The following is a 56,416-nucleotide window of genomic DNA, read 5'->3' on the forward strand; positions in this document are numbered from 1 at the left end:
GCGCTGGCGATCCGGGTGGAGACCCGGGCCGCCGAGCCGATGATCCCGCCGCGCCTGTTCCGCAACCGCACCATCACCCTGGCCGTCGTCGCGAGCATCGCGGTCGGCGTGGGCATGTTCGGCGCCTCGGTCTTCCTCGGCCAGTACTTTCAGATCAGCCGCGGCCAGAGCCCGACGATGTCCGGCCTCATGACCCTGCCGATGATCCTCGGCCTACTGGTCGCCTCGACGCTCAGCGGTCGGATCATCACCAAGACCGGCCGCTGGAAGCGGTTCCTGGTGATCGGGACGGCGCTGCTCACGGCCGGCTTCGCGCTGATGGGCACGCTCCGGGCCGACACGAGCTTCACCCTGCTCGGCATCTACATGGCGCTGGTCGGCATCGGCCTCGGCATGACCATGCAGAACCTGGTCCTCGCCGTGCAGAACACCGTCGGCACGCACGAGCTCGGCGCGGCCAGCTCGATGGTGGCGCTCTTCCGCAGCCTGGGCGGCGCGATCGGCGTCTCCGCGCTCGGCGCGGTGCTCGGCCACAAGGTCACGGGCTACACGTCCGAGGGCCTGGCCCGGCTCGGCATCTCCGCGTCCAGCTCGGGCGGCGGTGGCGTCCTTCCCGACGTGCACACCCTGCCCGGACCGATCCGGGCAGTGGTGGAGAGCGCGTACGGCCACGGCGCCGGCGACATCTTCCTGGCCGCCGCCCCCTTCGCGCTGATCGCGCTGATCGCTGTGAGCTTCATCAAGGAGGTGCCGCTGCGGCAGCACGCCGGCTCCCCGGTCGGCGCCGAAGTCGAGCAAGAATCAACCATCGGGGCGGGCGCTGGTGCCGCCGTCGTCCGTACCGGCGAGCAGAGGTGAGGTAGGCAGCCATGAGCGTGGGAGCACCTGACCGCGAGGAGTACGGTCCCCGGACCCGCCCACTGCCCTTCGAACGAGGCACGGACGGGCCCCGGGTGATCATGGTGGGCGTGGACGGCACCCGCACCTCCGAGCGGGCCGGCTCCTACGCTGCCGGCCTGGCCCGCCGACAGGGCGCCGCCCTGGTGGTGCTGTTCGTCAGCTCGGCGAGCGGACTGACCGCCCTGGTGCCGGGGATGGACGCGGGCGCGGTGCAGCGCACCCACGACGAGCTGGCCGACGAACTGCGCCGGGAATGCCGGCGCGGCGCCGAGGAGCTCGGCCTGTCGGTGACCTTTCTGTGCCGGCGCGGCGACGCGTACGGCGAACTGTGCGCGGCGGCCGACGAGTTCCAGGCCGACATGGTGGTGGTCGGCGCTTCTGAGCAGGCCGGTCATCGGCTGGTCGGCTCGGTCGCCACCCGCCTGGTCCGCACCGGCCGCTGGCCCGTCGTCGTGGTGCCCTAGACGCGAAGGAAGGGCACCTTCTTAACGCCTGGGGTTGTACAGGGGCCCCTTTTTAACGCGCCGGCGGTAATGCGCTGGCCGTTTGTCGGAGGGGACCGCCAGGATGGCCCGATGACCTGGAGAGCACCTGAAATCGACCGCAAGCCCGAGCCCTACCTCGGTGACGAGCGCACCATGCTCGACGGCTGGCTCGACTACCAACGCGAGACCCTGCTGCTCAAGTGCGCCGGGCTCACCGCCGAGCAACTGAAGATCCCGAGCGTGGAGCCCTCCGGGCTCACCCTGCTCGGCCTGGTCCGGCACCTGGCAATGGTGGAACGCTGGTGGTTCCGGGTTCGCGCCGCCGGCGAGGACCTGGGCGACCTCTACTGCACGGAGGACAGCCCCGACGGCGACCTGGACGACGTCGCCGACGCCGACGCCGAGCGCGATTTCGCCGTCTATGCTGCCGAAGTCACGGCGGCCCGAGCGGCTGTGGCCGGACTCTCCCTGGACCACACCTTCGTGCGCCGCCGCCGCGACGGCAGTGCCGACGAGATGAACGTGCGCTGGGCCTACGTGCACATGATCGAGGAGTACGCCCGGCACAACGGCCACGCCGACCTGATTCGGGAACGCATCGACGGCGTCACCGGCGACTGACCGGATTGATCGACCGCAAATCGGCGATGTGGCGGCATCAGATCGGCCGGATGCCGCCAGATCGGCGATACGGCGACGGAGGCCGGCTCAATAGTTCAGCGCTGCCCGCAGGTAGCGCAGGTCGGCGTGGCCGCCCCAGCGGTGCGCCGACAGCCCGGCGGCCCGGGCGCCCCGGATGGCCCAGTCCTCGTCGTCGACGAAGAGCACCCGGGCCGGCGGGGTGGCCAGTGCCGCGCAGGCGGCCTGGAAGTACTCCGGGGCCGGCTTGTGCACCCCGAGCGTCGACGAGTTCACCACCACGTCCAGCTCGCCGGTCAGGCCGAGCGTGGCCAGGTCGGCGTCGAGCAGGTCGGTGGCGTTGGTGGCCAGGCCGACCTTGATCCCGGCGGCGCGTACCTCCCGGACGAAGTCGAGCACCTCGGTGTCCACCTCGCCCCGGTAGCGCTGCCACTGCTCCACCGCCGCCCGGGCCCGGTCCACGCCGCCGGCCGGCTGGGCCAGCGCGTCCGCCACGCTTCCCACCCAGTCGGCGTGGCTGACCTGGCCGGTGAGCACGGGCTGGAGCCGGCCCCACTGCATGGCGATCTCGGTGAGCACACCGTCGGCGAGGCCGTACTCCCGCTCCACCCCGGCGGCCACCGCCGGGTCGAACCGGCGCAGTACGCCGTCCAGATCCAGCAGGAGCGCCGTCGCGCGTTCCCGAGCCACTACCCGTTCTCCTCGCCGCGGCCGCGCCGCTGGTCGTCCTCGTCGGCCCGGTTGAGCCGTTGACTGATCACCTGGGTGACCCCGCTGCGCATGGTCACTCCGTAGAGCGCGTCGGCGATCTCCATCGTCCGCTTCTGGTGCGTGATGACGATCAACTGGCTCTTCTCCCGCAACTGTGCCAGCAACGTGATCAGCCGGCCCAGGTTCACGTCGTCCAGGGCCGCCTCCACCTCGTCCATGATGTAGAACGGGCTCGGCCGGGCGCGGAAGATCGCCACCAACATGGCCACCGCGGTCAGCGACCGCTCGCCACCGGAGAGCAGGGACAGCCGTTTGATCTTCTTGCCCGGCGGGCGGGCCTCCACCTCGACGCCGGTGGTGAGCAGGTCCTCCGGGTCGGTGAGGATCAGCCGGCCCTCGCCGCCGGGGAAGAGCACGGTGAACACCTGCTCAAACTCGCGCGCGGTGTCCTCGAACGCGCTGGCGAAGACCTCCAGGATCCGCTCGTCCACGTCCTTGACCACGGTGAGCAGGTCCCGCCGGGTGGCCTTGAGGTCCTCCAACTGCTCGGAGAGGAACTTGAAGCGCTCCTCCAGCGCGGCGAACTCCTCCAGCGCGAGCGGGTTGACCTTGCCGAGCAGGGCCAGTTCGCGTTCCGCCTTGGCGGCCCGCTTCTCCTGCACCGGCCGCTCGTAGCGGACCGGCTCGGGCACCGGCAGCCCGTCCCGTTCGGCCGCCGCGACGTCGGCCTGGGTGGGCGGGACCGGCTGGGTGGGCCCGTACTCGGCGACCAGGGTCTCCACGTCCAGCCCGAAGTCCTCGGCCGCCTTCGCCTCCAGCTGCTCGATCCGCAGCCGCTGCTCGGCGCGGGCCACCTCGTCGCGGTGCACCTGACTGGTCAGCCGCTCCAGCTCGGCGCCCAACCGCTTGGCGGCCCCGCGTACCTCCTGGAGTTCCGCCTCGCGGGCGGCGCGTTCCCGGGCGACCGCGTCGCGGTGCTCCTGTGCGGCGGCGATCGAGGTGGTGAGCCGGGTGAGCGCCTCCCGGGCGCCGCCGGCGACGGCCCGGGCGATGCCCGCGCCCCGGGTGCGGGCGGCCCGCCGGGCCGCGGCGCGTTCCCGGGCGGCCCGCTCCGCGGATGCCTGCCGGGCCAGCGAGTCGGCCCGGCCGGCGATCGAGGAGACGCGCTCCTCGGCGGTACGCACGGCGAGCCGGACCTCCATCTCGTTCTGCCGGGCCTGCGGCACCATCGCGGCGAGCTGGTCCCGCTCCTCGGTGGAGGGCTCGGCGTCGACCGGGGTCTCCTCGGCCAGCCGCAGCCGCTCCTCCAGCTCGGCGAGCGCGGTGAGGTCCCGCTGCCGGGCGGCCTCGGCGCGGGCCCGGGACTCGCCGAGGCGGTCGGTCTCCGCCTTCGCCGAGCGGGCCGCCGCGCCCAGCTCGGCCAGTCTGCGGGCGGCGGCGTTGCGGTGGCTCTCCGCCTCGCGCTTCTCGGCGGCGGCGTGCTGCACGGCCTCCTTGGCGGCGGCCACCTCGGCGCGTGCCTCGACGAGTTGCTCGCGCAGCTCCGCACCGGTCTGCTCGGCGGCGAGCCGGTTGCCGCGAGCCTCCTCGACGGCTGCCTGCACCTCGATGTAGCTGGGCGCCTTGGCGGACCCGCCGGCCGCCGCGTACGCCCCGACGACGTCCCCGTCGGGGGTGACCGCGCGCAGCTCCGGATTGCCGGCGACCAGGTCGGCCGCGGCGGCCAGGTCGTCGACGAGCACCACGTCGCGCAGCGCCCGGTGCACCGCTGGGCGCAACTCGGCGGCGCATTCCACCAGGTCGGGAGCCCATCGGGCGCCGTCGGGCACCTTTGGACGCAGCGCGTCGGCGGAACCGGTCATGCCCGGACCGGCCGGGCTGCCCACCAGCAGGCCGGCCCGACCGGCGTCGGAGATCTTGAGCAGCCGCATCGCCTCAACGGCCTCGTCCACCCCGCTGACCGCGACCGCGTCGGCGAGGCCGCCGAGCGCGGCGGCCAGCGCGGCCTCGTGCCCCGGGGCGACGGTCAGCAGCCCGGCGAGGCTGCCGAGCAGGCCGGGTACGTCGCCGGCTCGGGCGAGCAGCGCGCCCGCGCCGTCCTTGCGTCGCAGGCCCAGGGAGAGTGCCTCCTCTCGGGCCTTCCAGGTGGCCGCGTCCTTCTCCGCCGCCCGCTCGGCGTCGGCCAGCGACCGGAGGGTGGCCTGCGCCCGCTCCTGCCCGGCGACCGCCTCGGCGTGCCGGGCGTCCAGGTCGGCGTTGTCCCGGTCCGCCTCGGTGGACTGTGCGGAGACAGCGTCCAGGTCGGCCTGCGCGGCCTCGGCGCGACCCATGGCGTCCGCGTGCGCGACGGCGAGCCGTTCGATCTCCTCGCCGGCGCTGGTGGTCCGGGCCCGGGCCGAGTTGACCTGGCCGGTGAGCCGGGCCATCCCCTCGCGCCGGTCGGCGATGGCCTTGGCGGCGGCGACCAGCTCCCGTTCGGCGGCGGCGAGCTGACGTTCCAGCTCCTGGCGGTGCTCCACCGCCTCGGCCAGCCGGATCTGGTCGTCGGTGAGCGCCGCGCGCAGCTCCTCCTCCTGCTCGCGGACCCGCTCGGCCTCGGCCTCCAGCTGGTCCGGGTCCCGGCCGGTCCGCTCGTCGTCGCTGGTGGCGCTGAGGTGCCGCAGCCGTTCGCGGGCGAGCTGTTCGATCGACCGGAAGCGTTCCTGCAGGGCGGAGAGCTTGTACCAGGTGTCCTGGGCCGCGGCGAGCAATGGAGCGTCCTCGGCCAGCGCGGCCTCCAGCTCACCGAGCCGGCCCTGCACCTCGGCGTGCTCGGCCTCGACCTGCTCGCGGCGCTCCCGCAGGGCGGTCTCGTCGGCGATCTCCCGGTCGAGGGTGGTCCGCAGGGTGGCCAGGTCGTCGGCGAGCAGCCGCAGCCGGGCGTCCCGCAGGTTGGCCTGGATGGCGGCGGCCCGCCGGGCCACCTCCGCCTGCCGGCCCAGCGGCTTGAGTTGGCGGCGCAGCTCGGCGGTGAGGTCGGTAACCCGGTTGAGATTCACCTGCATCGCGTCGAGCTTGCGCAGCGCCTTTTCCTTGCGCTTGCGGTGCTTGAGGACGCCGGCCGCCTCCTCGATGAACGCCCGGCGATCCTCCGGCTTGGCGTGCAGCATGCCGTCGAGACGGCCCTGGCCGACGATGATGTGCATCTCCCGGCCGATGCCGGAGTCGGAGAGCAGCTCCTGGATGTCCAGCAACCGGCACGAGTTGCCGTTGATCTCGTACTCGCTCTCGCCGGAGCGGAACATCCGGCGGGTGATGGAGACCTCGGTGTACTCGATCGGCAGCGCGCCGTCGGTGTTGTCGATGGTGAGGGTGACCTCGGCGCGACCCAGCGGCGCCCGGCCGGCGGTGCCGGCGAAGATGACGTCCTCCATCTTGCCGCCGCGCAGCGCCTTGGCGCCCTGCTCGCCGAGCACCCAGGCGATGGCGTCGACGACGTTGGACTTGCCGGAGCCGTTCGGGCCCACCACGCAGGTGATCCCGGGCTCCAGCTTCAACGTCGTGGCGGAAGCGAAGGACTTGAAGCCCTTCACCGTCAGGCTCTTGAGATACACCTTCTCGATCCTCGTCCGGTGGCCGCCGTACCGTCGCCGGCTACGCGGACCTGGTGAACCCGCAGACTAACCCGGTGGCGGGAGCGGTCGGGCACGCGACCCGCCCCGAAGCGCGCCGGTCGAGAGCGCGGGGACGCGAGCGCGAGCCGCCGGCGCTGTTGTTCGGGAAGCGGGGAGAAAGACAAACAGCGTTCATGATCAGTACGCCGACCGACGCGTTTGCGGAAACGACTGGCGCGGTTCCGGCGCGCCTCGGCACAAGATCATAAATCGTCGGCCGGGAAAGGTGCCGGACAGCGTTGCGCGCCGGCACAGAGGTGTCGGCGCGCATTTTTGCGGTGGTGCGATTCAGTTTTCCGACCCCGAAGATCAGGTCAGCGCCGGCTCGGCCAGACGAAGCAGGTCGTCCGCCTCCGCCGCAGCCGCCGCGAGCCGATCGTTGTCGGCGCGCAGACGCGTAATCTCGAACTCCAGTGCCTGAACCCTGGCACGCAGTCGGGTGACCTCGTCGAGCAGACGCCGGTCGGGCGCTGCGCCTACGTGGCCGTAGAGGGCCTTCGCCATGCTGACTCCTTGATATGCGCTGCCGGAAAGGCCGGCCAACGCGCGCCCATTTATACGCGACTGTCATTCCAGCTGTATCTGGGCATGACCGGGCGCGACTGGCGACACCTATATATTGAGCCGCAAACCCCTCCTTCGTCAAGTTCTCGCAGGCCGTAGATCATCTCTACGTCGACCTGTCCACTTGTCGGGGGGCTGCCTCAAGGCACGGACACTCTCTGTCCGGACACCTTTACTGTACGCCCGAATTCCGGGAAGTCCGCACCTTGGCGTCCGACTTCCCCTTAACTCTTCCTTAGCCACGTTGCCGCAGGTAGTGGGCGAGTCGTAGCGTCACCCCGGCCCGCAACCGACCCCGTGGAGGCAGTGCGTGTACGGCTGGACCGACCCGATGGACCCGAACGGCGCCCCCCGGCGCGCCGAGCGGCCGACCGACGAGCCGGACTGGCTGAGGGACCGCCCGGAACCCCGCTCGGCCTACCTGTTCGGTGACGGCGACCCCGACCAGCCCGGTGACGAGTGGCACCGCGCGCAACCCACCGCCCGTTGGCAACCGGAACCGGCGGCTTCCGCCGGGCCCGCCGACGACCCCACCGCCGCCTGGCCCGCGTACGAGCCCGCCTACCGGCAGGACGAGGAGGCGACCGGCGACTGGCGCGGCAACACCCCCGCCGAGGAGAACACGGGCGGCTGGCCGACCGACACGACCGGTCCGGGCCGTTCCAGCGAGGGCCGGCACCGCTCCCAGCGGCGCTGGCGCCGCCCCCTGGTGATCGGCGGCGCGGCCGCGGCGGCCACCCTCGTCGTGAGCCTCGGCGTCGGCGCGCTCGCCCTGCCCGGCGGCAACGACGCGGCCACCGAGCCGACCGCCGTCGACGACACCCTCGCCGCCGCCCCGGCGGTGCCGACCGAGGAACCACTGGGCGACACCCTGGTCGCACCCTCCCCGTCCACCGCGCCCAGCTCGGCCCGGCCGAGCCCGACGCCGAGCAAGGTCGTCAAGCCCAGCCCGGCGTCGTCGCGCGCCACCGCAGCCTCGCGGCGCAGCACTCCGCGCACCAGCGCGCCGAGCAGCACCAGCGGCAGCGGCAGCGGATCCGGCGGCAGCGGCACCGTCAGCGCCCAGGCCCGCGAGGTGGTGGACCTGGTCAACGCCGAACGGGCCAAGGCCGGCTGCAAGGCACTGAGCATCGACGACAAGCTGATGACGGCCGCCCAGCGGCACAGCCAGGATCAGGCCGATCACCAGAACATGTCGCACACCGGCAGCGACGGCAGCAACGCCGGCGTCCGGCTGGACCGGGTGGGCTACGCCTGGCGCACCTACGGCGAGAACGTGGCATGGAACCAGAAGACCCCGGCCGCCGTGATGGATGCCTGGATGAACAGCTCCGGCCACCGGGCGAACATCCTGAACTGCGCGTTCACCGAGATCGGCGTCGGCATCGCCAACAGCAACGGGCCGTACTGGACGCAGGTCTTCGCGGCACCGCGCTGACCGCGCGTCGTCCCCGCCCCCGCGCTCGTTTGACCCGGTGAGGTACGCCGGGCCGGAGCGTGGGGGCGGCGGCGTACCGGTGAGGGCGGCGACGGGCCGCCCGGGACCCGGGAGCTGCCGATGCGGATCCGGCCGCGGCGACGCGCCGTCGTATGCCCGCTGCGCCGAATCGCGTCGGCCTGCGCCGTCCTCGTCCTGGTGGTCCCGGCGTACGGCTGCCGGGCCGAGTTCACCCCGCCCGGCGCGCCCACCCCCTGGCCGAGCGAGCAGGCGCGGCAGTGGCAGTGGCAGTGGCAACTGCACGGCACGCTCGACCCGGCGGTGGACGCCGACGTCTTCCTGCTCGACCCGGTGGCCACCACCGCCGCCCAGACCGCCGAGCTGCGCTCCCGGAACCGCCGGTTGATCTGCCAGGTGCACATCGGCTCGGTCCGCGCGGACGACCCGGACGCCAGCCGGCTCCCGGCCGCCGTACAGGGCTCCACCGGCCGCCGACCCGGGAGCCGGTGGCTGGACGTCCGGCGGTGGGACGACCTCGAACCGGTGCTGGCCGACCGGTTCCGGCTCTGCCGGGGCAAGGGCTTCGGCGCGGTGGCTCTGGCCGACGCCGACGGGTACGCCCAACCCAGCGGCTTCCCGCTCGACTTCGACGACCAACTGCTGTTCAACCGCCGGCTGGCCCGGCTGGCCCGATCGCTGGACCTGTCCCCCGGTCTGGTCAACGACGTGCCGCAGGTCGCCGCGCTGGCCCCGGACTTCGACTTCGCCGTCAACGAGGAGTGCGTCCGGCTGGACCAGTGCGCCAAGCTGCTGCCCTTCGCCGACGCCGACAAACCGGTCTTCCACGTCGAATACACCGGCTCGACCGACGACTTCTGCGTCACCACCGTCGGCTACGGCTTCGCATCCATCCGCAAGCAGCGGACGCTGAACGTCTGGCGGCAACCCTGCCCCCTCCCCTGACCCCCTCACCGCCCCGCGCCCGCCACGCGCCCGCGGCGCGCCCGCCGCGCGCCTGCCGCGCGCCTCCCGTCCGCGTCGATCTAGGGCGCGTTTCATAATCCAGTCAGAGCCACTCGTTGATGATGGCGATGGTCAGGACGGCCTGGAAGCGGACGGCCAACTTGTCGTAACGGGTGGCGACGCCGCGGTGGCGTTTGAGGCGGTTGATGCCGCACTCGACGGCGTGGCGTTGCCGGTAGTTGACCGGGTCGAACCCGGGCGGGCGGCCACCCTTTGATCCTCGGGCTTTGCGGTGGGCGTCCTGGTCGGTTTTGCTCGGGATGCAGGCCTTGATACCGCGGGAACGTAGATGGGCCCGGTTGCCCTTCGAGGTGTAGGCCTTGTCGGCGAGGACCAGGTCCGGGCGGGTGCGGGGATGCCCACCGCCGATCCGGGCGACGCGGATCTTGCGCAGGACGGGGATGAACTGTGGGCTGTCCCCGCGTTGGCCTGCGGTCAGGGTCAGGGCCAGGACTTTCTGGCCTTGCTCGCAGGCGAGGTGGGTCTTGGTGGTCAGCCCGCCGCGGGAGCGACCCAGGGCGTGATCGGCGGGTTCGTCGTGCACGCCGCCGGGTGGTTCTTTCTGCAGGTGCCCGTCGTGGCGGGCGCCGGCGGCGTGCTGATGGGCGCGGCTGGTCGTCGAGTCGATGCTGACGTCCCAGTCGATGCGGCCGGCCGCGTCCGCCACGGCCTGCAACGCGGCCAGGATTCGCTCCCAGGTGCCGTCACGTTGCCAGCGGCGGAACAGGCCGTAGATGGTGGGCCAGGGCGCGTACTCGGCCGGGACGTCTCGCCATGGCGATCCGATCCGGATCCGCCAACGGATTCCGTCGATGAGCTGCCGTCTTGTCCATTTCGGCGGACGTCCTCTGGTCGAGCGCGCAGGCAGCAGCGGGGCGAGGGCCGCCCATTGCGCATCGGTCAGGTCGTGCCGCCTCGTCACCGCTAGGGTGGCCACGAGGTCTCCGGTGCATGGTGCTTCTTGGTCGTCGTACCAAGTACCGGAGACCTCTTCAGTATCGATCACCGCCACGCCGTGACCTCACCCGGCGCACCCCGATTTATGAAACGCGCCCTAGGGGAAATCGCTGTGAACGGAGATCCACAAGCGACGATTCTCCCTAGATCGACGCGGATGGTGGGGGCGGCGGGGCGGTGGGGGCGGTGGGGGGGACGGTTAGGGCACCGGTACCAGCTCCGGGGTGGGGGCCGGTGGTTCGGTGGGGGTGGGCGCCGAACGCGGGCGCAGGAAGCGTGGGGCCCACCAGTTGGCGTCGCCGAGCATGGTCATCAGCGCCGGCAGCACCACACCCCGGATGATCGTGGCGTCCAGCAGGATCGCCGCCGCCAAGCCGATGCCGAGCTGCTTCATGTCGATCGTGCTCAGCGTCGCGAAGATCGAGAACACCCCGACCATCACGACCGCCGCACTGGTCACCACGCCGGCCGAGGACGTGATCCCGTACGCCACCGCGTCCCGGTTGGACATGCCGGCCCGGACCCCCTCGCGGATCCGGCTGACCACGAAGACGTGGTAGTCCATGGAGAGGCCGAAGAGCACCACGAAGAGGAACAGCGGCAGCCAGGACACGATCGCGCCCATCGAGGTGAAGCCGAGCGGCCCCGCCGCCCAGTCGCCCTGGAAGACCAGCACCAGCAGGCCGTACGCGGCGCCGGCGGAGAGCAGGTTCAGCGCGATCGCGCTGGCCGCCACCACCACCGACCGGAAGGTGAGCACCATGACCAGGAAGGTGAGCACCAGGACGAAGCCCATCACCAGCGGCAACTTGTCGCGGATGTGCTGTGCGTAGTCCTCGCTGTCGGCCACGCTGCCGCCGACCGCGTACTCGATGCCGGGGATGCCCCGCAGCTCGGCCGGGACCAGGTCGTCGCGCAGCTTCTCCAGCGACCGCACCGACCGGTCGTCGCGGCTGGCGTACGGGGTGGCCACGTCCAGCACCGAGACCCGCCGGTCGGCGGACACCTCGATTTTCGGGCCGTCGGCTTCGGTGGGGGCGAACAGCGGGTCGCCGGAAGCCTGGGTGGCCAGGTCGGTGAGCGCCGCGCGGACCCGGTCGGCCTGCTCGGCCGGCGCCCGGACGGCCACCACGTGGTTGGTGCCGGTGCTCGGGAAGGCGGCGGTGAGGCGGTCGTACGCCTGCATCGCCGGGGTGGTGCGCGGCAGGTCCTCCATGCCGGGGAACTTCAGCTTCATGCCGAGCGCCGGCGCGGCGAGCGCGAGCAGCAACCCGACCGAGATGACCAGGGTCGGCACCGGGGCGCGCAGCGCGGGCCGGAGGACCGCCGGCCAGAGCCGGGGCGGGCGGGGCTGGCCGTGCCGGCCGGCGCGTGGCGCGGTCAGTCGCCAGAGCAGCGGCACCCGGGGCCGGTCGACCCAACGACCGAGCTTGGCGAGCAGGGCGGGCAGCACGGTCAGCGAGCCGACCACCGCGACCGCGACGACCAGGATCGAGCCGACGGCCAGCGAGGAGAAGACCACGTCACCAGCGAGCAGCAGTCCGGCCATCGAGATGATCACCGCGAAGCCGGAGACCACCACGGCGTGCCCGGAGGTCTCCGCCGCGATCTCCACCGCGTCCAGCCCGGAGCGACCCTTGGCGCGTTCCTCGCGCTCCCGACGGACGTAGAACAGTGAGTAGTCGACCCCGACCGCCATGCCGATCAGCAGGATCACCGGGGCCGTGGTGTCGGTGGCCGGCACGAGGTGCGAGGCGAGGGTGGACAGACCCATCGCGGCGGCGACCGAGGAGAGCGCCAGCAGCACAGGCACGCTGGCCGCGATCAACGCGCCGAACGCGATGATCAGGATGGCCAGGGTGACCGGCAGGCTGAGCAGCTCGGCGCGCTTGAAGTCCTTGCCCAGGGTGTCGTCGAGGGCCTGCCCGATGGACGGCCCGCCGACCTGCTCGACGCGCAGCTGCGGATGCGCCTCCTGCACGGCGGCGGTGGCGTCGCGCAGTGGCTGCACCCGGTCCGACGCGGTGTCCGGGTCGCCGGACATGGTGATCGGCAGCAGCAGCGCCGACCCGTCCCGCGCGGTGATCGGCGGACCGATCTCGGCGACGCCGGTGACCGTGCGCAGCCGGGACGTCGCGTCGTCCGCCGCCGCCTTCGCCGCCGCCGCATCCAGCGCGCCGCCCCGGGAGGTGATCAGGACGTTGTCCACGGCCGGGTCGTCGAAGGCGCCGGCATCCACGATCAGGCTGGCGCGCCCCGCCTCGCCGATCGCCTGGTCGCTGCTGGTGGCCTCGTTGAGGCCGGCGGCGTTGCCGCCGAGGAAGCACACCGCCACGAACACGGCCCACAGCGCTATCGCCCGCCACGGGTGCTCGGCGCTCCACCGCGCCATCCGCACCGTCACCGGTCTTGTCCCCATCTCGGGTCCCCCTGTCACGTCAACCCCCTGTCAACGGTGCTGACGCTAGGGCCGTGACGAGGCGGTCACATCGGGGATCGACCCCGGCCGTCCCCGGAGCCCGTCCACAAAGGTCCGCGGGGCCGCCCGGGCGGTACGACGGGCATCAGCCCGCGATTCGGACAACCGCCCGGGTCCAGCCCGGAAAGGTCGGGCCCGACCCGCCGGCACCGGCCCCGAACCACCTCCGGGTCATCCCCGAAGGGAACCCCGGGGCCGGGGCTGGCAGCGTGGGCAGCTGTACGAGGACCGGTTCATGAACGCCTCCCGGCGGACCGGCGCGCCACACCGCCGGCACGGCTCACCCTCGCGGCCGTAGACGTTCAGCTCCCGGTCGAAGTAGCCGCTCTCACCGTTCACGTTGACGTAGAGGGCGTCGAAGCTGGTGCCACCCTCCTTGATCGCCTCAGCGAGCACGTCGCGGACGTGACCGAGCAGGCGCTGCGCCGCCGGGCCGGTCAACGCGTCGGTCGGACGGGTGCCGTGCAGCCCGGCGCGCCACAGCGCCTCGTCGGCGTAGATGTTGCCCACCCCGGAGATCAGGGTCTGGTCGAGCAGGGCTCGTTTCACCTCGGTGCGTCGGCGGCGCAGCGCGGCGACGAACGCCGCGTCGGAGAACTCCGGGTCCATCGGGTCACGGGCGATGTGCGCGATCTCCGCGGGCAGGTCGGCACCGCCCTCACTGACCGAGAGCCCACCGAACGTCCGCTGGTCGACGAAGCGCAGCTCCGGCCCGTCGTCGGCGAACCGGAACCGCACCCGCAGGTGGGTCTCGTCGGGCGTGCCGGGCGGCTGGAGCAGCAGCTGACCGGACATGCCGAGGTGCCCGATCACGGCGTCGCCGCTGTCCAGCGGCAACCACAGGTACTTGCCGCGGCGGCGGACGTCCAGCACGGTCCGGCCGGCGAGCACGTCGGCGAAGTGCACTCCGCCGGGGACGTGCCGGCGGACCGCACGGGGGTGGCGGACCTCCACCGAGGCGATCCGGCGGCCGATGACCCACTGGGCCAGCCCCTGCCGGACGGTCTCCACCTCGGGCAGCTCAGGCACGTCGTAGCCCCGTCCCTCGGTCACCGGCTGCGCCGGTCGCGTCAGCCCCGGTCGGCTCGACGGAGGCCCGGGTGCCGTTGCCGCCGGTCGAACGAGCGCCGTTGGCCTGGGCCTGCTCGGCAGGGGCCTGCTCGGCAGCGGCCTGCTCAGCAGCGGCCTGCTTCGCCGCGACGTCGGCCGGCATGGCCTGCGCGAGGTGGTCGGCCTGCTCGGTCTGGGCCGCCCGCTCGGCCCGTTCCATCGGCCCGACCGGCTCATCGCGGTCGGCCGATCCGTCCCGGCCGGTCCGCCCGTTCGCTCCAGCCTGGCCGTCCCGACCAGCCTGGTCGTCCTGGTCGTCCTCGTCGGCGAGCGTGCGCCAGGCCGCCTCGGCGGCGCGCTGCTCGGCCTCCTTCTTGCTGCGCCCCTCGGCGCCGCCGTACCGGTTGCCGGCCACCACCACCCAGGCGGTGAACGTCTTGAGGTGGTCCGGGCCGGTGCCCTCGATCCGGTATTCCGGCACGCCGAGCCCGAGCGCCGCGGTCAACTCCTGGAGGCTGGTCTTCCAGTCCAGGGCCGCGCCCCGGCCCGCCGACTCCGCCATCAGCGGGTCGAAGAGCCGGTGGATGACGATCCCGGCGGTGTCCAACCCGTACTGGAGATAGATCGCGCCGAGCAACGCCTCCAGGGTGTCGGCCAGGATGCTCGCCTTGTCCCGACCGCCGGTGGTCTCCTCGCCCTTGCCGAGCAGCAGGTACGCGCCGAGGCCGTCCGGTCCCAGGCCACGGGCCACGTCGGCGAGCGCGCGCATGTTGACCACGCTGGCCCGCAGCTTGGCCAGTTGCCCCTCGGGCAGGTCCGGGTGGTTGTGGAAGAGCGCCGTGGTGATCACCACGCCGAGCACCGAGTCGCCGAGGAACTCCAGCCGCTCGTTGGTGGGCAGGCCGCCGTTCTCGTACGCGTACGAACGGTGGGTCAGCGCGCGTTGCAGCAGGTCAGGGTCCAGGCTCACGCCGAACGCGGCTTCCAGGTGACCGACGGACGCCCGCCGCCGCTTGTCGTTGCTCATGATGTGCGTACCTCGGTGTCGGTGGAGCGGTCGGTGCGGTGCGTCGCGGCGTCGCCGTCGAGCAGCGCGGAGACCAGGTCGGTGGCGTGCCGCCGCCACAGGTGGGCGGCGAGGGCGATGCCGGAGGCGACGTCGGCGGCGCGAGCGGAGCCGTGGCAGACGACCACCGTCCCGGCTACGCCGAGCAGGGCGGCGGCGCGGGGAGCGCCACCGGCGACGGGCGGGCCGCCGGCCATGGCGTACGCGCCCTCGATCGCCTTGAGCAGCACGTTACCGGTGAAGCCGTCGGTGACCACCACATCGGCGCGCGCGCCGAAGGCCACGTCGTACCCCTCGACCAGCCCGACGTAGCGCGCCGCCGCGGGCAGCGGCTCGACGGCGAGCAGCGGATCGGTGGCCCGACGGACCCGGTCGCCCTTACCGGCCTCGGTGCCGACCGAGAGCAGGCCGACACGGGGCTCGGCGATCGAATGCGCCACGGCGGCGTACGCGGCGCCGAGCACGGCGTGCCGGGCGAGGGTGGCCGGGCGGGGCTCCAGCGAGCCGCCGACGTCGAGCAGCACGACCGGCCCGGCGACCCCGGGCAGGGTGGCGACGAGGGCGGGTTGCCGGATCTCGGGCCAGCGGCCGAGGCCGAGCACGGCAGCGGTGACTGTGGCACCGGTAGCGCCGGCGGAGACCAGGGCGTCGGCGGCCCCGTCGCGGACGGCGGTGACGGCGGCCCGCACTGTGCTCTCCGCGCGGGCGGCGTTGGGATGGTCGGCCATGCCGACGGCATCGCGGACCGGCCGCACCGTGATCCGGGCACGTTGGGCCGGATCGAGGGCAGCGATCAGCTCGTCGGCGACCTCGGCCGGGCCGACGAGAAGGAGATGCAGGTCAGGGTCGGTGCGCACGGCTCGCAGAGCGCCGTCAACCACGACGGCGGGAGCGTCGTCCCCGCCGAGGAGGTCAACGGCGATCCGCGCGGTGCCCGGCTCCACCGGAACGCCGACCGGAGTGGGCCGGCCGGCATCGGAGGGAGCCGGGGCACCGGGCGAATGCCAGGGTGCGCGCGCCGCCCGACCCGGGGTCGGGGGCGTCACTCGGCGTCCAGGTCAGACCTCGATGACCTGGCGGCCGTTGTAGGTGCCGCAGACGGAGCAGGCGGCGTGCGGCAGCTTCGGGGACTTGCACTGCGGGCACGCGACGGTCGCGACCACTGTCGCCTTCCAGTTCGCCCGGCGGGACCGGGTGTTGCTGCGCGACATCTTGCGCTTCGGGACGGCCACGGTTCTTACTCCTCTGTACGGGTCAGTTGCGACAGGCCCACCCAACGCGGGTCGATCTGCTGGTGACTGTGGTCGGCCGGCAGATCGTCCCAGTGCGTCCCGCATTCGGGGCACAGTCCTGGGCAGTCCTCCCGGCAGAGCGGGTTGGTCGGCAGCGTGAGCACCAACGCGTCCCGCAGCGCCGGCTCCAGGTCGATCAGATCGCCCTGCATCCGGCCCACCTCGTCCTCTTCGGTCGTGGCGTCCGTGGTGCTGTTCTCGTACGCGTACAGCTCCTGGATCGTCACGGCCATCGAGTCGTTGATCTCGCGCAGGCAGCGCCCGCACTCGCCCCGGACGGGACCGGTGATGGTCCCGGAGACGAGCACGCCCTCGGACACCGACTCCAGCCTCAGGTCGAGGTCGAGGTCCGCGCCCTCCGGAACGCCGATCAACTCCACACCGAGGTCCGCCGGTGCCGGCACGACCCGCTGGACCGTACGCAACGCGCCAGGCCGGCGCGGCAGGTCCCTCGTGTCGAGGACCAGCGGCGACCTGGGGTCGAGTGTCGATGGCGAGTGTTTGGGCATAGTCAGACTCCGGCCGGTGTGAGGCCGACAAAAAAGGTTACCTGGGCGACCGCCGGACCGTCGAACCGGGGGCGTCGCCCGCCTCAGAATGTCGGCTGGTGAGGTGCCGCTCAGAAGGGTAGCGGGCGTTCCGCCTCATCCCCACCGAAGGTGCCAATCTCCCGCAGCGCGTGCATCTTGTCGCGGCCACGCTCTATCGAGGCGAGCGCCCTGGTGAGGAACTGCTCGAAGTTGGCCAGCGCGGTGTCGACGTAGTCGTCGACCTCCTCACGCAGGCGCTGCGCCTCGGCCCGGGCCTCGGCGATGATCCGGGCCCCCTCGTGCTCGGCCGAGACAGTGATCTCGTTCACCGAGACGAGGCGGGCGTGTTCCGCCTCACCCTCGCTGATGATCCGGTCCGCCTCGCGCTTGCCGGCTTCCATGATCTTGTCGCGCTCGTCGAGCAGCGCGGCCGCGCGACGCAGGTCGGCGGGGAGTTCGGCGCGCATCTCGTCGAGGGCCGCGATCATCTCACCCCGGTCGACCATGCAGTTGTTGCGCGACATCGGGACGGAGCGGGCCTGCTCCACCATGGCGATCAGTTCGTCGATGCGATCGAGCGGGTCCACCGGTACCTCACTCCTGTCGTTCGTCGGCCGACCTCCATGATGCGGGCTACGGCCGGTTCCCCGCTCTGTCAATCATGTCGTGCCCGCCCCACACCTGCCCGATCCACCCCGACCCGGCGCGTCGCGGCATCGTCACACGACGCGAGGGCGCCGGAAAGGGCCCTGGCGATCCTGCACGCACCGGCCGACAACTGTCACAAAGGCCACGATTCAGGATCGCGACCGCGCCGAACGGTCAGGAGCGGGGGCCGAGGCGGGACTGGAGGGCTTCGCGGACCGGGTCGGGGACGTGGGCGGAGATGTCGCCGCCCCACTTGGCCACGTCCTTGACCAGACTGGAGGAGAGGAAGGAGTAGAGCGGATTGGTCGGCATGAACAGCGTCTCGACACCGGCCAGCCCGATGTTCATCTGGGCCATCTGCAACTCGTAGTCGAAGTCGCTGACCGCCCGCAGGCCCTTGATCAGCACGCTCGCCTGCTGGGCCCGGCAGAAGTCGACAAGCAGCCCGCGGAACGACTCGACCCGCACGTTGCCGTACGAGGCCGTCACCTCGCGGAGCATGTCGATCCGCTCATCGACGGTGAAGAGGCCACTCTTCGACTGGTTTATCAGCACGCCGACGATCACCTCGTCGAAGAGCCGGCTGGCCCGTCCGATGATGTCGAGGTGTCCGTTGGTGACCGGGTCGAACGAGCCGGGGCAGACCGCACGTCTCATGATCGGCGACCGTACCAAAGGGTGGTCTCGCCGTAACGGCGACTGCGCTCGGCCGTGATCCCGTCCACCCACTCGACCGGCCCGGTGCGGCTCGACCGCTCCACCACCACCAGCGCGTCGCTCGCCAGCCAGCCGCCGTCGACCAGCGTGGTCAGCAGCGCGGTGATCTCCGCGTCCGGCACCGCGTACGGCGGGTCGGCGAAGACCACGTCGTACGGCCCGCCGTCCGGGCCGGCGGCCAGCACGGTCGCCACCTTGCCGGTCACCAGGCGGACGGCGGGGCCGGCCCGCAGGGCCGCCACGTTCTCGCGGATCACCCGGGCCGCCCGAGGGTCGGACTCGACCAGCAGCACGTGCCGGGCGCCCCGGGAGAGCGCCTCCAGCCCGACCGCGCCGGAGCCGGCGTACAGATCGGCGAAGCGGGCGCCGTCGAGATCGGCCTCGGCCTGGACGGCGCTGAACAGCGCCTCCCGGACCCGGTCGGAGGTGGGTCGGGTGCCGGCGCCGGGGGGCGCGGCGATGCGCCGGCCGCCGAGCGTCCCGGCCACGATCCGGGTCACCGTCTCCTCCTGCTCATGGCCTCGACGCTACGCGAGCGGACGGGGGCGACGACCGACACCACCCGCATCGCGCCAGCAACCACTTGATCACGTTTCGTGTATCGATGATCTCAGATTGATAACATCAGTCTTAACGAATCCTGAGCGCTGTATCACGAGCGGCGATCTCGCTAGGGTCTGCCGGGTGCCGGCGGGAATCCGCCGGCCCACGGCTCGGGAATGCCACCCTCCATCCGGACGTGCAGTGACCGTCCACTGTCGTTCCCGGGCCACGCCCCTAACGCTTCAGCACTCCAGGAGTACCAGTGATCCGTCCGAAGTCTCCGTTCCGGCGTACCGCGGCCATCGCCGCTGGCGCGCTGCTCGGCATCGGCGCCATGACGACGTTCGCCGCGCCGGCGAGCGCCCACCACCCCGAGCCCTCCGGCACCTACTGCCTGGCCGCCGACGGCCAGGTAACGGTCACGTGGAAGGTCGGCAACAGCGAGGACATCGATGCCGAGATCACCTCGGTCAAGTCGACCGTTCCCGGCGACTTCAGCGATGGCGACCTGAAGGTCGGTGCCACCCTCCCGGCGAAGGGTGGGGACCTCCTCACCGCCACCCAGACCCACACCTTCACCGAGAAGAACCCGAAGATCGAGCTGACCGTCGAGGCGCGCTGGGAGCGTCCGAACCGGATCGTGACCGAGCACCGGACGGTGGAGGCCACCGAGGCCGGCACCTGCGCCGCGGAGCCCACCCCGACGCCGACCGCCACCCCGACGGAGTCGCCGAGCCCGACCCCGTCCCCCAGCACCGCGTCTCCGTCGCCGAGCCGGCCGCCGGCCGAGAGCCCGAGCCCGACGCCGACCGTCACCCCGGCGCCGGCCGAGCCGGTGGGCACCGTCGAGTCGACCTGCGACAGCCTCACCTTCACGATCGAGAACCCGGCCGACGGTAAGACGGTCGTCCTGACGCTGACCCCGAACAAGGGCGACGCCAAGACGCTGACCGTCGAGCCCGGCAAGACCGGCTCCGTCTCCTTCGACGCGACCGAGGGTCTCACCGTCACGCCGGCCGCCGACGGCCTCGACGACACCGAGCCGATCGCCTGGGAGAAGCCGGCCGAGTGCGACGAGGGTGAGGGTGGGGGCCTGCCGCTCACCGGCACGAACACCACCCTGATCGCTGGTGGCGCCGTCGTCCTGCTGGCCGCCGGTGCGGGCCTGTTCCTGGTCGCTCGCCGTCGCCGGCTCCGGTTCACCGTCTGAACCGAACCGCGCTGAACCCGAGGGCGCGTCGACCACCCGGTCGGCGCGCCCTCGGGCGTTTCACCCGCGTGCCACGCGCCTCGTGGCGGGTCGAGGCGTCAGCCCTTCTCCAGGTATTCCGCGCGGTCCTCGTCGACCAGGGCGGTGACCGACGCGGCCAGCGCCGGATGCCGGGTCAGCTCCGGGTCGTCCTCGACCAGGGCGATCGCCTCGGCGCGGGCGTCGCGGATCAGGTCGGCGTCGCGCAGCAGGGACAGCAGCCGCAGGTGTGAGCGGCGCCCGGACTGGGTGGCGCCCAGCACGTCGCCTTCACGCCGCTGCTCCAGATCCAGCTCGGCGAGCTTGAAGCCGTCGCCGGTCGAGGCGACCGCGTCCAGCCGCTCCCGGGCCGGCGACCCCTCGGCCGCCTCGCTGACCAGCAGGCAGAGCCCCGCCGCAGCGCCCCGGCCGACCCGACCGCGCAGCTGGTGCAGTTGGGAGACGCCGAAGCGGTCGGCGTCCAGCACGATCATCACTGTTGCGTTCGGCACGTCCACACCGACCTCGACCACGGTGGTGGCCACCAGCACGTCCAGGTCACCGGCGGCGAAGGAGCGCATCACCGCGTCCTTCTCGTCGGCCGGCAGCCGGCCGTGCAGCACCCCGATCCGCAGCCCGTGCAGTGGCCCCTCGGCCAGCAGCGGGGCCACCTCGGTCACCGCGAGCGGCGGCCGGCGGCCGTTGTCGTCCACCGGCGGCGGCTCCTCGTCGGAGGCAGGTCCCTCACCAATGCGCGGGCACACCACGTACGCCTGGTGGCCGTCGGCCACCTCCTCGCGCACCCGACGCCAGGCCCGGTCCAGGAAGGCCGGCTTCTCGGCGGCCGGCACCACGTGCGAGGCGATCGGCGAGCGCCCCCGGGGCAGCTGGGAGAGGGTGGAGACCTCCAGGTCGCCGTAGACGGTCATCGCCACAGTGCGCGGGATCGGGGTGGCCGTCATCACCAGCACGTGCGGCGGCTGCTCGGCCTTGGCCCGCAGCGCGTCGCGCTGCTCCACCCCGAAACGGTGCTGCTCGTCCACCACCACCAGGCCGAGGTCGTTGAAGTCCACACCCTCGTAGAGCAGCGCGTGGGTGCCGAGCACGATGCCGGCGGCGCCGCTGGCCACCTCAGCGAGCGCACGGCGGCGAGCGGCCGCGCCCAGCGAACCGGTGACCAGCTCCACCCGGGTGGCGTGCTCGGCGGAATCCAGTTCGCCGGCCCGCCCGAGCGGCCCGAGGAGGTCCAGCATGCCGCGGTGGTGCTGTGCGGCCAGCACCTCGGTGGGCGCCAGCAGCGCGGCCTGGCCGCCCGCGTCGACCACCTGGAGCATCGCCCGCAACGCCACCACCGTCTTGCCCGAGCCCACCTCGCCCTGCAACAACCGGTGCATCGGGTGCGGGGCGGCCAGGTCGGCGGCGATCTCCACGCCGACGTCGCGCTGGCCGGCGGTCAGCTCGTACGGCAGCCGTGCGTCGAAGGCGTCCAGCAGCCCACCGGAGCGCGCAGGGCGGGGTCGGGCCGGCCAGTCGGCAGCCCGGTGCTTGCGCTGCACCAGGGTCAGCTGGACGGCGAACGCCTCGTCCCACTTGAGCCGGTGCCGCGCCCGGTAGAGGTCCTCCTTGCTGCTCGGCCGGTGAATCTCCCGCAGCGCGGTGCCCAGCCCGACCAGGTTGCGGCTGGCCCGCACCGTGGCCGGCACCGGGTCCTCCGGCGGGGTGAAGGTGTCCAGCACCACCCGCACGCAGCGGGCGATCACCCAGGTCGGCACCGCCGCCGCGGCCGGGTAGACGGGGATCAGCGCGCCGGCGAACTCCTCGATCTCGTCGCTGACCGCCGCCTCGCCCTCGCCGCCCTCGCCGAGCAGGACGTACTCCGGGCCGTTGAGCTGGCGCTTGCCCCGGAACTCGGTGACCTTGCCGGCGAACAACCCCCACCGGCCCGGACGCAGCTCCCGCTCGCGCCACGCCTGGTTGCCGAAGAAGGTCAGCGTCAGCAACCCGCCGGAACCGTCACCGACGGTCACCTCCAGCAGGTTGCCCCGACGTTGGCGCATCGGGCGCACCGCGGTGCGCTGCACCTGGGCCAGCACGGTGACCTGCTCGCCGACGTCCAGCGAGCGGATGTCGGTGTGCTCGCCGCGCTCGTCGTAGCGGCGCGGGAAGTGGTAGACGAGGTCACCCGCGGTGTGCAGGTCGAGGTGGGCGGCCAGTGCCTTGGCCGTCTTGTCCCCGACCAGCTTCTTCAGCGGAGTGTCCACAGTGGCCGACTCGCTCATTCGACCCCCACCAGGAGCGGATAGTGCGGTTGGCCGCCCGGGAACGCCTGCACCTCGACGAACGGCCAGCGCCGCGCGACGTGCGCGCGGACGGCATCGGTGAGCCCGGCCGGCGCGTCCACGCCAGCCAGCAGGGTGACCAGCTCCCCGCCGCCGCCGAGCATCCGGTCGACAACGGCCGCGCAGGTGTCGGTCAGGTCGGCGCCGATGAGGTGCACCTCCCCCTCCACCAGCGCCAGCACGTCCCCCGGGCGGCACGGGCCGGCGACGGTCAGCGCCTCCCGGCTGGCGTGGCAGACCTCGGCATAGCGGCAGGCACCCGCCGCCTCGGCCATCGCGATCACGTCGTCCTCGAAGCGGCGGGCGCCGTCGCGGACCGCGAGGGCGGCCAACGCCTGCACCGGCGATCGGGTCGGCACCACGCTCACCTTGATGCCGTAGCGGTGGGCCTCGCGGGCCGCCGCGCTCGCCACGGCTTCGGTGTTCGCGTCGTTGGGCAGCACCACCACCCGTGCCGCGCCGGTGCTGCGGACCGCGTCCAGCAGCTCCCCCGTGGACGGGTTGCCCGGCACCACTGTGGCTCCCTCAGCGGCGAACAGCCCGGCGATCCCGACGCCGGTGGCCACCACGACGGCGGCGCGGCCGTCCGCCGCCGGGCCGGGCGACGGCTCGGGCTGGTCGGCGAAGCGGGTCACCGAGATCCGGTACGGGCGGCCGGCGGCGACCCCCGCCTCGACCGCCGCGCCCACGTCGTTGACGTGGACGTGCACGTTCCAGGTGGCCTCCGGCTCGCGCCCGTCGCCGACGACGACCAGCGAGTCCCCCAGCGCCGCCAGCGCCCGGCGCATCGCGGACACCGCCTCGGCCGGGGCGTCGAGCAGGAACTGCACCTCGTAGGCGTACTCCTCGGAGCCGGTCTCCCGCGCGACCGTGGCAGCCGGCCGGGCGGCGCGCGGCGCCGGCGCGGCGCGCACGGCGACCTCCCCGGTGAGCACCTCCACCAGGGCGTCGAGCAGCACGCAGAGGCCCCGGCCGCCCGCGTCCACCACACCGGCGCGGGCCAGCGCCGGCAGCTGCTCCGGGGTGCGGGCCAGCGCCTCGGCCGCCGCCCGCGCGGCGGCCCGGGCCACCACCGGCAGGTCGTCGCTGTCCGCCCGCTCAGCCCCGGCGGCGGCGGCGCCGACCACGGTGAGCAGGGTGCCCTCCACCGGCCGGGCGACCGCGGTGTACGCGGCCACGGTGGCGCCCCGCAGTGCGGCGGCCAGCTCGCGACCGCGGACGGCTGGCACGGCGGCGGCCGCGTCGGCGAAGCCGCGCAGGATCTGCGAGAGGATCACCCCGGAGTTGCCGCGCGCGCCGAGCAGCGCGCCCTGGGCTATCAGCCGCAACGCGTGCCCGTGTGCGGTCGGCCCGCTGTCGGGGAGCGTGTCCAGGTCCATGGCAAGGGCCTGCTGGGCCGAGGTGAGGGTGAGCACCAGGTTGGTGCCGGTGTCGCCGTCGGGCACCGGATAGACGTTGAGCTCGTCGATCTCGCCCTGGTGGCGCTTCAGTGCGGTCAGCCCGGTCGCACACCACCGGCGGACCGCGGCGGCGTCGAGGGTGTCCAGCACGGCCAGAAGCCTACTGGCGCACGCCGACAGCCGTCGGACTCGTCCGGCGTGTCCGTTCACCGCGGCTCCGGCGCCGATCCCGGCTCGGGCGGCCGGAACGGGGGCCTCGGGTATGGTTGCCGCCGGACCGGCCCACCACCCGGCGGACGGGCGCACCAGCACCTGCCGGCCGAGCCGCGGGCGATCGCCCGACCGGGCCGGTTGGCCGGGTCGGCGGGTCATCGGGTAACCTGACCAGGTTGCCCGGGCAGCGCCTGCCGGCGACCTCATGAACGTTTCAATCCCAGGAGTATCCCGTGGCTAGCGTGTGCGACGTCTGTGGCAAGGGACCGGGCTTCGGCCACAACGTGTCCCACTCGCACCGGCGGACCAACCGCCGCTGGAACCCGAACATCCAGTCGGTGCGTACCCCGGCCGGTGGCGGCAACACCAAGAAGTTGCAGGTCTGCACCTCGTGCATCAAGGCCGGCAAGGTCACCCGCGCCTGACGCGGCAGCACCCACCTTCTCGTACGGCTCAGCCGGCGGACCCCTGGGGGTCCGCCGGCTCTGTCGTATCCGTGCCAGGGTCGCTGACGGCTACGCGACGCGACCGCCGCCAAGGCCGCCCGCCCGGTTAGTGTCGCGCTGCGCCGGCCGTCCGGTCCGGCCCGGGTGAAGGGGTGACGGGTGCAGGTGGACCTGAGCCGGGACGAGATGGTCATTGTGGGCTTCGCGCTGGATCTGCTGCGCGGGCTCGACGACCTGCTACCCGCCGCAAGCGTGGTCGTGGTCGAGGAACCCGACCTCATCCGCCGCCGCGACGTTGAGCGGCGCTGCGCCGCGCTGCCGTTCGTCTCCCGGGTGGTGGCGGCCGAGTACCAGACCGGCCTTGACGCGGCGGCGCTGCTGGCCCGGGAACCGGGGCTGGCCGCCGCGCGGTTGGTGGTGCCCGGTCAGGAGTACGGCGTGCTCGCCGCGGCCCAGCTGGCCGACGCGCTCGGCCTGCCCGGCGCCGGCGTGAAGGCCGCCGAGATCTTCACCGACAAGCACCGGATGCGGCTGCTCGCCGCGGCGGCCGGCCTGACCAACCCGGCGTTCGCGGTGGTCGACACGGCCGCCGAGGCGACCGAGTTCGCCCACCGGCAGGGCGGGCGCTGCGTGCTGAAGCCCACCCGCCGCGCCGGCAGCCTCGGCGTGCAGATCGTCACCGATCCGGCGCTGGTCGCCGCCGCCTGGGCCGCCAGCGCCGACCCGGAGACGCCTCCCGACGCCATCGCCCGGGGCCTGCCCAACGCGGTCCTCGCCGAACAGGTGCTGACCGGCACCGAGCACAGCGTGGAGCTGCTGATCGCCGAGGGCGAGGTGCGCTTCGGCAACGTCACCGACAAGCGGGTGCTGGCCGGTGGGCGGCCGGTGGAGACCGGGCACACAGTGCCGTCCGCACTGCCCGAGGACGCCCGGCGGGAGCTGCTCGACGTGGCCACCCGGCTGGCCGGCGCCGCCGGTTTCCGCACCGGCGTGCTGCACAGCGAGTGGATCCGCACCGCCGACGGCCCGGCGCTGGTGGAGTGCGCCGCCCGGCTTCCCGGCGACCTGATCAGCGTGCTGATCTCGGTCGCCTACGAGTGCGGTTTCGTCGCGGCGTACCTGCGCACGCTCCGGGGGGAACGCCCGGCGCTGCCGGACGCGCCGCACGGCGCGGCGGCGGTGGAGTTCCTGCTCGCTCCGCCCGGCACCGTGACCTCCGTGGACGGGGTACGCGCGGCCAGCCGGGTGCCCGGCGTGCTGGACGTCGGGGTGGGCGTGACTGTGGGTGACCGGGTGGCCGAGGTCACCTCGTCGGCGCGGCGCAGCGGCCAGGTGCTGGCCTGGGGCGCCGACCCGGCGGAGGCGACCGGGGCGGTCGCCCGGGCCGCCGCGCAGATCCGGATCACCACCGGCTGAACGTCGGCCACCGGGCGGTCGGCGACCACCCGGGTCAGAGGGTGCGGCCGAAGGAGACGCAGCCCTCCGCGTCCTTGTAGAAGCCGAAGTTCGGGATCTGCTCGTAGCCGGCGGAGGTGTACATGGCGATCGCCTCGGGCTGCCTGTCGCCGCACTCCAGGACCATCCGCTTGCGGCCCTGCTCACGGGCCGAGCGCTCGACGGCCGCCAGCACCGTCCGGGCCACGCCCCGTCCACGGGCCGCCGGGGCGGTGTACATCCGCTTCAGCTCCGCGGTGTCCGCGCCGTGGCTGCGCCAACCGCCACAGCCGACCGGCTCGCCGGCCAGGTAGGCGACCAGGAACGCGCCGTCCGGCGGCACGAACTCGGCCGCGTCCACCGGGGTGTCGTCGCCGGTGCCGCCGTAGCGGGCGCCGAGGTCGGCCAGCGCGTCGCGGATCAATTGCTGCGCCACCGGCGCGTCGAACCGCACCACCCGGATCTCAATCTCACTCACGGTATCCAGGGTACGGCCGGCGCGGGGCCTCACCGAAAGTGGTCCCAGCCCCTCGGCCCCTCGTAGGGTTCGCCGTCGACGGTGACCCCGGCGCCGGCCGTGACCAGGCCGATCGCCCGCCAGTCCGCCGGCAGCGCCACCGCCGGGGGGAAGGTCGCGGCCAACGCGTGGTCCTCACCACCGGCCAAAATCCAGGTGTACGGGTCGACACCGAGCGCCTGTGCGGCGTCGGCCATCTGCCGGGGCACCTCGAACGCGTCCCGGCGCACGTCGATCGCCACCCCGCTGGCCACCGCGACGTGCCCGAGGTCGGCGAGCAGCCCGTCCGACACGTCGATCATGGAGGTGGCGCCGAGCCGGGCCGCCTGCGGCCCGGCCGCGTACGGCACCTGCGGCCGCCGGTACGCCTCGACCAGCAGCCGGGGGGTACGGAAGCCCCGGGTGAGCACGGTCAGGCCGGCCGCGGCGTACCCGGTGCGGCCGGCCAGGGCCAGCACGTCACCGGGGCGGGCGCCGGAGCGCACCACGGGCGGACGGCCACCGAGGTCGCCCAGCGCGGTGACGGCGACGGTCAGGGTGGGGCTGGACGACATGTCCCCGCCGACCACGCTCGCGCCGACAGTGGCCGCCTCCGCGGCCAGCCCGTCGGCCAACTCCTCTGCCCAACTGGTTTCCAGGTCCGCCGGCATGCAGAGGGCGACCAGCAGGGCGGTCGGTGTGGCGCCCATCGCGGCGATGTCGGCCAGGTTGGCCGCCGCGGCCCGATGCCCGACGTCCCGGGCCGAGCACCAGTCCCGCCGGAAGTGCCGGCCGTCGACCAGCACGTCGGTGGAGGCGGCGACCCGGGCGTCCGGGGCGGCCACCACCGCCGCGTCGTCCCCTGGGCCGAGCAGGACCGTCGGTCCGACCGGCAGGCGGGCGGTGATCCGCCCGATCAATCCGAACTCGCCGATCCCGCCCACGCTGGCGACACCGCCGGCGTTCCGTCCGTTCTGCCCGGCACCGCCGCGCTCGCTCACTGCTGCTCCTTGACCACCGATAGGGATCAGACCTGGTCCGTAAGGTAGTTTCACCCTTCGGGCCGCCCCTGGGCGGCGACGGACGGAGGTCGAGTCGTGGTACAGGCGTACATCCTCATCCAGACCGAGGTCGGCCGCGCACGTGACGTGGCCGGTCTCATCGCGGACCTTGCCGGCGTGGTACGGGTCGACGCCGTCACCGGGCCGTACGACGTGGTCGTCCTCACCGAGGCGAACACCGTCGACGAGCTCGGCAAACTCATCGTCAGCAAGGTGCAGATGGTGCCCGGCATCACTCGCACCCTCACGTGTTCGGTGGTGCGGCTGTAAGTGGACGAGATGGCTACCTCCTCCGCCGCTGAGAACGACGAGCGGCTCGACGGGACGCGCGACGGTTCGCCCGAGCCGGCTGACGGTATCCGCGAGCCGGCCGAGCCGACCGCCGACGCGCCGGCTGGCCGGGACCGGACCATCCGCGGCGCGGCCCTGCTGGCCACGTTGATCGCGTTGCCGGTCACGCTGCTGGTGGCCGTGCTGGCCTTCACCAAGCTCTCCCCGGCCGAGCCGGCCGCCACGCCGAGCCCCACCACCGCCCGGGCGCAGTCCACCGCTCCGGTCGAGATGGCCGCCCCGGCGCTGGCCGCCCGCCCGGCCACGGTGTGCCGTGCCCTGCTGTCCCAGCTGCCGCCGACCATCCAAGATCTGGCCCAGCGCCCGGTCACCGCCGGTCCGGAGCAGAACGCCGCGTACGGCGACCCCGCCCTCACCGTGGCCTGTGGCGGCACCGAGCCGACCATCCCGCCCACCGACGAGGTCTGGACGGTCAACCGGGTCTGCTGGCATCCCGTGGAGCAGGGCGACGTGACAGTGCTCACCGCGGTCGACCGGGAGACGCCGGTGACGGTGCGCATCCCACGCTCCTACGAGCAGCCGTTGCAGTGGGTGGCGCCGGTCTCCAGCGCGATCGTCGCCACGGTGCCCTCCGGCGGCGACGTTCCCGCCGGCTGCCGGGCCTGATCCGACGCACGTTCCGCCGGAGCGTGGCGTCGCGGGCCGGCCGGCGGCCGTGGCTCAGTGCAGGCCGACGCCGCGCCGCTGGGCGGTGCGGATCAGGCGGTTGACCAGCTTCGGGTACTCCAGGCCGGAGGCCGCCCACATGCGCGGGAACATCGACGTCGGCGTGAACCCGGGCATGGTGTTGATCTCGTTGAGGTAGACGTCCAGCTCGGGGGTGACGAAGAAGTCGGCCCGTGCCAGACCGGCGCAGTCCAGCGCGGTGAACGCGCGGACGGCGTACTCCTGCACCTGTCGGGTCACCTTCTCCGGCAGCCCGGCCGGAATGTCGTACTCGCAGGAGTCGTCGAGGTACTTCGCCTCGAAGTCGTAGAAGTCGTGATCGGCGACGACACGCACCTCGGCCAGCACGGACGCCTCGGGCGCACCGCCGGCCTCCCCCTCCAGCACGCCGCACTCGATCTCGCGGCCGACGATCGCGGCCTCGATGATGACCTTCGGGTCGAACTGCCGGGCGGTGGCTACCGCCTCGTCCAGCTGCGCCCAGTCGGTGACCCGGGTGATGCCGAACGACGAGCCGGCCCGGGACGGCTTGACGAAGACCGGCAGGCCGAGGCGGTCCTTGTCCTGGTCGCTGAGCGTCATCCCGTTGCGCAGCACCGCGTACCGGCCGACCGGGATGCCCTCGACCGCGCAGAGCTTCTTGGTGAACTCCTTGTCCATCGCGGCGGCGGAGGCGAACACGTTCGCCCCGACGTAGGGGATGCCGGCCATCTCCAGCATTCCCTGGATGGTGCCGTCCTCGCCGTACGTGCCGTGCAGCACCGGGAAGACCACGTCCACGTCGGCCAGCGCGCGAGGGCCCTCGGTCGGGTCGAGCACCATCAGCCCGTTGCCGGTCGGGTCGGCGCGCAGCACGATGTCCGCTCCGGAGTCGGCGGTGATCTCGGGCAGTTGGCGGGCGTTGATCGCGAGCTGGGCGGGGTCGCCGTTGGTCAGCACCCACTGGCCGGCCCGGGTGATGCCCACGGGCACCACCTCGTACTCGTCGGGATCGAGCGCGCCGAACACGCTTCCGGCGCTGACGCAGGAGATGCCGTGCTCCGGGCTGCGGCCGCCGAAGACGATCGCTACGCGGGTCTTGCCTGGGGTGGTCACTCCGGTCACCTCTTCGTACGCGACTGCGGCTGGTCGTGCTCGCCGATGGCGCTCACCCGGTTGACCTTACTGTGCGTGGCGGCAGGGCGAGGCGATACCCGGCGAGCCGCGGCTCGACACGGCAATCGGTCAACAGGGGATATACGGTGCGTGACGGGGTGTCGTCCGGCGGTGTGCCGCCGACCCGCACTGAGGCGTCAGTCCGGGGCGTGCCGGCGACCGACGGCGATCACCTTCACCCGCTGGCGGCCGGCCCGCACCATGCCCAGGGCCATGAACGCACCGGCGATCCGGTCGGCGGCCTCCCGACTGCTGGCACCGACCACCTGCCGGCGCCGCTCGGGCGCGGTCCGCTCGTTGCGCTCGACGCCCTCGACGGGACGCACGTCGGTGAGGACCACCAGGAAGCGGGTCATCGTCGGCCGTCCGGGTGTACGGCGGGGGGCTCCGGACCGGTGCGCACGTCGTCTCCTTCCGGCGGGCCGGGATGGCGGCGGCACGCGACGATCGGGTACGGGGGAGAAACCCGATCGCCGCGCGCCCCATCCCCTCCGGTCGCTCACCGCCACCGTCGCCACGACAACCGGCAGTGAGGACGCGATGACAGATTGACACGTGTAGAGCCGTGAATGCAACTCTCATCGACGTTCTCTCATGCAGACGTTCCCACGAATGTGTGCGACCATCGATGCATGGCCCCGAAGACCGCCCGTGCCCGCCGGCTCGGCATCGCCCTGCGCCACCACCGGGAAGCCGCCGGGCTGACACTCGAGACCGCCGCGGATGAGATCAACAGCACCCGCAGCACCCTCTCGCGGTACGAGAACGCGCAGACACTGATCAGCCCGGCCACCGTGCGCGCCCTGCTCACCTCGTACGGGGTGGGCGCGGACGAGGTGGCCGCCGCGGTGCAGCTCGCCAAGGACGCCCGCAAGCCGGGCTGGTGGGTGTCGTACTCCTACCTGCTGGACCCGCGCACCATCGACTTCATCGCCCTTGAGGCCGAGGCCACCGCCATCGCCAACTTCGAACCCTCGGTGGTGCCCGGCCTGCTGCAGACCGCCGACTACATCCGGGGGGTGATGCGCGGCGGCCCGCACACCCTCGGCGACGACCTGGTGGAGCAGCGGGTCAAGGTCCGCCTCGACCGGCAACAGCGGCTGACCGGCGACGACCCGCCCATCCTCGACGCGATCATCGACGAGGGCGCGCTGCTACGCCCGGTCGGCGACCAGTCAGTGATGGACGGGCAGCTGCGCCACCTGGTCAAGATGGCCGAACTGCCGAACATCTCGGTCCAGGTGATCCCGCTCTCCGCCGGCTACCACCGAGGCACCCGAGGCTCGCTGCACATCCTGGAGTTCGCCGACCCGGAGGACCCGATCATCGCCTCGGTGGAGACCGTCGCCGGTCAGATGATCCTCGACCGAGCCGGCGAGACGCGTACCTGCACCAAAATCATGGAGCATCTGCGGAGCGTGGCGCTCAGCCCGGCCGACAGCCGGAAGCAGCTCCTGTCACTCCTGAAGGGACGGTAGGACCGATGACACCGACGATCACAGCGGCGCTGGCTGCGGCGGCGTGGCGCAAGAGCAGCCGCAGCGGCGACCAGGGTGCTTGTGTGGAGGTGGCCGCGCTCCCCCGACTGGTCGCCGTACGCGACTCCAAGGACCCGACCGGCCCGGCCCTGCTGTTCCCGCCGGCCGCCTGGACGGCCTTCGCCCAGGCCCCGCCCCGCCGCTGACCGGACGAGGCGGGCGCGGCACGGGCTCAGGCCCGCGTCGCGGAAGCTCGGGCTCGGGTTCGGGCTCGGGCTCGGCGGCTCACGCGACCAGCGGGCTGGACTCCGGTACGGCGCGCAGCGCCTCCAGGGCGGCGATGGCCACGCCCCGGGCGCCGGCCATGTCCCGCTCCGGCACCAGGGCGAAGGTGGCCACGGCCGCCTGCTCCTCGCGGAGCACTGTGTGCTCGCGGACCGTCGCCAGGAACCAGTCGCGGAACTCGGGCGCCGCCTCCACCACCCCGCCGCCGACGAAGTACGCGTGCGGGTCGGTGAAGTTGGCCGCCACGGTGAACAGCCGACCCAGCGCCACCGCCTGCTGGGTGAAGAGGTCCCGGGCCAGCGCGTCCCCCTGCTCGCCGTAGCCGCGGACCAGCTTCGCCGCACGGGCGACCGGCTCGGCGGCGAGCGGGTGGTCGGGGTACCGGGTCAGCCAGTACGGCAGCAGGTTGCGCTCGATGCCGGTCAGCGAGGCGACGCTCTCGACGTCCCCGGTGAACCCGCAGGCGCAGGTCGGCTCCGGCTGCTCCGGGCCGAGCAGCCCGGTCAGCGGGATGTGCACGTGACCCAGCTCCCCGGCCATCCCGGCCGCGCCGGCGATCACGCGCCCGCCCTCGACCACGCCGCCGCCGAGGCCGGTGCCGACGATCGCGGAGACCGACGACCGGTTCATCGCCTCGGCGCCGAAGTACACGTGGTGGGCGTAGAGCGCGGCCGCGTTGCCGTCGTTGTGGTAGACCACCGGCAGGCCCAGCCGCCGCTCCAGCGCGCCCCGCACGTCGAAGCCACGCCACGCCGCCTGGGAGAAGTTGGTCGAGCCGCGCGACGAGATGACACCGGTGGCGCTGGCCGGGCCCGGAGTGTCCAGCCCCACCGCCCGAACCAGTTCGCGGGGCACGCCGGTCTGTGCCAGAGCGCCGTCCAGCGCCCGGGCCAGCGCCTCGATCGCGGCGTCGGGCCCGGCTCGCACCTCGCTGGGGATCTCCAGCAGACCGTCCACCAGGAACCGGCCGTCCACCGTCAGCACTGTGGCGTTGTTGCTGGTCCCGCCGTTGTCCAGCCCGACGACCACCGGCACCCCTGCGCTGCCCACCGAAACCGCCCTCCGCCGTCATGAGTGTGAGCCGAGGCTAGTGCCAACACCGCTCCCCCGCCACGCCCGGCTCCACTGCCAGGTAGCCCCGCTGCCCAGCGGGCCGTCGCGGGCGCGTTCAGGCGGGACGGCGGGCGGTCACGGCGGTGGCATCCAGGTCCTCGTCGTGCCGCACGCTCGGTTCGAGCCCGAGGGCGTCGAACGCCGCGCAGAGCGCGTCCGCCTGCCCGGCGCTGACCTCCACCGCGAGGTGTCCACCGGGCGCCAACCACCGGGTCGCTCCGGCGGCCACCCGGCGCAGCACGGCGAGCCCGTCCGGCCCGCCGTCGAGGGCCACCGGGGCCTCGTGCAGCCGCGCCTCGGCGGGCATCAGCGCCACCGCGGCGGTCGGCACGTACGGGGCGTTGGCGACCACCAGGTCCAGCCGGCCCCGCCAGTGCGGGGGCAACGGCGCGAACAGGTCGCCCTCGAACACCTCGGCGGCCAGCCCGGCGAGGTTGCGGCGGGCGCACGCCACGGCCGCCGGGTCGATGTCGGCGGCGGCCAGCCAGCGCGGCGCGAGCCGGTGCGCCAACGCGACAGTGGTGGCCCCGGAGCCGCAGCAGAGGTCGACCACGGCCGGCCTCGGGCCGGTCACCGCGGCGGCCGCCTCGACGAGCAGGGCGGTGCGCCCCCGAGGCACGAAGACGCCCGCGGCGACGGCGATCCGCAGACCGCAGAACTCCGCCCAGCCGAGCAGGTGCTCCAGCGGTTCGCCGGCCACCCGGCGCTCGGTCAGGTCGGCCAACGCCGCCGGGGTGTCGGCCGCGGCCAGCAGCAGGTCGGCCTCGTCCTCGGCGTAGACGCAGCCGGCGGTACGCAGCCGGTGCACGAGGGCCGGCCGGCCGGTGGGGAACGGTGCTGCCATGGGATACCTCCGGGAAACGCTCGCCGGCGCTCCCGTGGCCGCTACCGCGGCGGGGACACGGGAGGAAGCGCCGGTCCTGTCGACTGACGGATCGGACTCACCTCCTCCGGTCGCGGCCCGCGGCTGCGGGCCGCCGACACGATAACTCAGGCCCCTCCGGCGGCGTCCAGCGCGGCGGCGATGTCGGCCACCAGGTCGACCGTGTCCTCCACCCCGCAGGAGAGCCGAACGAAGCCGGGTGCGGTGTCGTCGCCCCACTGCGCCCGCCGGTCCGCGGTGGTGTGCAGGCCACCGAAGGAGGTGGCCGCCACCACCAGTCGGGCAGCGTCGACGAAGCGGCTCACCCGGTCGGCGTCGCCCAGGTCGAACGAGAGCACCCCGGGCATCCGGCGCATCTGTGCCGAGGCCACCGGGTACGCCGGGTCGTCGGTGCGCCCGGGCCACCGTAGGCCGGTCACGTCGGGCCGGCCGGCGAGCAGATCGGCGACCGCGGCGGCGTTCGCACTCTGCCGGGCCAGCCGCAGGTCGAGCGTGCCCAGTGAGCGGTGGGCCAACCAGGCATCGAACGCGCCGGGCACCGAGCCGGTGGTGGTACGCCAGCGGGTCACCGCCTCGATCAGCTCGGCGGACCGGCTGGCCACGTAACCCAGCAGCAGGTCGGAGTGGCCGGTGAGCGCCTTCGTACCCGAGGCGACCACCAGGTCGGCGCCGAAGTCCAGCGGGCGCTGGCCGAGCGGGGTCGCCGTGGTGTTGTCCACCGCGAGCAGCGCGCCGGCGGCGTGCGCCCGTTCGGCGAGGGCGGCCACGTCGACCACGTCCAGGCCCGGGTTGGCCGGGGTCTCCACCAGCACCAGCCGGACGCCCTCCAGCGACGGGTACGGCCCGACGGTCGGGACGAACAGCACCCGGACACCTATCGCCTCCAGCACATCGGTGGCGAACGCCCGGACCGGGAAGTATCCGTCGGTCGGCAGCACCACGGTGTCCCCCGGGCGCAGCAGCGTCAGCAGCACCCCGGTGATGGCCGCCTGACCGGTGGCGAAGACCCGGCAGTCGCCGCCCTCCAGCTCAGCCACGGCGGCCTCCAGCAGCCGACGCGTGGGGTTGTCGGGGCGGCCGTAGCCGTTCGGTGAGCCGGCCGGGCCCTGCCACGGATCGAGGTGGTACGGCGCGGCGAAGACCGGTCCGGGCAGGAAGGGGTCTCCTGGCGCCGGCTCGGGCAGCCCGGCGTGCACACAGCGGGTGCCGTCACCCAGATCGCTCATCAGGTCCTCACTCGTACGACTCGGGTTTGGCTGTGCGGCTCATCAGGGTGTCCACGGCGAGGCGGGGGTCCATCCCCTCGTGACAGATCCGCTCGACCTGCTCGGTGATCGGCATCTCGACGCCGTGCGCCCGCGCCAGGTCACGGATCGCCAGGCAGCTCTTCACGCCCTCGGCGGTCTGCCGGGTGGCGGCCTGGGCCTGCTCCAGCGTCTCGCCCCGGCCCAGATGCTCACCGAAGGTGCGGTTCCGGGCCAGCGGGGACGAGCAGGAGGCGACCAGGTCGCCCATGCCCGCCAGGCCGGCGAAGGTGATCGGGTCGGCGCCGAGCGCCACACCCAGGCGGGCCGTCTCGGCCAGCCCTCGGGTCATCAACATGGCCCGGGTGTTGTCGCCGAAGCCCATCGCGGTGGCGATGCCGTACGACAGGGCGATCACGTTCTTGACCGCCCCGCCCAGCTCGCAGCCGATCACGTCGTCGTTGGTGTACGGGCGCAGGTAGGGCGTCCGGATCGACGCCTGCACGAGCGTGGTGCGGTGGCTGTTCGTTCCGGCGACCACGGTGGCGGCCGGCTGCTCGGCGGCGATCTCCGGGGCCAGGTTCGGGCCGGAGACCACGACCACGCGGTCCGCGGCCACGCCGGCGGTCTCCACGATGACCTCGCTCATCCGCCTGGTGGTGCCGAGCTCGATGCCCTTCATCAGCGACACCAGGGTGGCGTCCGGGTGCAGGTGCCCGGCCCACTCGGCGAGGTTGCCACGCAGGGTCTGCGACGGCACGGCCAGCACCACCAGTTCGGCGCCGGTGATCGCCTCGACCGCGTCGTGGGTGGCGGTGACCCGGGCCGGCAGCAGCAGGTCCGGCAGGTACTCCGGGTTCCGGCGCTCGGTGCGGATACTCTCCGCCACCGGCGCGCGCCGCGCCCACACCGTCACGTCCCGCCCCGCGTCGGCGAGGATCTTGGCGAACGCGGTGCCCCAGGAGCCGGCGCCGAGCACCGCGACGTGGCCGGTGCTGTGCCCGCTCACGCGACACCACCCTGCTGCTGGCGCTCGGCGGACGGTCGGGCCGGTCGTTCCCAGAGCGGCGGCGGGGTGCCGCCACGGATCTCGGCGAGCATGTCCCGAAGCCGCAGCATGATGGCGTCCGTCATCCCCTCGAGGGTGGCTCGCGTCGGCGGGGCGTCCGCCCACCGGCTCAGGTCGACCGGCTCGCCGGCGACCACTGTCACCGGGATCCGCGGACGCAGGCTGAGCCGGGTGGTCCGCGGGTCGAAGATCCGCTCCGGCCCCCACATCACCAGGGGCACCACGGGCGCACCGGTGGCCAGCGCCAACCGGGCGGCGCCGGTCTTGGCCTTCATCGGCCACAGCTCCGGCTGCCGGGTGGTGGTGCCCTCCGGGTAGATCACCACCGCGCCGCCCTCGTCGAGCGCGGCGACCAGCGCGTCCAGCGAGCGGACCGCGTCCACGGTGCCCCGCTCGACCGGAATCTGTCGGCACCGGTGCAGGATCCAGCCGATCACCGGCACCCGGAACACGCTGGCCTTGCCCAGGTACTGCGGCCACCGCCCGGCATCGAAGATGAAGTGCGCGGAGACCAGCGGGTCGGCGTGCGAGATGTGGTTCGCGACGATGATCACGCCACCGTCCCGGCCGAGGTGCTCCATGCCGCGCCACGTGCGCCGGGTCCAGACGGTCATCACCGGCTTCACCAGCGCCACGGCGAACCGTTGCCAGAACCCCAGCCTGCGCCGTGCCACTGTGCCTCCTCGTCCCGCCCGACCCCGCCGCGAGCCCCGTTCGCGACACCCGCAGCGGAAATCATGCCTGCTCGCCCCCGGTACGGCCAGCGAGGGTCCCGCCGTCCGGCTGGCAGGATTGCCGACGTGAGTCAGTCGGGGTGGGCCGTGGTGGTGCCGGTGAAGCGTCTGACCGCAGCCAAGAGCCGGCTGCGGGGCGCCCTTCCCGGCGTACCGCACGAGGAGCTGGCGCTGGCGCTGGCGGCCGACACGCTCCGCGCGGTGCTGGCCTGCCCGGCGGTCGCCGAGGTTCTGGTGGTGACCGACGACGCCCGGGTGGCGGCGGCGGCGCGGACCGCCGGCGCACAAGTGCGACCCGACGAGCCGGACGCCGGTCTGAACGCCGCGTTCCGGCACGGCGCGGCGGGCCTGCCCCCCGGGTGGGTGGCGGGGCTCACCGCGGACCTGCCGGCGCTGCGCCCGGCCGAGCTGGCCGGCGCGCTGCTCGCGGCGCGAACCGGCCAGGCCGGGGTACGACGGTTCGTACCGGACGCGCCGGGCGAGGGCACTGTGCTGCTCACGGCGCCGCCGGGCATCGCCCTGGACCCGCGGTTCGGAATGGGCTCGGCGGCGGCGCACACGGCGAGCGGGGCACTGCCGCTCACCGGGGACTGGCCCAGCCTGCGCCGGGACGTGGACACCGCCGCCGACCTGGCCGCCGCCGACCGGCTCGGCCTGGGGCCGCGTACCGCCGCGCTGCTCGCCGCCGACCGCCCGGCCCGCGCCGCGGGCTGACCCGCCGGTGTACGGTGCCAGCATGCAGGGCACGGTGGCCAGCTACGACGCGGCGACGCGCAGCGGAGTTCTGCTGCTCGACGACGGCACCGAACTGCGCTTCCCCACCCGGGCCTTCGACGCCTCCGGGCTGCGGCTGCTCCGGCTCGGCCAGCGGGTCCGCATCGACACGGATTCCGACGGCGAGGTCGTCCGGGTGACATTGCCGACGATGAGCTGAACCGGCGAGGCCAAGTTCATTTTGCGTTAACCCGGATCGGGTGATTATGAGCGGGTGAGCACCCCTCGCGAGCACCCGGCCGCCACGCCCGCCACCGACCCAGCCGTCCCCCGCAACGGCACCCGCACCCGCGACACCGACGGCCGCTTCCGGCAGGTCCGCGCCGAGCGGGCCGGCGCCGCCCGCGCCGACACGCACGACACCGACCCGGCCGCGGCCTCCTCCGGGCTGGACGAGGTCCTCGACTCCGACGCCCCGTCCACCGAGACGGACGGCCCGGCGGCCGGTGGGCTGCGGCCGGCCCGGCCGCAGGGACGACCGGCCGGCGGTGAGCCGGACGACGAACCGCCGGTTCCCGCGCCGCTGCCGGAGGACCGGTTCCTCAACCGGGAGCTGTCGTGGCTCGACTTCAACGCCCGGGTGCTCACGCTCGCCGAGGACCAGCGCACCCCACTGCTGGAGCGGGCCAAGTTCCTCGCCATCTTCGCCAGCAACCTCGACGAGTTCTACATGGTGCGGATCGCGGGCCTGAAGCGACGGCTCTCCGCCGGCCTCCCGGTACGCGGCGGCGACCGGCTGCCGCTGCGTACCCAGCTGGAGCTGATCGCCGAGCGGACCGCCGAGCTGGTCGCCCGGCACGCCGCCTGCTTCGTCGACGACGTGCTGCCCAAGCTGGCCGACGAAAGCATCCGCATACTGCGCTGGGGCGACCTGGGCGACGCCGAGCGGGAGCGGCTGCGCACCTACTTCCGGGAGCACATCTTCCCGGTGCTGACCCCGCTCGCGGTGGACCCTGCCCACCCGTTCCCGTACATCTCCGGGCGCTCGCTGAACCTGGCGGTGGCGGTCCGCGATCCGGACGGCGGTTCGGAGCTGTTCGCCCGGGTGAAGGTGCCGAACAACGTCCCCCGTTTCGTACGGGTGGACCGGGAGCAGCCGGGCGTGCGGATGGTGCCGGTGGAGGACCTGATCTCGGTGCACCTGGGGCAGCTGTTCAGCGGCATGCAGGTGGTCGAGTGTCATCTCTTCCGGGTCACCCGCAACGCCGAGGTGGAGGTCGACGAGGACCGCGACGAGGACCTGCTCCAGGCCCTGGAGCGGGAGCTGGCGCGACGCCGGTTCGGCCCGCCGGTCCGGCTGGAGGTGGCCGCGTCGATCTCCGATCACATGCTCGACCTGCTCGTGCGGGAACTGGACATGGACGACCAGGACGTGCTGCATGTGCCCGGGCTGCTGGACCTCTCCGCGCTCTGGCAGGTCTACGGGGAGGCGGACCGGCCGGACCTCAAGGACCCGCCGTTCGTGCCGGCCACCCACCCCCGGCTCGCCGAGGGTGAGGTGCCGCGCAGCGTCTTCGCCACCCTGCGCGACGGGGACATCCTGGTGCACCACCCGTACCACTCGTTCGCCACCAGCGTGCAGCGCTTCATCGAGCAGGCCGCCGCCGACCCGGACGTGCTTGCCATCAAGCAGACCCTGTACCGCACCAGCGGCGACTCGCCGATCGTCGACGCGCTGGTCGACGCGGCCGCCGCCGGCAAGCAGGTGGTGGTGCTGGTGGAGGTGAAGGCCCGCTTCGACGAGGTGGCCAACATCGGCTGGGCCCGCACACTGGAACGCGCCGGGTGCCACGTCGTGTACGGCCTGGTCGGCCTGAAGACGCACTGCAAGACCGCGCTCGTGGTCCGGCAGGAGGGCAACCAGATCCGCCGCTACTGCCACATCGGCACCGGCAACTACCACCCGAAGACCGCGCGGCTGTACGAGGACTTCGGCATGCTCACCGCCGACCCGGAGGTCGGCGCCGACCTCACCGACCTGTTCAACGTGCTCACCGGCTACAGCCGGCAGACCGCGTACCGGCGGCTGCTGGTCGCCCCGCAGGGCATCCGCAGCGGCCTGATCGAGCGGATCGAGCGGGAGATCTCGCACGTCCGGCTGGGCATGCCCGGCCTCGTCCAATTCAAGGTCAACTCGCTGGTCGACGAGGGGGTGACCGACGCGCTGTACCGGGCCTCCCAGGCCGGCGTGCACGTCGACCTGCTCATCCGGGGCATGTGCACGCTGCGTCCGGGGGTGCCGGGGTTGTCGGAGAACATCCGCGTCCGCTCGATCCTCGGCCGGTTCCTGGAGCACTCCCGCATCTTCCGGTTCGGCAACAACGGCAACGCCGAGTTCTGGATGGGTTCGGCGGACCTGATGCACCGCAACCTGGACCGGCGGGTGGAGGCGCTGGTGCAGGTGAGCGACCCGGTGGCCCGAGCCGAGCTGGACCGGGTGCTGACCATGGCGATGAGCCCCGACGTGGACGCGTTCGAGCTGGCCGGCGACGGCTGTTGGAGCCGGCGTACCGGCGGCGACGAGGCGGCCCGGGAGCATCTCCAGGAACTGCTGCTGCACCGTGTCGGTGGCACCGCCGGCTGACCGGGTCGCGGCATAGGCTGACCTGATGGTGGAGGAGGAGCAGAAGCACGAGGTGGACGACGCCTACGTGCTGCCGGACCTGTCCGCCACCTCCCCCGCCGGTGGTGAGGTCCGCGCCCTGCCGCCGGTGACGCTGGTCGCCCGCTACCTCGACACCGCCGACCTGCGGCTCGCCCGGGCCGGCGCCTCGCTGCGCCACCGCCGGGGCGACGATCTGCCCTGGACGGTGAAGCTGCCCACGTCGACGCCCGGTGTGCGGCACGAGATCTCCCGCCCCGGACCGGTCGGGCAGCCGCCGCCGGAGCTGCTGGAGCTGGTCACCGTCCTGCACCGGGGCGCGCCGCTGGCGCCGGTGACGGTGGTGCGTACCGTCCGGCACGCCCAGGAGGTGCGCGACGGTGCCGGCACGGTGCTCGCCGAGGTGGTGGACGACCGGGTGACCGTGCTCGACGACGCCGGCGCCACCACCGACACCTTCCGCGAGCTGGAGGTGGAGCTCAAGGCCGGCGACCGCGAACTGCTGGACCGGATCGGCGCGGTTCTGCGGGAGGCCGGCGCGCGGGGCGGAACGTTCATTCCGAAGCACGTGCGGGCGCTGGGCGCGGCAGCCCGGGCGGAACCGGACCTGGTCGCGCCGGCCGGGTTGCCGGCCGACCCGAGCGCCGGAGACGTGGTGACCGAGGCGGTCCGCAAGGAGGTACGCCGCCTGCTGGCGCACGATCCGCTGGTCCGGCTGCACGCTCCGGGCGGCGGCGGTGACAGCGCCGTCCACCAGATGCGGGTCGCCTGCCGGCGACTCCGCACCGACCTGCGCACCTTCGCGCCGCTGGTCCGCAGGAGCTGGTCCGGCCCGCTGCGGGCCGAGCTGCGCTGGCTGGCCGGTGTGCTCGGCGCGGCCCGCGACGTCGAGGTGCTGCGCGACCGGCTGCGGCGCACCGCGACCGCCGATCCGCTCAGCCCACTCGACCCGGGCGCGGTGGACCGGCTCGACGAGGCGCTCGCCGAACGACAGCGCCTGGCACTGGCCGCGGTCCACGAGGCGTTGCGCTCGGCGCGCTACCTGGCTCTGGTGGACGCCCTGGTGCTGACCGCCCGGGCCCCCCGGCTCACCCGCCGGGCGGCCGCCCCGGCCGAGCGGGCGCTGCCCGGGCTGGTGGCGCGCCCCTGGCGACGCCTGACCGGGCCGGACGGCGTCGACGGCCTCGACCCGCTGGCGCCGGACGACCGCTGGCACGCCGTGCGCAAGGAGGGCAAGCAGGCCCGGTACGCGGTAAACGCGGTCGCCCCGGCGCTCGGCAAGGGTCCGCGCCGGCTGTCTCGCGCCCTGGCCGGAGTGCAGGACGTGCTGGGCGAGCACCAGGACGCCGCCGTCGCCGCGGACACCTGGCTGGCCCTCGCCGCCGACCGGCCGGACGACCACGAGCTGGCGGTCACAGCCGGTCGGCTGGCCGAACGGGAACGCGAGACGGTACGCCGGATGCGTGCCCGCTTCCCCGCCGCCTGGCACCGGGCAACCCGGCGACGGCGGACCCGATGGCTGCCGTGACCGGCATCCGGGCGGCCGGTGGGGTGGCCTGGCGACCGTCCACCGACGGTGTGCAGGTCTGCGTCGTGCACCGCCCGCGTTACGGGGACTGGACGCTGCCGAAGGGCAAACTGGAGCCGGGCGAACACCCGCTGGTCGCGGCGGTACGCGAGGTGGCCGAGGAGTCCGACGTACGGGGCGTGCCGCAGGTGCGGCTGCCGTCGGTGCGCTACCGCAGCGAGGGCCAGCCGAAGCTGGTCGACTACTGGTCGATGCTCGCGGTGGGCACCGGCGGCTTCCAGCCCGGCACCGAGGTGGACGACCTGCGCTGGCTCGCCGTGGACGATGCGATCCGGTTGGTCAGCTACCCGCACGACGCCGAGGTGCTGGGCGCGTTCGCCGCGCTGCCACCGGTGACCGGGACGGTGGCGCTGCTCCGGCACGCGCACGCCGGCAAGCGTGCCACCTGGACCGGCCCGGACACCGGCCGGCCGCTGGACGCCGAGGGGTGGGCCCAGGCGCACGCGTTGGCCGAGCTGGTCGCCCTGGTCCGGCCGGCCCGTCTGGTGTCGGCCTCGCCGCGCCGCTGTGTGCAGACCCTGTATCCGGCCGCCGCGCTGCTCGACCTGCCGATCGAGATCTGCGGCGACCTGGACGAGCCGCAGCCGGGCCAGCAGCTCGACGAGCGGGTCCTGGCCACCGCGGCCCGGCTGCTGGAGCTGGCCGTCACCGTCGGCCGGGTGGCGGTGTGCGGCCAGGGCAAGGTGCTGCCGGGCGCGTTGGAGCAGCTGTCCGGTCGCGCCGACGAGGACTTCACCACGCCGAAGGGCGGCGGTTGGCTGCTCGCCTTCACCGCCGACCGGTTGCTCGCCGCGGACCGCCTGTAGGCGGCCCTGATCGGGCGGGTCAGCGGGCTGGAAGGGTGAGGGTGACGGCGACCGGCAGGTGGTCGCTGGCCGTGCCCTGCGGCGCGACCGGGCCGCTGGGGGTCAGGCCGGGTGAGACGAAGACGTGGTCGATCTGCTGGCGTGGGTCGTCAGCGGGGCTGGTCGCCAGCGGTCGGGCGGCCACCAACGCGTCGACCAGACCGGCGGTGGTGAACTGCCCGAACGCCTCGTCACCCGGCTCGGTGTTCAGGTCGCCGGCCACCACCAGCGGCCGGCCGGCCGCGTACCCGGTGGCGAAGTCGGCTACCGCGCGGGCCTGGACCACCGGGCCCCGGCCGGGGGGCGGTTGCAGGTGGGTGCTGACCACGGCGGTGCGGACGCCGTCGCCGAGGTCCAGGGTGACGGCGAGGGCCTGCGCACCGGTGGGCGCCCCGACGGCGGGCAGCGGCAGGGTCCGCGGATCGGTCACCGGCCAACGGCTGAGCACCGCGTCGCCCCAGACGGGGTCGGCGGCCGGCGCGAAGACGTACGGCATGCCGAGCCGGTCGGCCAGCAGGTCCAGGGTGTCGTGGCCGCCGTTGAGCAGCCACCCCCGATCCACCTCGCTGAGCAGCACCACGTCCGGCCGCTGCCGGTCGACGGCGGCGGTCAGCCCGGCCAGGTCGAACCGGCCGTCGAGCCCGAAACCCATCCGGACGTTGTACGCCACCACGGTCAGCCGCTCCGGTGGGCCGTTGCGGTTGCTGGCGACCGGCACGTCGTCGGCCAGCAGCGGCGCAAGCAGGGCCAGCGCGGTGACCGCGGCCGTGGTCCGCAACGGCGGCAACGGCGCCGGGGTCGGGCGACCGGCGGGACGGGCGGCGAGGGCCACGACCGCGACCAGCGCGGCGACCAGCACCGGCACAGCGCCATTGGGGTAGCCGAGGTCGTAGGCGGAGTAGTAGCCAACCGCGCCCAGCGCGAAGACGAGCATGCCGGCGGCGGCCGCGTATCCCCGACGGCCCGCCCACCGCACGTTGTCCTGCGTGCCGCCGGCCTGCCCGGCACCGTCCACGCCCTCGACGCGGCCGGCGCCGTCCGTGCTGGCCAGGCAGGCGCCGAGACCGACGGCGGCGAGCAGGACGGCCGCGACGAGCAGGTCGCCCCGGTCCAGCGCGAAGAGCAGCGCACCGGCCAGCAGTGCCGTCGGCCCGAGCGCCCAACCCCACCGCCGGGGCGCACCGACCAGCGCGGCCAGCAGGAATCCGGCGACCGCCACCGGCACCGGGGCCAGCCCGAACAGCGGTGAGCGGGCCACGCCGTCCCCCGCGATCAGGTACGAGGTTCCGGTCCGGGCCATGGCCGGACTGAGCGCCACCATCCCGGCCAGCAGCAGTGCCGGCCCGGCCAGCAGCCAGGCCCGGACGCCACCGGGGGCGGTCGGCGGGGACGGCAGCGCCGTGCCGAGCAGGAACACCGCCACCGCGACGGCGCTGAGCAGCCAGGCCACCCAGTCACCCCGCCAGACCAGGTCGTACGTGTCCAGCACCGCGTGCACGGCCGCGTTGGCCGCCAACCCCAGCACCAGCCCGGGCACCGGACGGTCGGTGTCCGCGGCGACGCCGACCAGCCAGACCAGCCCGGCCAACAGCCCGGCGGTGGCCAGCCAGAGCTGCGTACGCCCGCCCGGAGCGGCGGTGAGCGCGAGCCGGGCGGCGGCCAGCACAACGGCGGCGGCGACGGTGACCAGGCGGGAGCCCACCCGGCGGACCAGCGCCGGTGCGGCCAGCGCGAGCACGAACCAGCCGAGGGCGAACGCGCCCATCAGCTCGGCCGGGGTGGACGCGGCCTGGCCGAAGATGGTGATGATGCCGGGCAGCCACACCCGCAGCACGTCGATAAGCAGGATGACGCCCAGCGCGAGCCATCCGGTGGTGAGCTGGCGGTAGCGCACCGGCGCCCTCTTCCCGTCGGCGGGCCGGCAAAGGGGGGGCCGGCACGGCGATTCTGCGCGTGCCGGCCCGTCCGGTCAACGGTGTGGGCTACGCCGAAAGGGCGCCCACCCCACGGGTGGACGCCCTTTCGTGCGGGTCGGTCAACGCTTGCTGGCCGCCTTCTTGGCCGGGGCCTTCTTGGCCGGGGCCTTCTTCGCCGCAGTGCTCTTGCTCGCCGCCGTGGTGGTCTTCTTCGCCGCGGTCGACCGGGTCGCCGCGGCGCTCTTCTTCGCCGGAGCGGTCTTCTTGCTGGCGGCCGTCTTGGTCGCCGTTGTGCTCTTGCCCGCCTTGGCCGGGGCGGTCTTCTTGCTGGCCGCCTTGGTGGCCGTGGCGGTCTTGCTGGCCTTGGCCGGGGCGGTCTTCTTGCTGGCCGCCTTGGCCGCGGTGGCCTTGGTGCCCGCCGCCTTCGTGCCCGCCGCCTTGGTGCCGGCGGTCTTGGCCGTGGTGGTGGCGGTCTTCTTCGCCGCCGCCGTGGCCTTCGGCACCTTGCCGCTGGCCACCATCTCCTTGAACCCGGCGCCGGGGCGGAAGGTGGGAACAGATGTCTTCTTGACCTTCACCGCCTCGCCGGTACGCGGGTTGCGCGCTGTTCGTGCGCCACGCACACGCTTTTCGAATGCTCCGAATCCGGTGATCGCCACCTTCTCGCCCTTGGTGACCGCCGCCTGGACCTCAGTGAGGACCGCGTCGAGCGCGGCCGTCGCCGTTTTCCGGTCCCCCAGGCGAACGGCGAGCGCCTCGATGAGCTCGGCCTTGTTCACGACTTCCTCCCGATTGTGCAACTGACTCGACGCGAGCCATTCTGCGCGCACGGTATGCCCTGTGCTGCCGGGACACAAACATTCGGTGGAAAAAAGCCCTTGTGTCGCAACGGATTCACCCCCACCGGTTGGACCGATGGGGGTGGAATCCGGTGTGCGGTCGGGTGTACGGCTATGCCACCGAGGGCAGGAACGGCAGTCTGCCCGCCTCGTAGGCGCCGATGTCGGCGGCGTGCCGAAGGGTGAGTCCAATGTCGTCCAGGCCCTCCAGCAACCGCCACCGGCTGAAGTCGTCCAGCGGAAACGTCCAGCTGGCGTCACCGGCCCGGAGCTGGCGAGCGGTCAGGTCGACGGTCACCGGGGTGCTCGGATCCGCCTCGACGAGGTCCCACAACTCTTCGACGGCTTTCAATTCCAACTCGACCGGCAGCAGACCCTCCTTGAGTGCGTTGCCGCGGAAGATGTCGCCGAAGCGCGGGGCGACGACTGCGCGAAAGCCCCAGTCCCGCAGAGCCCAGACCGCGTGCTCGCGGGAGGACCCGGTGCCGAACTCCGGACCGGCGATGAGGATCGACGCCCCGGAATACGAATGATCGTTGAGTACGAATGCCGGATCTTCACGCCATGCACTGAACAGGCCGTCGGCGAAGCCGGTCCGAGTCACCCGCTTGAGGTACACCGCCGGGATGATCTGATCGGTGTCCACGTTGGAGCGCCGCAGTGGCACGGCGGTGCCGGTGTGCGTGGTGAACTTGTCCATCTCGTCGGTCCCTTCTACAGGTCGGCGGGGGCGGCCAGCCGGCCGACCACGGCGGTGGCGGCGGCGACCGGCGGGGAGACCAGGTGCGTACGACCGCCCCGGCCCTGACGGCCCTCGAAGTTGCGGTTGGAGGTGGAGGCGGAGCGCTCACCCGGCTTGAGTGTGTCGGGATTCATCCCCAGGCACATCGAGCAGCCGGCGAACCGCCACTCGGCGCCGGCGTCGGCGAAGACCTTGTCCAGCCCTTCGGCCTCGGCGGCCTCGCGCACCGCGGCGGAGCCGGGCACCACGAGCATCCGGACCCCGTCGGCGACCGTGTGGCCGCGCAGCACGTCGGCGGCGGCCCGCAGGTCCTCCAGCCGGCCGTTGGTGCAGGAACCCACGAAGACCACGTCGATGGGCAGTTCACGCAGCGGCGTGCCCGGGCGCAGGTCCATGTACTCCAGCGCGCGGCGGGCCGCGGCACGTTCGGAGTCGGAGGCGAACTCCTCCGGGTCCGGCACCGGCGCGCTCAGTGGCGCGCCCTGACCGGGGTTGGTGCCCCAGGTGACGAACGGGGTGACCTGGCTGGCGTCCAGGGTCACCTCGGCGTCGAAGCGCGCGCCCTCGTCGGTGGGCAGCGTCCGCCACCACGAGACCGCCGCGTCCCAGTCCGCGCCCTGCGGCGCGTTCGGCCGACCCTTGAGGTACGCGAACGTGGTCTCGTCCGGCGCGATCATGCCGGCCTTGGCGCCCCACTCGATGGACATGTTGGCGATCGTCATCCGCCCCTCCATGGAGAGGGCCCGGATGGCCTCGCCGCGGTACTCGACGATGTGCCCGCGGCCGCCGCCGGTGCCGACCTGGGCGATCAGCGCGAGCACCAGGTCCTTGGCGGTGACGCCGGGGGCGAGCCGGCCGGTGACGTTCACGGCCATGGTCTTCGGACGGCTCTGCGGCAGCGTCTGGGTGGCCAGCACGTGCTCCACCTCGCTGGTGCCGATGCCGAAGGCCAGCGCACCGAACGCGCCGTGGGTGGCGGTGTGCGAGTCGCCGCAGACGATGGTCATGCCCGGCTGGGTGAGCCCGAGCTGCGGGCCGATGACGTGCACGATGCCCTGGTTGTCGTCGCCGAGCGGGTGCAGTCGCACGCCGAACTCGGCGCAGTTGCGGCGCAGCGTCTCGATCTGCGTCCGCGACGTGGGGTCCGCGATGGTGAGCAGGTCACCACGGCGGGACCGGAACGCCGGATCGGCGTACCCGGTCGGGGTGTTGTGGTCCTCGGTCGCGAGCGTCAGGTCGGTACGGCGCACCCGGCGCCCGGCGAGCCGCAGCCCGTCGAACGCCTGCGGGCTGGTCACCTCGTGCAGCAGGTGCAGGTCGATGAAGAGCAGGTCCGGCTCACCAGCGGCGGACCGTACGACGTGCGCGTCCCAGACCTTCTCGGCCAGGGTCCTCGGCTCAGGAGTGACTCCCACCATCTGGACATCCTAAATTCTGGGAGGTAAGTTTCGGCTTGTGGGACACAGTATGAGCGGTGTCGGCGTTCTCGACAAGGCGGTGGTCATCCTGGCCGCCTGCGTCGACGGCGCCAGCCTGGCCGAACTCGTTGAGCGCACGAAGCTGCCCCGGGCCACCGCGCACCGGCTGGCACAGGCACTGGAGATTCACCGGATGCTGGTCCGGGACACCCAGGGCCGTTGGCGCCCCGGCCCCCGGTTGGGCGAGCTGGCCAACGCCGCGCCGGACGTCCTGCTGACCGCCGCGGAGCCGCTGCTGGCCGCGCTGCGCGACGCCACCGGCGAGAGCGCACAGCTCTACCTGCGCCGCGCCGACGAGCGGATCTGCGTGGCGGCGGCGGAGCGTGCCAGCGGGCTGCGGGACACCGTTCCGGTCGGGTCGGTGCTGCCGATGACCGCCGGGTCCGCGGCCCAGATCCTGCTCGCCTGGGAGCCGCCCGAGGCGGTGATGCCGCTGCTGCCGCGCAGCAAGTTCACCGGCCGCACCCTGGCCGAGGTACGGCGCCGCGGCTGGGCGCAGAGCGTGGCCGAGCGGGAGGCCGGTGTGGCGAGCGTCTCCGCCCCGATCCGGGACCGCACCGGCCGGGTGATCGCCGCCGTCAGCATCTCCGGTCCGATCGAACGCCTCGGCCGCCGCCCCGGCGAACGGCACGCCATGGCCGTGGTGAGAGCAGGCCAACGCCTCTCCGGCCTCTAACCCCCACCCCCTTCTCGCGTTGATCATGAAGTTGTTGCCAGGACACGCCGAGTCCAGTGGCAATAACTTCATGATCAACGGGGGCCGGGGGGCCGGGGCAGGGCGGGGTGGGGGGTACGGAAAGGCCCGTCTCGCGGAGCGAGACGGGCCTTGGTTGTAGCCCCGACCGGATTCGAACCGGCGCTACCGCCTTGAGAGGGCGGCGTCCTGGGCCACTAGACGACGGGGCCAGAACTTTCCTGCTTCACCGCCCTCGCGAGCGGTGCGGCTGTAGTCTAGCGACACCGTATCCGGAGGGCGGCACGGGGTGCGGGCCCGGCGTGGTGCGTGAGGCGGACACGAAACAGCCCGCCTCACCAGGTGAGACGGGCTGTGCACCGTGTAGCCCCGACCGGATTCGAACCGGCGCTACCGCCTTGAGAGGGCGGCGTCCTGGGCCACTAGACGACGGGGCCAGAACCACTTACGCTCCTCCACCCTCGCGGGCGGAGGAGCTGCACTCTACCAGAGACCACCCTCCGCCCCCGCAGAGGCGGAGTCGAACTCCGTCAGAATCCAGCGTCCGGGATTCTCGCGAATCCCAGCTGCGCTGGGGTACCAGGACTCGAACCTAGACTAACTGAACCAGAATCAGTCGGGCTGCCAATTACCCCATACCCCATTGGCCCCTTGCGGCGCCGGGAGTGAACATTACCCTCCCGGCGCCGGCAGGCCAAATCCGATCCCCCCGAACCGCCCGTGAGCAGCGGAAACAGGGGCATCGGACGGATCAGGCGACGGGAACCACCGGGTTGGTGAGCTCGCCGATGCCCTCGATCCGCACGGTGACCGTATCCCCCTCGACGAGCGGGCTAACCCCTGCCGGCGTGCCGGTGAGCACCACGTCACCGGGCAGCAGCGTCATCACGTGCGAGATGTACGACACCAGGCCGGGCACGTCGAAGACCATGTCCTTCGTCCGGCCGAGCTGGCGTACCTCCATCTCCTCCGGGTTGCGGCCCACCTCACACCGGATCTCCAGGTCCGAGACGTCCAGACCGGTGGTGATCCACGGACCGATCGGGCAGAAGGAGTCGAAGCCCTTGGCCCGGGCCCACTGCCCGTCCGAGCGCTGGAGATCACGGGCGGTGACGTCGTTGGCGCAGGTGTAGCCGAAGATGGCGCGCTCGGCGGCGGCCCGGTCGGCTCGGCGCGCCCCCGGCGCCCCGATCACCACCGCCAGCTCCGCCTCGTGCTCCACCTGCTTGGAGAAGATCGGCAGCCGGATCGCGTCCCGGGGACCGATCACCGAGGTCGACGGCTTGAGGAAGAGCAACGGCTCCTTGGGCACCTCGCTGCCGTGCTCGGCGGCGTGGTCGGCGTAGTTGCGACCCACGCAGACCACCTTGCTGGGCAGGATCGGCGAAAGCAGCCGGACGTCGGACAGGGCCCAGCGGGCCCCACTGAAGGAGAGCTTGCCGAACGGGTGGCCTTCGACCTCGGCGATGGTCAGACCCTGCGGCCCGGCCTCCGGCTCGCCCTCGACGACCCCGAACGACATTCCCTTGGCATGAGCGAAACGAGCGATACGCACCTGGCCAATCTAGCCCCGCCGAGGGGTTTACCGACCAGGACCGGCTGCCGGGTGTGCTCAAGCCGTCAGATCGGGGCACCTTAGCCGAGGCGGCGACGGCCCGGGCCGGCTTCCCGACTTCGTACCCGCACGGAGGCGGCCCGCCCCTAGCGTCGGCTCCGGAGGTTCGTTCGTATGCCTGCATCGACACGACACCACAGAGCCCTCGCAGTGCTCGTGCACTGCCTCGGCATCCTCGCCGCCGTGCCGGCCCTGCCCGCGGCGGCCCCGGAGGCGTCGGCCACGCCACGACCACCGGCCGTCACGCCACAACCAACGGCGGCGCCGCCACGACCAGCGGCGGTCATGGCGCCACCGGTCGCCAGCACACCGCCGGCGGTGGCGGTGGCCGCGCGGGCACCCACCGCGGAGCCCACGCCGCCGTCGGCGCCGCCAGCGGTGGCGCCACCCTCGCGGAAACCGGCGAAGACGCTCCCGCCCCCGGTCACGGTGGCGGTCGCGCCGGAGAACAGCCCCGCACCGAAGTACCGGATCCACGTCCGCAACGTGGGTAATTCGCCGGTCGACACGACGGTGCGCCAGGAGGTGCCGCCGGGCGCCTCGGCCACCTCGATCAGTTCCGGCGGGCGGGCCACCCGCGCCGGCGGGTCCGCCTCCGAGGTGACCTGGCGGTTGAGGCTGCCCGCGCACAGCAGCGCCACGCTGGGCACGGCTCTCACCGCGACCGCGCCGGGTCAACCGTTGACCGCGCCGGCCTGCGCGTTCACCAGCGACGGCAGCCGGCCGTACGACTGCGCCACAGCCACCTGGCAGGCGGCGGCGACACCGGCGGCCGAGGTCACCGAGGCGCCGACCTGGCGGCGGATTCCGGTGCTGCTGGCCGGGCTGGCCGTCCTGCTGCTGCTCTGCGCCGGTGCGTTCTGGGTGTGGCGTCGCCGGCGGCGTGGGCCCCGGGTGACGGCCGCCGCCCTCGCCGCCGACGGGGCGCCCGACGCCGGGCGCGGGACGGTCTATCCGCGTCCGTCCGCCCCGAGCCCGGCGAGGCGTCGGCGTACCCCACCCGTCTGGCTGCTGGTCACCGGAGCGGTTGTCATGCTGGCCGGCGTGCTCGGCGCCGCCGGCTGGACCGCGACCCGCCAGGTCGCGTCGATCGACACCCAGAAGCAGCCGACCAGCGGCGCGTGGATGGGCACCGCGGTGTCCGGCCCGGTCGGTATGCCGCTGCGCGAGTCGGCGTTCGAGTTCACCGTGTACCGGATGTCCTGCGGTGCGGCCGGCACCGCCGGGCCGGCCGACGGTGGCGGTGCCGCGCCGGCCGCGGGTCGACGGTGCCAGGCCACTGTCGGTGTGCGCAACGTCACCGGCGATCAGCAGCCCTGGCACGGCCAGATGCAACGCGCCTACCTGCCGGGCGGGCGCTGGGTGAGCACCGACGAGCCGGCCACCCGGGCGGCCAACCTGGGTCGGGACGTCTTCGCCGATCCCGTGGCCGCGGGTAGCCGGGTGGTGCTCCCGCTGGTCTTCAGCGTCGACGGGCGGGACCCGCCCCGGCAGCTGGAGCTGCGCAGCGGGGTGTTCTCCGCCGGCGTGCGGGTGGATATGCCCTGACCGGCGGGCGGGCGGCGGTCGTACCCTGGGGTCCGTGACCGCCGCCCTCGCCCCCGCCGTGCTCGACGTGGCGGCCTGGCAGGCCCGCCGCCGGGCCCACGAGGAGCGGGTGGACGCCTGGCTGACCCCGCACCTGGCCCGTCGGCGCCGCGGCGAGCGGCACCCGGTGGCCGACTTCCTCTTCACCTACTACTCGCACCGTCCGGCCCAGCTGCGTCGGTGGCATCCGGGCGCGGGGGTCGAGCTGCGCGGCGCGGATCCGGCCGATTTCGGCCGGGACTACCGCGCCACCACCGTCGGGGTCACCCTCGACACCGATGCGGTACGCGCGCGGCGCGGCGACTCGATCGGCTGGATCCGCTCGCTGCTGACGGCCACCGCCGGGCGGACGCCGCATTTCGGCTGCTTCGGGATGCACGAGTGGGCGATGGTCTACCGGCAGACCCGCGAGGAGCTGCGGCACAACGCCTGGCCGTTGCGGCTGGACCCGGAGCGGACCGCCGCGATCGTCGAGGAGCGGGGCGTACGGTGCAGCCACTTCGACGCGTTTCGCTTCTTCACGCCACCGGCCCGGCCGTTGAACGTGCTCACCCCGACCCGGGAGACCCAGCACGCGCACGAGCAGCCGGGCTGCCTGCACGCCAACATGGACCTCTACAAGTGGGCGTACAAGCTGTCGCCACTGCTGCCCTCGGAGCTCGTCGCGGACTGCTTCGAGCTGGCCCGGGAGATCCGCACCCTGGACATGCGGGCCTCCCCGTACGACCTGGCGGCGCTCGGTCATCCGCCGGTACTGGTGGAGACGCCGGAGGGCCGGGCGGAGTACGCCGCCGCGCAGCGCGGCTTCGCCGACCGGGCCGCCGTGCTACGCGTCCGGCTGCTCGCCGCCGTGCCAGCCTGACCGGCTCGCCGCCTTGCCGGCCTGATCCGGGAGCGACCGACTCAGCTTTCCCGGCGGGTACGCAGGCCGTCGACGAGCAGCGCGACCACCGCCGCCATGTCCTCGTCGAGGCCCGGCTCGCTCCACTCGGTGCGGTGGGACGGGTGGTGGAAGCGGGCGGTGGCCTGCAACAGCGCCCGGCCGGCGACCGCCGGGTCGGGCACGCTGAACTCGCCAGCCGCCACCCCGTCGGCGACGATCAGGCTGAGCTGGCCGGCGAGGACCTCCAGGTGGTTGGCGACCGCACCCTCGGAGAGGGTGGCGAGCTGGTGGAAGTTGTCGAACAGCTCCGGGTCCTCGCGGGCCATCCGGCGCTTGGTGCCGCTCAGCTCGGCGAGCCACCGGCGCAGCCGCTGCGGGGCCGGGCCGGGGCCGGTGGCCACCTCGATCAGCGGGGTGGAGACCCGGGCCAGCCAGCGTTCGGCGACCGCCTCGCGCAGCGCGGTCTTGCTGGCGAAGTGCCGGTAGACACTGCCGTGGCTGACGCCCAGCGCGCGGGCGACGTCCAGCACTGTGGCCTTGGCCGGGCCGTACCGGCGCAGCACCTCCTCGGCGGTGTCGAGGATGCGGTCTGCCGTCAGGGCGGTGGCGTCGCTCATTGCTCCAGCCTCCCTGACCGCGCGGACGGCCGTGGCGCGGCCCCCGGCCGGCGGTCGCGCCACGGCCGGGCGGTCATGCCCGCTCGCTGTCCAGGTGCGCCATCTGCGCCTCGTCGTAGCGGGCGCCGGCGGCCGCGCCGGCCGGGACGGCGGTCTCGATCGCGGCCAGGTCCGCCTCGGTCAGGGTGATCGCGGCCGCGCCCAGCGCCTCGGTCAGCCGGTCCCGACGACGGGCGCCGATCAGGGGCACGATGCTCTCGCCCCGGGCGAGCACCCAGGCGATGGCGATCTGCGCCACGGTGACGCCGCGGGCCTCGGCGATGGCGCGCAGGGCGTCCACCAGGGCGAGGTTGCGGTCCAGGTTGGCGCCGGCGAACCGGGGCAGGTGACTGCGGAAGTCGGTGCCGGCGGTCTCCCGCTGCGCCGTCCAGTGGCCGCTGATCAGGCCCCGGGACAGCACCCCGTAGGCGGTGATGCCAACGCCCAGCTCACGCGCCGTCGGCAGGACCTCGGCCTCGGGGCCGCGGGAGATCAGCGAGTACTCGATCTGGAGGTCGGTGATCGGGTGCACGGCGTGCGCCCGGCGCAGCGTCTCGGCGTTCACCTCGGACAGGCCGATGTGCCGGACGTGGCCGGCCTTGACCAGCTCGGCGATGGTGCCCACCACGTCCTCGACGGGCACGTCCGGGGTGAGCCGGGCGGGGCGGTAGATGTCGACGTGGTCGGTGCCGAGCCGGCGCAGGGTGTACGCCAGGAAGTTCTTGATCGCGACGGGTCGGACGTCGACGCCGTTCCAGCCGCCCTCGGCGTCGCGCAGTGCGCCGAACTTGACGCTGATGACGGCGTCGTCCCGGTTGCGACCGCGCAGCGCCTCGCGCAGCAGCAGCTCGTTGTGCCCCATGCCGTAGAAGTCGCCGGTGTCGAGCAGGGTGAGACCGGCGTCCAGGGCGGCGTGGATGGTCGCGATGCTCTCGGCCTCGTCGGCGGTGCCGTAGAGGTCGGACATGCCCATCAGGCCGAGCCCGAGCGCGGCGACGGTGGGGCCGGTGGTGCCGAGGTTGCGGGTTTCCATGGGTCTTCCTCTCCTGGGGTGACCCGTTGAGCGTACATCCTTCGGCTGACAGATTCCAGATTCTGTCAGCCAGGGGCTGGCCCGTCGCCCGTTGTCAGTCCGCGGATGCCGACTCGGTGGGCCGTGGGGTGAAGAAGCGAACGACCTGGTCGGCTGCGCTGGAGGACAGCATCATTGCCTGGACCCGTGCGGACATCTCGGCGATCGGGTGGATTCTGGCGAACATCGCCTCCTCGTAGTTCTGGATCGCCGAGTCGGGGTCGGTGGGGTTGGCGGCGATTTCGGCGGCGAGTTCGGCGGCGTCGAGCATGGCCTGGTTGGCGCCCTCGCCGACCGGCGGCATGAGGTGCGCGGCGTCACCGATGAGGGTGATGCCCGGTCGGTGGGCCCAGCGTGTACCGGTGGGCATCGCCTCGATCCTGCGTGGGTTCGGCGGACCGCCGGCCTCGATGAGCGCGGTGAGGCCGGGGGCCCAGCCGTCGAACATGTCGAGCAGAGCGCGCTTGCTGCGGTAGGCGTCCATGTGGCGAGCGTCCGGGGGCAGGGAGATCCCCACCCGGATGCTGCCATCGCCGAGGCGTTGCGCCGCCAGGATCTGGTTCACACCGATGCACCAGAGGTTCCCGGGGCCGACCAGCTCGGCGAGATCCGGGTGACGCCGGTCCGGGTCGCTGATGCTCAGCTCCACCAAGGTGGCCACGGAGGAGAGTCTCGTGTCGGTCAGCAGCGACCGGACGACCGAGCGTGCACCGTCCGCGCCGATGAGGACGTCGCAGTCGGCGCGGTGACCGCCGTCGAAGGTCAGCCCGAACCCTCCGTCGGGTCGTGGCGTCGCCGCGACGAGCCGGTGCTGCCACGCGACCGCGTCGCCGGGGAGCGAATCGAGCAGCAGGTCACGCAGTGCGCTGCGGTCGATCTCGGGGCGTCCGGAGAATGAGCCGGGTTGTGGCGTGTGGTGCACGAGGGTGCGTCCGGCCGGGTCGAGGATGCGATGCTCCTCGCCCTCGGGCCGCGCCTCGGACCGGAACCGGCCGGTGAGGCCCGCATCGTCCAGGGCCTGCTGCCCGGACTCCGGGTGCAGGTCGAGCATTCCGCCCTGTGCTCGCGCGGATCGGCTCGCCTCGCGTTCGTACACGACCGCGTCGATGTCGTGCCGGTGCAGGATTCGAGCCAGTGTCAGGCCGCCGAGGCCACCACCGGCGATCGCAAATCGCAACATCATCTCCGTTACCGTACGCTGTATATTATGGATACGCTGTACGGTAGCGCACCGCTGCCCGTCTGGGAACGGCCCGAGCCTCAACCGCGGGCGGCGCCGGTGCCACTGAGCCGCGCGAAGATCGCCGCCACGGCGATCCGGATCGCCGACGCACACGGCCTCGACGGGCTGTCGGTACGCAAGATCGCCAAAGAGCTCGGTGTCGGTCCGATGCGGCTCTACGACTACGTGGTCAACAGGTCCGAGCTGCTTGATCTGATGGTCGACGCCGTGTATGCCCAGATCGCCGAGGCCGGCCAGCAATCCGAGTGGCGCTCCACGCTACTGGCCATCGCTCACCGGACCCGCGATGCCGCTCTTGATCATGAGTGGTTCGCCGACCTGCTCGGCGGAAGGCCACACCTGGGACCGCACGCGCTCGCCGTGGGCGAATCGACCGCGGCAGCGCTCAGCCAGGCCCCTGGCGTGCGCGGCATCGACGATCTTCAGCGGGCCCTGGGCGTCCTCAACGCGTTCATCGTCGGAGCGCTCCGCAGGGAGATCACCGAGCGACGCACCGCCCGTTCCACCGGCACCGACGTGTCCGCCTGGCAGGCCGCCCTCGGGCCCTACCTGACACGCATGCTCGAAACAGGCCGCTACCCCACGGTTGCCCGGCTCGTCATCGACGGCGCCCACCTCAACGCCGAGGAGACCTTCCACCACAACCTGATCACCATCCTGGACGGCTTCACCACCCGTCCCCACACGTGAGCCGGTGCTCGCAGGCCAGCACCGGCCGAAAACGCTAGTCGCCGTCGACGCGGCGGTCGCGCTTGCGCTGGGACTGGCGCTTCTTCTCGGCCAGCCGGCGCTCCTTGGCCCCTCGGGACGGGCGCGTCGCCCGGCGCGGTGGAGGCGGGGGCGCCGCGGCCTCGCGCAGCAGCGCGGCCATCCGCTCGCGGGCCGCCTCCCGGTTGGCAAGCTGCGCCCGGTGCTCACTGGCGGCGATCGTCAGCACCCCGTCCACCAGGCGGTTGGCCAGCCGGGCCAACGCCCGGGACCGGACCGACTCGGGCACGGCCGGCGAGTTGGCCAGGTCGTAGCTCAGCTCGACCCGCGAGTCGGCGGTGTTCACGCCCTGCCCACCGGGCCCCGACGAGCGGGAGAAGCGCTCCCGCAGCTCCCCGGCAGGGACGACCCACCGGTCGGTCACCCGCAGTCCGTCGTCCACGCCCCGAGGCTAACCCGCACCGCCGCTCCCGAGGTCACCGGTGCGGTGGTTCACTCTGCGTCGCCGACGGGCTGGGCGCCGGGCCCGCGGTCTCATCGTCCGAGCCGACCGCCGCGTACGCCACCGCGCCGACCAACAGCAACACCACGATGCCCACCTTCGTCGCGGCGACCCGGATGAGCAACCAGGCGAGCTTGCGTAACCCCGGAACACTCGCCTTGGTCTTCTGATAATCGTCCCAACCTCGCCGGGCGCGGGCATAGGCGGCACCAACGACGCAGCCGACCAAGATTCCAACAGCCAGCATGGCGGACAGTGCAGGACGCTCCACCTCAGCCAGTATCCATACCGAGCGTGATATTTCCATGGCCCGATGCTGTCGGGCCGGATATCCGACAGTGGTGGCGATCCCACGGCGCCCCGCAGGGTTGTCCGGGCAGCT

At 73.2% G+C, this 56,416-nt stretch carries 55 protein-coding genes, 3 tRNA genes and 1 pseudogene (2 of these 59 only partly in view); 21 read left to right on the forward strand and 38 right to left on the reverse strand.

Features of this window, described 5'->3' with window-relative positions; translation table 11 throughout:
* The 3 genes from GA0070607_RS06050 to GA0070607_RS06060 form a co-directional block, all read left to right on the forward strand.
* Positions 1-858: the 3' portion of an MDR family MFS transporter gene (locus GA0070607_RS06050; protein ID WP_089017290.1), read on the forward strand. Its footprint begins 762 nt before the window's first position; only the last 858 of its 1,620 coding nucleotides appear in the window; the start codon falls outside the window, past its left edge; its stop codon occupies positions 856-858.
* An 11-nt stretch (positions 859-869) separates the two neighbouring features.
* Positions 870-1,364, forward strand: a complete 495-nt coding sequence (locus tag GA0070607_RS06055) for a universal stress protein (protein WP_172898994.1) — start codon at positions 870-872, stop codon at positions 1,362-1,364.
* 111 nt (positions 1,365-1,475) lie between these two features.
* Positions 1,476-2,006 carry a DinB family protein gene (locus GA0070607_RS06060; RefSeq protein WP_089017291.1) on the forward strand — a complete coding sequence of 177 codons (531 nt, stop codon included), beginning with the start codon at positions 1,476-1,478 and terminating at the stop codon, positions 2,004-2,006.
* A gap of 87 nt (positions 2,007-2,093) precedes the next feature.
* Here GA0070607_RS06060 and GA0070607_RS06065 read toward each other — a convergent pair whose 3' ends face one another.
* From GA0070607_RS06065 to GA0070607_RS06075, 3 genes are all read right to left on the reverse strand, one after another.
* Entirely contained in the window at positions 2,094-2,714 is a 621-nt protein-coding gene (locus tag GA0070607_RS06065; RefSeq protein ID WP_089017292.1) for an HAD family hydrolase, read from the reverse strand.
* Complete coding sequence (smc, locus tag GA0070607_RS06070) at positions 2,714-6,328, reverse strand: chromosome segregation protein SMC (protein ID WP_089017293.1); 3,615 nt, start codon at positions 6,326-6,328, stop codon at positions 2,714-2,716. Before smc ends, GA0070607_RS06065 begins: the two co-directional genes overlap by 1 nt.
* A gap of 369 nt (positions 6,329-6,697) precedes the next feature.
* Positions 6,698-6,892 (reverse strand): hypothetical protein, encoded by a 195-nt coding sequence (locus GA0070607_RS06075; protein WP_007456482.1) that lies wholly within the window; start codon positions 6,890-6,892, stop codon positions 6,698-6,700.
* 370 nt (positions 6,893-7,262) lie between these two features.
* On the opposite strand from GA0070607_RS06075, the gene GA0070607_RS06080 reads away from it, so the two are divergent.
* Together GA0070607_RS06080 and GA0070607_RS06085 are read left to right on the forward strand one after the other, a co-directional pair.
* Entirely contained in the window at positions 7,263-8,390 is a 1,128-nt protein-coding gene (locus GA0070607_RS06080) for a CAP domain-containing protein (RefSeq protein ID WP_231930872.1), read from the forward strand.
* Between the two features lie 120 nt (positions 8,391-8,510).
* Positions 8,511-9,353: an endo alpha-1,4 polygalactosaminidase gene (locus GA0070607_RS06085; protein ID WP_089017294.1), complete on the forward strand. Its 843-nt coding sequence runs from the start codon at positions 8,511-8,513 to the stop codon at positions 9,351-9,353.
* Between the two features lie 103 nt (positions 9,354-9,456).
* On the opposite strand, the gene GA0070607_RS06090 is transcribed toward GA0070607_RS06085, so the two are convergent.
* The 10 genes and pseudogenes from GA0070607_RS06090 to rsmD form a co-directional block, all read right to left on the reverse strand.
* Positions 9,457-10,335: an IS5 family transposase gene (locus tag GA0070607_RS06090; protein ID WP_408630894.1), complete on the reverse strand. Its 879-nt coding sequence runs from the start codon at positions 10,333-10,335 to the stop codon at positions 9,457-9,459.
* Between the two features lie 234 nt (positions 10,336-10,569).
* On the reverse strand, positions 10,570-12,789 hold the full coding sequence (locus GA0070607_RS06095; protein ID WP_089017296.1) for an MMPL family transporter: 2,220 nt from the start codon (positions 12,787-12,789) through the stop codon (positions 10,570-10,572).
* A 231-nt stretch (positions 12,790-13,020) separates the two neighbouring features.
* On the reverse strand, positions 13,021-13,878 hold the full coding sequence (gene mutM, locus GA0070607_RS06100) for a bifunctional DNA-formamidopyrimidine glycosylase/DNA-(apurinic or apyrimidinic site) lyase (protein WP_089021688.1): 858 nt from the start codon (positions 13,876-13,878) through the stop codon (positions 13,021-13,023).
* A gap of 295 nt (positions 13,879-14,173) precedes the next feature.
* A pseudogene (rnc, locus tag GA0070607_RS06105) lies at positions 14,174-14,926 on the reverse strand (ribonuclease III); the annotation flags it as partial.
* Positions 14,923-15,909, reverse strand: a complete 987-nt coding sequence (locus tag GA0070607_RS06110; RefSeq protein ID WP_089017298.1) for a phosphate acyltransferase PlsX — start codon at positions 15,907-15,909, stop codon at positions 14,923-14,925. The pseudogene rnc and the gene GA0070607_RS06110, both read right to left, overlap by 4 nt.
* 114 nt (positions 15,910-16,023) lie before the next feature.
* Complete coding sequence (rpmF, locus tag GA0070607_RS06115) at positions 16,024-16,197, reverse strand: 50S ribosomal protein L32 (RefSeq protein WP_074317731.1); 174 nt, start codon at positions 16,195-16,197, stop codon at positions 16,024-16,026.
* Between the two features lie 5 nt (positions 16,198-16,202).
* Entirely contained in the window at positions 16,203-16,766 is a 564-nt protein-coding gene (locus tag GA0070607_RS06120) for a YceD family protein (protein ID WP_089017299.1), read from the reverse strand.
* A gap of 110 nt (positions 16,767-16,876) precedes the next feature.
* Positions 16,877-17,374, reverse strand: a complete 498-nt coding sequence (locus tag GA0070607_RS06125) for an SPFH domain-containing protein (protein ID WP_089017300.1) — start codon at positions 17,372-17,374, stop codon at positions 16,877-16,879.
* Between the two features lie 235 nt (positions 17,375-17,609).
* Positions 17,610-18,092, reverse strand: coding sequence for a pantetheine-phosphate adenylyltransferase (gene coaD / locus GA0070607_RS06130; protein ID WP_089017301.1), 483 nt, complete (start codon positions 18,090-18,092; stop codon positions 17,610-17,612).
* Entirely contained in the window at positions 18,089-18,652 is a 564-nt protein-coding gene (rsmD, locus tag GA0070607_RS06135) for a 16S rRNA (guanine(966)-N(2))-methyltransferase RsmD (protein WP_089017302.1), read from the reverse strand. Before rsmD ends, coaD begins: the two co-directional genes overlap by 4 nt.
* A gap of 305 nt (positions 18,653-18,957) precedes the next feature.
* On the opposite strand from rsmD, the gene GA0070607_RS06140 reads away from it, so the two are divergent.
* Positions 18,958-19,905, forward strand: a complete 948-nt coding sequence (locus tag GA0070607_RS06140) for an LPXTG cell wall anchor domain-containing protein (RefSeq protein ID WP_089017303.1) — start codon at positions 18,958-18,960, stop codon at positions 19,903-19,905.
* A gap of 98 nt (positions 19,906-20,003) precedes the next feature.
* Here GA0070607_RS06140 and recG read toward each other — a convergent pair whose 3' ends face one another.
* Positions 20,004-22,202 (reverse strand): ATP-dependent DNA helicase RecG, encoded by a 2,199-nt coding sequence (recG, locus tag GA0070607_RS06145; protein WP_089017304.1) that lies wholly within the window; start codon positions 22,200-22,202, stop codon positions 20,004-20,006.
* Positions 22,199-23,812 carry a DAK2 domain-containing protein gene (locus tag GA0070607_RS06150; protein ID WP_089021689.1) on the reverse strand — a complete coding sequence of 538 codons (1,614 nt, stop codon included), beginning with the start codon at positions 23,810-23,812 and terminating at the stop codon, positions 22,199-22,201. The genes recG and GA0070607_RS06150 overlap by 4 nt, the downstream gene beginning before the upstream one ends.
* A 296-nt stretch (positions 23,813-24,108) precedes the next feature.
* Between GA0070607_RS06150 and rpmB the strand changes: the two genes are divergently transcribed.
* Positions 24,109-24,300, forward strand: coding sequence for a 50S ribosomal protein L28 (gene rpmB, locus GA0070607_RS06155; RefSeq protein ID WP_007456456.1), 192 nt, complete (start codon positions 24,109-24,111; stop codon positions 24,298-24,300).
* A gap of 180 nt (positions 24,301-24,480) precedes the next feature.
* Positions 24,481-25,737, forward strand: coding sequence for an ATP-grasp domain-containing protein (locus tag GA0070607_RS06160; protein WP_089017305.1), 1,257 nt, complete (start codon positions 24,481-24,483; stop codon positions 25,735-25,737).
* Between the two features lie 34 nt (positions 25,738-25,771).
* On the opposite strand, the gene GA0070607_RS06165 is transcribed toward GA0070607_RS06160, so the two are convergent.
* On the reverse strand, positions 25,772-26,233 hold the full coding sequence (locus GA0070607_RS06165; protein WP_089017306.1) for a GNAT family N-acetyltransferase: 462 nt from the start codon (positions 26,231-26,233) through the stop codon (positions 25,772-25,774).
* A 29-nt stretch (positions 26,234-26,262) separates the two neighbouring features.
* The gene (locus tag GA0070607_RS06170) at positions 26,263-27,195 is read right to left on the reverse strand and encodes a thiamine-phosphate kinase (RefSeq protein ID WP_089021690.1); all 933 of its coding nucleotides are present in this window, start codon (positions 27,193-27,195) and stop codon (positions 26,263-26,265) included.
* 153 nt (positions 27,196-27,348) lie between these two features.
* Here GA0070607_RS06170 and GA0070607_RS06175 point away from each other — a divergent pair, with 153 nt between their 5' ends.
* Together GA0070607_RS06175 and GA0070607_RS06180 are read left to right on the forward strand one after the other, a co-directional pair.
* A complete protein-coding gene (locus GA0070607_RS06175) occupies positions 27,349-27,582 on the forward strand; it encodes an Lrp/AsnC ligand binding domain-containing protein (protein ID WP_013284547.1) in 234 nt (77 codons plus the stop codon).
* A 9-nt stretch (positions 27,583-27,591) separates the two neighbouring features.
* A complete protein-coding gene (locus tag GA0070607_RS06180) occupies positions 27,592-28,269 on the forward strand; it encodes a DUF3515 family protein (protein ID WP_089021691.1) in 678 nt (225 codons plus the stop codon).
* Between the two features lie 54 nt (positions 28,270-28,323).
* Here GA0070607_RS06180 and GA0070607_RS06185 read toward each other — a convergent pair whose 3' ends face one another.
* Both GA0070607_RS06185 and GA0070607_RS06190 read right to left on the reverse strand, forming a co-directional pair.
* Entirely contained in the window at positions 28,324-29,424 is a 1,101-nt protein-coding gene (locus tag GA0070607_RS06185) for a D-alanine--D-alanine ligase family protein (protein WP_089017307.1), read from the reverse strand.
* A 197-nt stretch (positions 29,425-29,621) separates the two neighbouring features.
* Complete coding sequence (locus GA0070607_RS06190; RefSeq protein WP_089017308.1) at positions 29,622-29,840, reverse strand: hypothetical protein; 219 nt, start codon at positions 29,838-29,840, stop codon at positions 29,622-29,624.
* A gap of 276 nt (positions 29,841-30,116) precedes the next feature.
* Here GA0070607_RS06190 and GA0070607_RS06195 point away from each other — a divergent pair, with 276 nt between their 5' ends.
* Entirely contained in the window at positions 30,117-30,962 is an 846-nt protein-coding gene (locus GA0070607_RS06195) for a helix-turn-helix domain-containing protein (RefSeq protein ID WP_089017309.1), read from the forward strand.
* Positions 30,963-30,967: 5 nt separating this feature from the next.
* Positions 30,968-31,168, forward strand: coding sequence for a DUF397 domain-containing protein (locus GA0070607_RS06200; RefSeq protein ID WP_089017310.1), 201 nt, complete (start codon positions 30,968-30,970; stop codon positions 31,166-31,168).
* 79 nt (positions 31,169-31,247) lie between these two features.
* Here the strand turns inward: GA0070607_RS06200 and GA0070607_RS06205 are convergent, their stop codons facing one another.
* From GA0070607_RS06205 to GA0070607_RS06225, 5 genes are all read right to left on the reverse strand, one after another.
* Positions 31,248-32,297, reverse strand: a complete 1,050-nt coding sequence (locus GA0070607_RS06205) for an ROK family protein (protein WP_089017311.1) — start codon at positions 32,295-32,297, stop codon at positions 31,248-31,250.
* A 118-nt stretch (positions 32,298-32,415) separates the two neighbouring features.
* The gene (locus GA0070607_RS06210; RefSeq protein ID WP_089017312.1) at positions 32,416-33,204 is read right to left on the reverse strand and encodes a putative protein N(5)-glutamine methyltransferase; all 789 of its coding nucleotides are present in this window, start codon (positions 33,202-33,204) and stop codon (positions 32,416-32,418) included.
* Positions 33,205-33,350: 146 nt separating this feature from the next.
* Complete coding sequence (locus GA0070607_RS06215; protein WP_089017313.1) at positions 33,351-34,469, reverse strand: cystathionine gamma-lyase; 1,119 nt, start codon at positions 34,467-34,469, stop codon at positions 33,351-33,353.
* Positions 34,470-34,476: 7 nt separating this feature from the next.
* Positions 34,477-35,496, reverse strand: coding sequence for an NAD(P)H-dependent glycerol-3-phosphate dehydrogenase (locus GA0070607_RS06220; RefSeq protein ID WP_089017314.1), 1,020 nt, complete (start codon positions 35,494-35,496; stop codon positions 34,477-34,479).
* The gene (locus GA0070607_RS06225) at positions 35,493-36,230 is read right to left on the reverse strand and encodes a lysophospholipid acyltransferase family protein (protein WP_089017315.1); all 738 of its coding nucleotides are present in this window, start codon (positions 36,228-36,230) and stop codon (positions 35,493-35,495) included. The genes GA0070607_RS06220 and GA0070607_RS06225 overlap by 4 nt, the downstream gene beginning before the upstream one ends.
* 126 nt (positions 36,231-36,356) lie before the next feature.
* Here GA0070607_RS06225 and cofC point away from each other — a divergent pair, with 126 nt between their 5' ends.
* Genes cofC through GA0070607_RS06250 form a run of 5 tightly spaced genes read left to right on the forward strand, consistent with a single transcriptional unit; the run spans position 36,357 to position 42,060 of the window.
* A complete protein-coding gene (cofC, locus tag GA0070607_RS06230; RefSeq protein ID WP_089017316.1) occupies positions 36,357-37,004 on the forward strand; it encodes a 2-phospho-L-lactate guanylyltransferase in 648 nt (215 codons plus the stop codon).
* A gap of 22 nt (positions 37,005-37,026) precedes the next feature.
* The gene (locus GA0070607_RS06235) at positions 37,027-37,224 is read left to right on the forward strand and encodes a cold-shock protein (protein WP_089021692.1); all 198 of its coding nucleotides are present in this window, start codon (positions 37,027-37,029) and stop codon (positions 37,222-37,224) included.
* A gap of 54 nt (positions 37,225-37,278) precedes the next feature.
* Positions 37,279-39,648, forward strand: coding sequence for an RNA degradosome polyphosphate kinase (locus tag GA0070607_RS06240; protein ID WP_089017317.1), 2,370 nt, complete (start codon positions 37,279-37,281; stop codon positions 39,646-39,648).
* Positions 39,649-39,673: 25 nt separating this feature from the next.
* On the forward strand, positions 39,674-41,194 hold the full coding sequence (locus tag GA0070607_RS06245) for a CYTH and CHAD domain-containing protein (RefSeq protein ID WP_089017318.1): 1,521 nt from the start codon (positions 39,674-39,676) through the stop codon (positions 41,192-41,194).
* The gene (locus GA0070607_RS06250; protein WP_089017319.1) at positions 41,182-42,060 is read left to right on the forward strand and encodes an NUDIX hydrolase; all 879 of its coding nucleotides are present in this window, start codon (positions 41,182-41,184) and stop codon (positions 42,058-42,060) included. Before GA0070607_RS06245 ends, GA0070607_RS06250 begins: the two co-directional genes overlap by 13 nt.
* Positions 42,061-42,079: 19 nt before the next feature.
* Here GA0070607_RS06250 and GA0070607_RS06255 read toward each other — a convergent pair whose 3' ends face one another.
* The 4 genes from GA0070607_RS06255 to leuC all read right to left on the reverse strand — a co-directional run bounded on the left by GA0070607_RS06255 (position 42,080) and on the right by leuC (position 47,014).
* Positions 42,080-43,993 carry an endonuclease/exonuclease/phosphatase family protein gene (locus tag GA0070607_RS06255; protein ID WP_089017320.1) on the reverse strand — a complete coding sequence of 638 codons (1,914 nt, stop codon included), beginning with the start codon at positions 43,991-43,993 and terminating at the stop codon, positions 42,080-42,082.
* A gap of 141 nt (positions 43,994-44,134) precedes the next feature.
* Positions 44,135-44,794: an HU family DNA-binding protein gene (locus tag GA0070607_RS06260; RefSeq protein WP_172898995.1), complete on the reverse strand. Its 660-nt coding sequence runs from the start codon at positions 44,792-44,794 to the stop codon at positions 44,135-44,137.
* 172 nt (positions 44,795-44,966) lie between these two features.
* Positions 44,967-45,554, reverse strand: a complete 588-nt coding sequence (gene leuD, locus GA0070607_RS06265) for a 3-isopropylmalate dehydratase small subunit (RefSeq protein WP_089017322.1) — start codon at positions 45,552-45,554, stop codon at positions 44,967-44,969.
* Between the two features lie 14 nt (positions 45,555-45,568).
* Positions 45,569-47,014 (reverse strand): 3-isopropylmalate dehydratase large subunit, encoded by a 1,446-nt coding sequence (leuC, locus tag GA0070607_RS06270; RefSeq protein WP_089017323.1) that lies wholly within the window; start codon positions 47,012-47,014, stop codon positions 45,569-45,571.
* A 49-nt stretch (positions 47,015-47,063) separates the two neighbouring features.
* On the opposite strand from leuC, the gene GA0070607_RS06275 reads away from it, so the two are divergent.
* Entirely contained in the window at positions 47,064-47,750 is a 687-nt protein-coding gene (locus GA0070607_RS06275) for an IclR family transcriptional regulator (protein ID WP_036374687.1), read from the forward strand.
* A gap of 157 nt (positions 47,751-47,907) precedes the next feature.
* Here the strand turns inward: GA0070607_RS06275 and GA0070607_RS06280 are convergent.
* From GA0070607_RS06280 to GA0070607_RS06295, 4 genes are all read right to left on the reverse strand, one after another.
* Positions 47,908-47,980: transfer RNA gene (locus GA0070607_RS06280), tRNA-Glu, on the reverse strand.
* A 152-nt stretch (positions 47,981-48,132) separates the two neighbouring features.
* Positions 48,133-48,205: transfer RNA gene (locus tag GA0070607_RS06285), tRNA-Glu, on the reverse strand.
* Positions 48,206-48,339: 134 nt separating this feature from the next.
* Positions 48,340-48,411, reverse strand: a tRNA-Gln gene (locus GA0070607_RS06290).
* A 108-nt stretch (positions 48,412-48,519) separates the two neighbouring features.
* On the reverse strand, positions 48,520-49,323 hold the full coding sequence (locus GA0070607_RS06295) for a fumarylacetoacetate hydrolase family protein (RefSeq protein ID WP_089017324.1): 804 nt from the start codon (positions 49,321-49,323) through the stop codon (positions 48,520-48,522).
* A gap of 174 nt (positions 49,324-49,497) precedes the next feature.
* Here GA0070607_RS06295 and GA0070607_RS06300 point away from each other — a divergent pair, with 174 nt between their 5' ends.
* Together GA0070607_RS06300 and GA0070607_RS06305 are read left to right on the forward strand one after the other, a co-directional pair.
* Positions 49,498-50,931: a hypothetical protein gene (locus GA0070607_RS06300; protein WP_089017325.1), complete on the forward strand. Its 1,434-nt coding sequence runs from the start codon at positions 49,498-49,500 to the stop codon at positions 50,929-50,931.
* A gap of 34 nt (positions 50,932-50,965) precedes the next feature.
* Positions 50,966-51,832 carry a 3-methyladenine DNA glycosylase gene (locus GA0070607_RS06305; RefSeq protein WP_089017326.1) on the forward strand — a complete coding sequence of 289 codons (867 nt, stop codon included), beginning with the start codon at positions 50,966-50,968 and terminating at the stop codon, positions 51,830-51,832.
* A gap of 41 nt (positions 51,833-51,873) precedes the next feature.
* Here the strand turns inward: GA0070607_RS06305 and GA0070607_RS06310 are convergent, their stop codons facing one another.
* The 3 genes from GA0070607_RS06310 to GA0070607_RS06320 all read right to left on the reverse strand — a co-directional run bounded on the left by GA0070607_RS06310 (position 51,874) and on the right by GA0070607_RS06320 (position 54,764).
* The gene (locus GA0070607_RS06310; RefSeq protein WP_089017327.1) at positions 51,874-52,470 is read right to left on the reverse strand and encodes a TetR family transcriptional regulator; all 597 of its coding nucleotides are present in this window, start codon (positions 52,468-52,470) and stop codon (positions 51,874-51,876) included.
* 73 nt (positions 52,471-52,543) lie between these two features.
* Entirely contained in the window at positions 52,544-53,542 is a 999-nt protein-coding gene (locus tag GA0070607_RS06315; protein WP_089017328.1) for an aldo/keto reductase, read from the reverse strand.
* Positions 53,543-53,636: 94 nt separating this feature from the next.
* A complete protein-coding gene (locus GA0070607_RS06320) occupies positions 53,637-54,764 on the reverse strand; it encodes an FAD-dependent oxidoreductase (protein ID WP_331716445.1) in 1,128 nt (375 codons plus the stop codon).
* A 24-nt stretch (positions 54,765-54,788) separates the two neighbouring features.
* On the opposite strand from GA0070607_RS06320, the gene GA0070607_RS06325 reads away from it, so the two are divergent.
* Positions 54,789-55,514, forward strand: coding sequence for a TetR/AcrR family transcriptional regulator (locus tag GA0070607_RS06325; RefSeq protein ID WP_172899167.1), 726 nt, complete (start codon positions 54,789-54,791; stop codon positions 55,512-55,514).
* 34 nt (positions 55,515-55,548) lie between these two features.
* On the opposite strand, the gene arfB is transcribed toward GA0070607_RS06325, so the two are convergent.
* The 3 genes from arfB to GA0070607_RS06340 form a co-directional block, all read right to left on the reverse strand.
* Complete coding sequence (arfB, locus tag GA0070607_RS06330) at positions 55,549-55,974, reverse strand: alternative ribosome rescue aminoacyl-tRNA hydrolase ArfB (RefSeq protein ID WP_089017330.1); 426 nt, start codon at positions 55,972-55,974, stop codon at positions 55,549-55,551.
* Positions 55,975-56,008: 34 nt separating this feature from the next.
* On the reverse strand, positions 56,009-56,341 hold the full coding sequence (locus tag GA0070607_RS06335; protein WP_231930877.1) for a flagellar basal body-associated FliL family protein: 333 nt from the start codon (positions 56,339-56,341) through the stop codon (positions 56,009-56,011).
* A 74-nt stretch (positions 56,342-56,415) separates the two neighbouring features.
* Position 56,416 carries a 1-nt sliver of a S1C family serine protease gene (locus GA0070607_RS06340; RefSeq protein WP_089017332.1) on the reverse strand. 860 nt of this gene lie beyond the right edge of the window, so just 1 of its 861 coding nucleotides falls inside the window; its start codon lies beyond the right edge, outside the window; the stop codon is cut by the window's right edge — 1 of its three bases falls inside, at position 56,416.

It is taken from the genome of Micromonospora coriariae (assembly GCF_900091455.1).
Classification (GTDB): domain Bacteria; phylum Actinomycetota; class Actinomycetes; order Mycobacteriales; family Micromonosporaceae; genus Micromonospora; species Micromonospora coriariae.

Coding starts and splice junctions, on each gene's coding strand:
- GA0070607_RS06055 (WP_172898994.1), top strand. CDS start 870: ATGAGCGTGGGAGCACCTGACCGCGAGGAGTACGGTCCCCGGACCCGC.
- leuC (WP_089017323.1), bottom strand. CDS start 47,014: ATGGTGGGAGTCACTCCTGAGCCGAGGACCCTGGCCGAGAAGGTCTGG.
- GA0070607_RS06300 (WP_089017325.1), top strand. CDS start 49,498: ATGCCTGCATCGACACGACACCACAGAGCCCTCGCAGTGCTCGTGCAC.
- GA0070607_RS06325 (WP_172899167.1), top strand. CDS start 54,789: ATGGATACGCTGTACGGTAGCGCACCGCTGCCCGTCTGGGAACGGCCC.
- GA0070607_RS06180 (WP_089021691.1), top strand. CDS start 27,592: ATGGCTACCTCCTCCGCCGCTGAGAACGACGAGCGGCTCGACGGGACG.
- GA0070607_RS06075 (WP_007456482.1), bottom strand. CDS start 6,892: ATGGCGAAGGCCCTCTACGGCCACGTAGGCGCAGCGCCCGACCGGCGT.
- recG (WP_089017304.1), bottom strand. CDS start 22,202: ATGAGCGAGTCGGCCACTGTGGACACTCCGCTGAAGAAGCTGGTCGGG.
- GA0070607_RS06315 (WP_089017328.1), bottom strand. CDS start 53,542: ATGGAAACCCGCAACCTCGGCACCACCGGCCCCACCGTCGCCGCGCTC.
- GA0070607_RS06200 (WP_089017310.1), top strand. CDS start 30,968: ATGACACCGACGATCACAGCGGCGCTGGCTGCGGCGGCGTGGCGCAAG.
- GA0070607_RS06120 (WP_089017299.1), bottom strand. CDS start 16,766: ATGCCCAAACACTCGCCATCGACACTCGACCCCAGGTCGCCGCTGGTC.
- GA0070607_RS06245 (WP_089017318.1), top strand. CDS start 39,674: ATGGTGGAGGAGGAGCAGAAGCACGAGGTGGACGACGCCTACGTGCTG.
- GA0070607_RS06250 (WP_089017319.1), top strand. CDS start 41,182: ATGGCTGCCGTGACCGGCATCCGGGCGGCCGGTGGGGTGGCCTGGCGA.
- GA0070607_RS06235 (WP_089021692.1), top strand. CDS start 37,027: ATGCAGGGCACGGTGGCCAGCTACGACGCGGCGACGCGCAGCGGAGTT.
- GA0070607_RS06320 (WP_331716445.1), bottom strand. CDS start 54,764: ATGATGTTGCGATTTGCGATCGCCGGTGGTGGCCTCGGCGGCCTGACA.
- GA0070607_RS06275 (WP_036374687.1), top strand. CDS start 47,064: ATGAGCGGTGTCGGCGTTCTCGACAAGGCGGTGGTCATCCTGGCCGCC.
- GA0070607_RS06085 (WP_089017294.1), top strand. CDS start 8,511: ATGCGGATCCGGCCGCGGCGACGCGCCGTCGTATGCCCGCTGCGCCGA.
- GA0070607_RS06095 (WP_089017296.1), bottom strand. CDS start 12,789: ATGGGGACAAGACCGGTGACGGTGCGGATGGCGCGGTGGAGCGCCGAG.
- GA0070607_RS06215 (WP_089017313.1), bottom strand. CDS start 34,469: ATGAGCGATCTGGGTGACGGCACCCGCTGTGTGCACGCCGGGCTGCCC.
- GA0070607_RS06335 (WP_231930877.1), bottom strand. CDS start 56,341: ATGGAAATATCACGCTCGGTATGGATACTGGCTGAGGTGGAGCGTCCT.
- GA0070607_RS06195 (WP_089017309.1), top strand. CDS start 30,117: ATGGCCCCGAAGACCGCCCGTGCCCGCCGGCTCGGCATCGCCCTGCGC.
- GA0070607_RS06190 (WP_089017308.1), bottom strand. CDS start 29,840: ATGACCCGCTTCCTGGTGGTCCTCACCGACGTGCGTCCCGTCGAGGGC.
- coaD (WP_089017301.1), bottom strand. CDS start 18,092: ATGAGACGTGCGGTCTGCCCCGGCTCGTTCGACCCGGTCACCAACGGA.
- GA0070607_RS06210 (WP_089017312.1), bottom strand. CDS start 33,204: ATGGCAGCACCGTTCCCCACCGGCCGGCCGGCCCTCGTGCACCGGCTG.
- GA0070607_RS06310 (WP_089017327.1), bottom strand. CDS start 52,470: ATGAGCGACGCCACCGCCCTGACGGCAGACCGCATCCTCGACACCGCC.
- leuD (WP_089017322.1), bottom strand. CDS start 45,554: ATGGACAAGTTCACCACGCACACCGGCACCGCCGTGCCACTGCGGCGC.
- GA0070607_RS06060 (WP_089017291.1), top strand. CDS start 1,476: ATGACCTGGAGAGCACCTGAAATCGACCGCAAGCCCGAGCCCTACCTC.